Source organism: Methylobacterium sp. Leaf361 (assembly GCF_001424445.1).
Lineage (GTDB): Bacteria > Pseudomonadota > Alphaproteobacteria > Rhizobiales > Beijerinckiaceae > Methylobacterium.
The window spans coordinates 110955-166745 of sequence record NZ_LMPY01000001.1 but is presented as its reverse complement, the minus strand read 5'-3'; the positions used below and the strand labels follow the sequence as shown (position 1 = coordinate 166745).

The 55791-nt window shown below is 70.9% G+C and carries 54 protein-coding genes (2 of these 54 running past the window's edge); 24 read left to right on the top strand and 30 right to left on the bottom strand.

Annotated features, from left to right (window positions below; genetic code table 11):
• The 11 genes from catC to ASG32_RS00795 form a co-directional block, all read right to left on the bottom strand.
• Nucleotides 1–172, bottom strand: partial view of a muconolactone Delta-isomerase gene (gene catC, locus ASG32_RS00845; RefSeq protein ID WP_056521433.1) — the 5' portion only. It extends 113 nt beyond the left edge of the window; the window shows 172 of its 285 coding nt (coding positions 1–172); its start codon is at nucleotides 170–172; its stop codon lies off the left edge, out of view.
• 153 nt (nucleotides 173–325) lie between these two features.
• The gene (locus ASG32_RS00840; RefSeq protein ID WP_056521430.1) at nucleotides 326–1948 is read right to left on the bottom strand and encodes a GMC family oxidoreductase N-terminal domain-containing protein; all 1623 of its coding nucleotides are present in this window, start codon (nucleotides 1946–1948) and stop codon (nucleotides 326–328) included.
• A gap of 33 nt (nucleotides 1949–1981) precedes the next feature.
• On the bottom strand, nucleotides 1982–2791 hold the full coding sequence (locus tag ASG32_RS00835; protein ID WP_056521427.1) for a shikimate dehydrogenase: 810 nt from the start codon (nucleotides 2789–2791) through the stop codon (nucleotides 1982–1984).
• Nucleotides 2792–2832: 41 nt separating this feature from the next.
• Nucleotides 2833–3639, bottom strand: a complete 807-nt coding sequence (gene fabG, locus ASG32_RS00830) for a 3-oxoacyl-ACP reductase FabG (protein ID WP_056521424.1) — start codon at nucleotides 3637–3639, stop codon at nucleotides 2833–2835.
• Between the two features lies 1 nt (nucleotide 3640).
• Nucleotides 3641–4345, bottom strand: coding sequence for an ABC transporter ATP-binding protein (locus ASG32_RS00825; RefSeq protein WP_056521421.1), 705 nt, complete (start codon nucleotides 4343–4345; stop codon nucleotides 3641–3643).
• Entirely contained in the window at nucleotides 4332–6161 is a 1830-nt protein-coding gene (locus tag ASG32_RS00820; protein WP_056521416.1) for a branched-chain amino acid ABC transporter ATP-binding protein/permease, read from the bottom strand. Before ASG32_RS00820 ends, ASG32_RS00825 begins: the two co-directional genes overlap by 14 nt.
• Before the next feature lie 11 nt (nucleotides 6162–6172).
• Nucleotides 6173–7060 (bottom strand): branched-chain amino acid ABC transporter permease, encoded by an 888-nt coding sequence (locus ASG32_RS00815; protein ID WP_020091698.1) that lies wholly within the window; start codon nucleotides 7058–7060, stop codon nucleotides 6173–6175.
• 56 nt (nucleotides 7061–7116) lie between these two features.
• The gene (locus ASG32_RS00810) at nucleotides 7117–8337 is read right to left on the bottom strand and encodes an ABC transporter substrate-binding protein (RefSeq protein ID WP_056521413.1); all 1221 of its coding nucleotides are present in this window, start codon (nucleotides 8335–8337) and stop codon (nucleotides 7117–7119) included.
• 67 nt (nucleotides 8338–8404) lie between these two features.
• Complete coding sequence (locus ASG32_RS00805) at nucleotides 8405–10132, bottom strand: acetolactate synthase catalytic subunit (protein WP_056521410.1); 1728 nt, start codon at nucleotides 10130–10132, stop codon at nucleotides 8405–8407.
• On the bottom strand, nucleotides 10132–11148 hold the full coding sequence (locus ASG32_RS00800) for an NAD(P)H-quinone oxidoreductase (RefSeq protein WP_056521408.1): 1017 nt from the start codon (nucleotides 11146–11148) through the stop codon (nucleotides 10132–10134). Before ASG32_RS00800 ends, ASG32_RS00805 begins: the two co-directional genes overlap by 1 nt.
• Entirely contained in the window at nucleotides 11145–12203 is a 1059-nt protein-coding gene (locus tag ASG32_RS00795) for an alcohol dehydrogenase catalytic domain-containing protein (protein WP_056521404.1), read from the bottom strand. Before ASG32_RS00795 ends, ASG32_RS00800 begins: the two co-directional genes overlap by 4 nt.
• Nucleotides 12204–12315: 112 nt before the next feature.
• Here ASG32_RS00795 and ASG32_RS00790 point away from each other — a divergent pair, with 112 nt between their 5' ends.
• From ASG32_RS00790 to ASG32_RS00780, 3 genes are all read left to right on the top strand, one after another.
• Nucleotides 12316–13026 carry a GntR family transcriptional regulator gene (locus tag ASG32_RS00790; RefSeq protein WP_026604719.1) on the top strand — a complete coding sequence of 237 codons (711 nt, stop codon included), beginning with the start codon at nucleotides 12316–12318 and terminating at the stop codon, nucleotides 13024–13026.
• A 138-nt stretch (nucleotides 13027–13164) separates the two neighbouring features.
• Complete coding sequence (locus tag ASG32_RS00785) at nucleotides 13165–13467, top strand: hypothetical protein (protein ID WP_020091704.1); 303 nt, start codon at nucleotides 13165–13167, stop codon at nucleotides 13465–13467.
• A 401-nt stretch (nucleotides 13468–13868) separates the two neighbouring features.
• Nucleotides 13869–15536, top strand: coding sequence for a methyl-accepting chemotaxis protein (locus tag ASG32_RS00780; protein WP_056521400.1), 1668 nt, complete (start codon nucleotides 13869–13871; stop codon nucleotides 15534–15536).
• A gap of 10 nt (nucleotides 15537–15546) precedes the next feature.
• On the opposite strand, the gene asd is transcribed toward ASG32_RS00780, so the two are convergent.
• On the bottom strand, nucleotides 15547–16458 hold the full coding sequence (gene asd / locus ASG32_RS00775) for an archaetidylserine decarboxylase (RefSeq protein ID WP_082557701.1): 912 nt from the start codon (nucleotides 16456–16458) through the stop codon (nucleotides 15547–15549).
• Nucleotides 16459–16490: 32 nt separating this feature from the next.
• Here asd and ASG32_RS00770 point away from each other — a divergent pair, with 32 nt between their 5' ends.
• Nucleotides 16491–18182 (top strand): aminotransferase class III-fold pyridoxal phosphate-dependent enzyme, encoded by a 1692-nt coding sequence (locus tag ASG32_RS00770; RefSeq protein WP_056521397.1) that lies wholly within the window; start codon nucleotides 16491–16493, stop codon nucleotides 18180–18182.
• Nucleotides 18183–18222: 40 nt separating this feature from the next.
• On the opposite strand, the gene ASG32_RS00765 is transcribed toward ASG32_RS00770, so the two are convergent.
• On the bottom strand, nucleotides 18223–18834 hold the full coding sequence (locus ASG32_RS00765; protein ID WP_056521394.1) for a hypothetical protein: 612 nt from the start codon (nucleotides 18832–18834) through the stop codon (nucleotides 18223–18225).
• Nucleotides 18835–18884: 50 nt separating this feature from the next.
• A complete protein-coding gene (locus ASG32_RS00760) occupies nucleotides 18885–19571 on the bottom strand; it encodes a methyltransferase domain-containing protein (RefSeq protein ID WP_056521391.1) in 687 nt (228 codons plus the stop codon).
• A 677-nt stretch (nucleotides 19572–20248) separates the two neighbouring features.
• Here ASG32_RS00760 and ASG32_RS00755 point away from each other — a divergent pair.
• From ASG32_RS00755 to mqo, 4 genes are all read left to right on the top strand, one after another.
• Nucleotides 20249–21043: a lytic transglycosylase domain-containing protein gene (locus ASG32_RS00755; RefSeq protein WP_056521389.1), complete on the top strand. Its 795-nt coding sequence runs from the start codon at nucleotides 20249–20251 to the stop codon at nucleotides 21041–21043.
• Between the two features lie 229 nt (nucleotides 21044–21272).
• On the top strand, nucleotides 21273–22397 hold the full coding sequence (locus ASG32_RS00750; RefSeq protein WP_056521384.1) for a DUF2778 domain-containing protein: 1125 nt from the start codon (nucleotides 21273–21275) through the stop codon (nucleotides 22395–22397).
• 146 nt (nucleotides 22398–22543) lie between these two features.
• Nucleotides 22544–23092, top strand: a complete 549-nt coding sequence (locus ASG32_RS00745) for a lipocalin-like domain-containing protein (RefSeq protein ID WP_234081041.1) — start codon at nucleotides 22544–22546, stop codon at nucleotides 23090–23092.
• A 544-nt stretch (nucleotides 23093–23636) separates the two neighbouring features.
• The gene (gene mqo / locus ASG32_RS00740) at nucleotides 23637–25367 is read left to right on the top strand and encodes a malate dehydrogenase (quinone) (RefSeq protein ID WP_056521381.1); all 1731 of its coding nucleotides are present in this window, start codon (nucleotides 23637–23639) and stop codon (nucleotides 25365–25367) included.
• A gap of 52 nt (nucleotides 25368–25419) precedes the next feature.
• Here the strand turns inward: mqo and ASG32_RS00735 are convergent, their stop codons facing one another.
• From ASG32_RS00735 to ASG32_RS00725, 3 genes are all read right to left on the bottom strand, one after another.
• Complete coding sequence (locus tag ASG32_RS00735) at nucleotides 25420–26154, bottom strand: DUF3750 domain-containing protein (RefSeq protein ID WP_056521378.1); 735 nt, start codon at nucleotides 26152–26154, stop codon at nucleotides 25420–25422.
• Between the two features lie 95 nt (nucleotides 26155–26249).
• The gene (gene mdcB, locus ASG32_RS00730; RefSeq protein WP_082557700.1) at nucleotides 26250–27113 is read right to left on the bottom strand and encodes a triphosphoribosyl-dephospho-CoA synthase MdcB; all 864 of its coding nucleotides are present in this window, start codon (nucleotides 27111–27113) and stop codon (nucleotides 26250–26252) included.
• A gap of 141 nt (nucleotides 27114–27254) precedes the next feature.
• Nucleotides 27255–28097: a glycosyltransferase family 2 protein gene (locus tag ASG32_RS00725; RefSeq protein ID WP_056521372.1), complete on the bottom strand. Its 843-nt coding sequence runs from the start codon at nucleotides 28095–28097 to the stop codon at nucleotides 27255–27257.
• An 80-nt stretch (nucleotides 28098–28177) separates the two neighbouring features.
• Here ASG32_RS00725 and ASG32_RS00720 point away from each other — a divergent pair, with 80 nt between their 5' ends.
• Nucleotides 28178–29590 (top strand): methyltransferase domain-containing protein, encoded by a 1413-nt coding sequence (locus tag ASG32_RS00720; protein WP_056521368.1) that lies wholly within the window; start codon nucleotides 28178–28180, stop codon nucleotides 29588–29590.
• A 72-nt stretch (nucleotides 29591–29662) separates the two neighbouring features.
• Here ASG32_RS00720 and ASG32_RS00715 read toward each other — a convergent pair whose 3' ends face one another.
• The gene (locus ASG32_RS00715) at nucleotides 29663–31645 is read right to left on the bottom strand and encodes an acyl CoA:acetate/3-ketoacid CoA transferase (RefSeq protein WP_020091719.1); all 1983 of its coding nucleotides are present in this window, start codon (nucleotides 31643–31645) and stop codon (nucleotides 29663–29665) included.
• 382 nt (nucleotides 31646–32027) lie between these two features.
• Here ASG32_RS00715 and ASG32_RS34300 point away from each other — a divergent pair, with 382 nt between their 5' ends.
• Nucleotides 32028–32204, top strand: a complete 177-nt coding sequence (locus ASG32_RS34300; protein WP_020091720.1) for a hypothetical protein — start codon at nucleotides 32028–32030, stop codon at nucleotides 32202–32204.
• A 175-nt stretch (nucleotides 32205–32379) separates the two neighbouring features.
• Nucleotides 32380–32700, top strand: a complete 321-nt coding sequence (locus ASG32_RS00710) for a hypothetical protein (RefSeq protein WP_020091721.1) — start codon at nucleotides 32380–32382, stop codon at nucleotides 32698–32700.
• Nucleotides 32701–32749: 49 nt separating this feature from the next.
• On the opposite strand, the gene arsH is transcribed toward ASG32_RS00710, so the two are convergent.
• A complete protein-coding gene (gene arsH, locus ASG32_RS00705) occupies nucleotides 32750–33475 on the bottom strand; it encodes an arsenical resistance protein ArsH (protein WP_026604722.1) in 726 nt (241 codons plus the stop codon).
• Nucleotides 33476–33567: 92 nt separating this feature from the next.
• Between arsH and ASG32_RS00700 the strand changes: the two genes are divergently transcribed.
• From ASG32_RS00700 to ASG32_RS00690, 3 genes are read left to right on the top strand one after another with little or no spacing between them, the layout of a single operon-like run.
• Entirely contained in the window at nucleotides 33568–33927 is a 360-nt protein-coding gene (locus ASG32_RS00700; protein WP_056521364.1) for a metalloregulator ArsR/SmtB family transcription factor, read from the top strand.
• A complete protein-coding gene (gene arsC, locus ASG32_RS00695; RefSeq protein WP_056521361.1) occupies nucleotides 33920–34357 on the top strand; it encodes an arsenate reductase (glutaredoxin) in 438 nt (145 codons plus the stop codon). The genes ASG32_RS00700 and arsC overlap by 8 nt, the downstream gene beginning before the upstream one ends.
• 33 nt (nucleotides 34358–34390) lie before the next feature.
• Nucleotides 34391–35554, top strand: coding sequence for an MFS transporter (locus ASG32_RS00690; protein WP_056521357.1), 1164 nt, complete (start codon nucleotides 34391–34393; stop codon nucleotides 35552–35554).
• 16 nt (nucleotides 35555–35570) lie between these two features.
• Here the strand turns inward: ASG32_RS00690 and ASG32_RS00685 are convergent, their stop codons facing one another.
• From ASG32_RS00685 to ASG32_RS00670, 4 genes are read right to left on the bottom strand one after another with little or no spacing between them, the layout of a single operon-like run.
• A complete protein-coding gene (locus ASG32_RS00685) occupies nucleotides 35571–36860 on the bottom strand; it encodes an FAD-binding oxidoreductase (RefSeq protein WP_056521354.1) in 1290 nt (429 codons plus the stop codon).
• An 8-nt stretch (nucleotides 36861–36868) separates the two neighbouring features.
• Entirely contained in the window at nucleotides 36869–37600 is a 732-nt protein-coding gene (locus ASG32_RS00680) for an amino acid ABC transporter ATP-binding protein (RefSeq protein WP_020091727.1), read from the bottom strand.
• Entirely contained in the window at nucleotides 37597–38250 is a 654-nt protein-coding gene (locus tag ASG32_RS00675; protein ID WP_056522211.1) for an amino acid ABC transporter permease, read from the bottom strand. The genes ASG32_RS00680 and ASG32_RS00675 overlap by 4 nt, the downstream gene beginning before the upstream one ends.
• 5 nt (nucleotides 38251–38255) lie before the next feature.
• Complete coding sequence (locus ASG32_RS00670; RefSeq protein ID WP_056521351.1) at nucleotides 38256–39029, bottom strand: ABC transporter substrate-binding protein; 774 nt, start codon at nucleotides 39027–39029, stop codon at nucleotides 38256–38258.
• Nucleotides 39030–39168: 139 nt separating this feature from the next.
• Here ASG32_RS00670 and ASG32_RS00665 point away from each other — a divergent pair, with 139 nt between their 5' ends.
• Nucleotides 39169–39786: an XRE family transcriptional regulator gene (locus ASG32_RS00665; protein WP_026604724.1), complete on the top strand. Its 618-nt coding sequence runs from the start codon at nucleotides 39169–39171 to the stop codon at nucleotides 39784–39786.
• Between the two features lie 15 nt (nucleotides 39787–39801).
• Here ASG32_RS00665 and ASG32_RS00660 read toward each other — a convergent pair whose 3' ends face one another.
• The 3 genes from ASG32_RS00660 to ASG32_RS00650 are packed head-to-tail and all read right to left on the bottom strand — an operon-like array spanning nucleotide 39802 to nucleotide 42364.
• Nucleotides 39802–41115 (bottom strand): TadE/TadG family type IV pilus assembly protein, encoded by a 1314-nt coding sequence (locus ASG32_RS00660; RefSeq protein WP_056521349.1) that lies wholly within the window; start codon nucleotides 41113–41115, stop codon nucleotides 39802–39804.
• A 17-nt stretch (nucleotides 41116–41132) separates the two neighbouring features.
• Nucleotides 41133–41771 (bottom strand): TadE/TadG family type IV pilus assembly protein, encoded by a 639-nt coding sequence (locus tag ASG32_RS00655; protein ID WP_056522208.1) that lies wholly within the window; start codon nucleotides 41769–41771, stop codon nucleotides 41133–41135.
• Nucleotides 41771–42364: a TadE/TadG family type IV pilus assembly protein gene (locus ASG32_RS00650; RefSeq protein WP_056521346.1), complete on the bottom strand. Its 594-nt coding sequence runs from the start codon at nucleotides 42362–42364 to the stop codon at nucleotides 41771–41773. The genes ASG32_RS00655 and ASG32_RS00650 overlap by 1 nt, the downstream gene beginning before the upstream one ends.
• Nucleotides 42365–42827: 463 nt before the next feature.
• On the opposite strand from ASG32_RS00650, the gene ASG32_RS00645 reads away from it, so the two are divergent.
• On the top strand, nucleotides 42828–43379 hold the full coding sequence (locus tag ASG32_RS00645; protein WP_056521344.1) for a protein phosphatase CheZ: 552 nt from the start codon (nucleotides 42828–42830) through the stop codon (nucleotides 43377–43379).
• Nucleotides 43380–43402: 23 nt separating this feature from the next.
• Nucleotides 43403–44479: an HD domain-containing phosphohydrolase gene (locus tag ASG32_RS00640; protein ID WP_056521343.1), complete on the top strand. Its 1077-nt coding sequence runs from the start codon at nucleotides 43403–43405 to the stop codon at nucleotides 44477–44479.
• A 174-nt stretch (nucleotides 44480–44653) separates the two neighbouring features.
• Here ASG32_RS00640 and ASG32_RS00635 read toward each other — a convergent pair whose 3' ends face one another.
• The gene (locus tag ASG32_RS00635) at nucleotides 44654–45997 is read right to left on the bottom strand and encodes a dicarboxylate/amino acid:cation symporter (protein ID WP_056521340.1); all 1344 of its coding nucleotides are present in this window, start codon (nucleotides 45995–45997) and stop codon (nucleotides 44654–44656) included.
• Nucleotides 45998–46349: 352 nt separating this feature from the next.
• Between ASG32_RS00635 and ASG32_RS00630 the strand changes: the two genes are divergently transcribed.
• From ASG32_RS00630 to ASG32_RS35550, 4 genes are all read left to right on the top strand, one after another.
• Nucleotides 46350–48155 (top strand): ATP-binding protein, encoded by a 1806-nt coding sequence (locus tag ASG32_RS00630; protein ID WP_244491751.1) that lies wholly within the window; start codon nucleotides 46350–46352, stop codon nucleotides 48153–48155.
• Entirely contained in the window at nucleotides 48152–49507 is a 1356-nt protein-coding gene (locus ASG32_RS00625; RefSeq protein WP_056521335.1) for a sigma-54 dependent transcriptional regulator, read from the top strand. Before ASG32_RS00630 ends, ASG32_RS00625 begins: the two co-directional genes overlap by 4 nt.
• 143 nt (nucleotides 49508–49650) lie before the next feature.
• Nucleotides 49651–49887, top strand: a complete 237-nt coding sequence (locus ASG32_RS00620) for a hypothetical protein (protein ID WP_020091740.1) — start codon at nucleotides 49651–49653, stop codon at nucleotides 49885–49887.
• A 108-nt stretch (nucleotides 49888–49995) separates the two neighbouring features.
• The gene (locus tag ASG32_RS35550) at nucleotides 49996–50124 is read left to right on the top strand and encodes a hypothetical protein (protein ID WP_020091741.1); all 129 of its coding nucleotides are present in this window, start codon (nucleotides 49996–49998) and stop codon (nucleotides 50122–50124) included.
• A gap of 124 nt (nucleotides 50125–50248) precedes the next feature.
• Here the strand turns inward: ASG32_RS35550 and ASG32_RS00615 are convergent, their stop codons facing one another.
• Together ASG32_RS00615 and ASG32_RS00610 are read right to left on the bottom strand one after the other, a co-directional pair.
• On the bottom strand, nucleotides 50249–50935 hold the full coding sequence (locus tag ASG32_RS00615; RefSeq protein ID WP_056521332.1) for a LysE family transporter: 687 nt from the start codon (nucleotides 50933–50935) through the stop codon (nucleotides 50249–50251).
• A gap of 16 nt (nucleotides 50936–50951) precedes the next feature.
• Complete coding sequence (locus ASG32_RS00610) at nucleotides 50952–51155, bottom strand: hypothetical protein (RefSeq protein WP_056521329.1); 204 nt, start codon at nucleotides 51153–51155, stop codon at nucleotides 50952–50954.
• 260 nt (nucleotides 51156–51415) lie between these two features.
• Between ASG32_RS00610 and ASG32_RS00605 the strand changes: the two genes are divergently transcribed.
• A complete protein-coding gene (locus ASG32_RS00605) occupies nucleotides 51416–52576 on the top strand; it encodes a helix-turn-helix transcriptional regulator (RefSeq protein ID WP_157861887.1) in 1161 nt (386 codons plus the stop codon).
• Between the two features lies 1 nt (nucleotide 52577).
• Here the strand turns inward: ASG32_RS00605 and ASG32_RS00600 are convergent, their stop codons facing one another.
• Entirely contained in the window at nucleotides 52578–53507 is a 930-nt protein-coding gene (locus ASG32_RS00600) for a PfkB family carbohydrate kinase (RefSeq protein ID WP_056521325.1), read from the bottom strand.
• Nucleotides 53508–53560: 53 nt separating this feature from the next.
• Between ASG32_RS00600 and ASG32_RS00595 the strand changes: the two genes are divergently transcribed.
• Together ASG32_RS00595 and ASG32_RS00590 are read left to right on the top strand one after the other, a co-directional pair.
• Nucleotides 53561–54370 carry a GntR family transcriptional regulator gene (locus tag ASG32_RS00595; protein ID WP_199866062.1) on the top strand — a complete coding sequence of 270 codons (810 nt, stop codon included), beginning with the start codon at nucleotides 53561–53563 and terminating at the stop codon, nucleotides 54368–54370.
• Between the two features lie 332 nt (nucleotides 54371–54702).
• Nucleotides 54703–55791, top strand: the 5' portion of a protein-coding gene (locus ASG32_RS00590; RefSeq protein ID WP_056521322.1) for an MASE4 domain-containing protein. 1329 nt of this gene lie beyond the right edge of the window; only the first 1089 of its 2418 coding nucleotides appear in the window; its start codon is at nucleotides 54703–54705; its stop codon lies off the right edge, out of view.

Genomic DNA, 55791 nt, shown 5'->3' with positions numbered 1-55791 from the left:
CGTCGAAGACACTGTAATTGGCGTACTGCCCGGCGATGCGCCAGAGATGCCGCCATCGGCCATCTTGCTGGAGCTTCTTGGCGTAGGCCTTCTCCTCGGCCTTCAGGCGAGCCGCCTCCTCCTTCGGGAGGGACGCCGGAATGTTGACCTGCATGTGGACCATGTAGAGCATGACGTCGAACCTCTGCCGCCGGTCGTTCCGGGGCGTTTGACCTGCGGTCTGCTGCGTCGCGAAGCGCCGGACGACGCCGACACGACGCCGAGACGCGGCCGAGACCGGCGCGGTGCTGCCGTACGCGCCGCGGCGCCCGATGGCCAGACCGGATCAGGCATCGGCTCGGATCAGGTCGGCGGCCTTCTCGGCGATCATGAACACCGCGGCCTGCGTGTTGCCGGAGACGATGCGCGGCATGATCGAGGCATCGGCCACCCGAAGGCCGGCCACGCCGCGCACGCGCAGGCTGGGATCCGTCACCGAATCCGGATCGTCGCCCATGCGGCACGTGCCGCAGATGTGGTAGATCGTCTGGCCGTCGCGGCGGGCGAAATCGAGCCAGTCCGCGTCGGTCCGGCAGTCCGGACCGGGGTTGAGCTCGGCCCCGCGGAAGCGCTCCATCGGCGCCTGCGCGACGATGGCGCGGGCGATCTTCATGCCCTCGACCATCGCCCGGCGATCCTCCGCGGTGGCGAGGAAGTTCGGGCGGATGGCGGGCGGCGCGAGCGGGTCGGGCGACGCGGCGTGGATCGTCCCGCGCGATTCCGGTCGCAACTGCGTGACGCCGATCGTCATGCCGGGCAGGCGGTCGAGCTTGCGCTCGGCGGCGTTGGCGTAGCTCGCGTGCATGAAGAAGTACTGCACGTCGGGCCCGTCGAGCCCCGGCCGGGTGCGCACGAAGCCGTGGGCGAGACCGGTCCCCAGCGCCAGGATGCCCTGCCGCGTCGCGAGGTAGCGCGCCGCCGCGAGGCCGAGGCGCAGGCCGCGGGTCTGCTCGTTCAGCGTCACCGGCAGGCGCACGCGCCAGTTCATGCGCGTGCAGTAATGGTCCATGTAGTTGGCGCCGACGCCGGGGAGGGCGCGCCGCACGGCGACGCCGAGCCATCCGAGGATCGCCGGATCGCCGAGGCCGGACAGTTCCAGGATCTGCGGGGTCTGGGCCGCCCCCGCGGCGAGGATCACTTCCCCGCGGCAGCGGAAGAGCCGCTCGCGGCCGCCGACCAGAGCGGCGACGCCGCTCGCCCGACCCGCGTCGAAGGTCAGCCGCAGGACGTGCGCGTCGGTCACGACGGCGAGGTTCGGGCGGGCCAGGGCCGGCCGCAGATAGGCATCGGCGGCGCTGACGCGCCGGCCGCGCCGCTGGTTCACTTGGTAGTAGCCGAAGCCGTCCTGGCTCTCCGCATTGTAGTCGGGATTGCGCGGGTAGCCTGCCGCCTGCGCGGCGGCGATGAAGGCCTCCGCGATCGCAGGACGCTCGGCCACTTCCGTCAGCGGCAGCGGACCGCCGCGGGCACGCAACGGTTCGCGGCCGCCCTCGTAATCCTCGAGCCTGCGGAAATAGGGGAGCACGTCCGAGAATCCCCAGCCGCGGCACCCGGCCTGCGCCCAGGCATCGTAATCCTGCGGCTGTCCGCGCACGTAGATCATGCCGTTGATCAGCGTCGACCCGCCGAGGCCCTTGCCCCGCGGGACCGCGATCACCCGGCCGCCGGTCGCCGCCTCGGGCTCGGTCCGGAACCGCCAGTTGTAGGATGGGTGCTGGAGCAGGCGGCTGAAGCCCGCCGGGATCGCGACCCAGGGGCTGCGCGCCCGTCCCCCCGCCTCGAGGAGCAGGACCCGGTGCGTCCCGGACTCGGTCAGGCGGTTGGCTAGGACGCAGCCCGCGGTGCCGCCGCCCACGATCACGTAGTCGAACGCGCCGGCCGCGACGGCGTCGATGTCGGTCGGTCCCACGGTGCGCCCCAAGCTCAGTCCCCGGTTCCCGCCTCAGAGGGCGCCCATGTGGCGGGCCATCAGGGCGATCTGACACTCCAGCATCGGCAGGCCCTTCTGGACGCGGCAGCCCGCCATCAGCGCGGCGGCGAGCAGCGGCGTGGTCTCGGGATCCATGATCGCCTCGGCGACGAACTGGCCGGCGTGGAGGGCGCCCAGGTCGAAGGGGGCGGCGTCCTGCGGGCGCATCCCGAGCGACGTGCCGTTGACGAGGAGATCGTGCTCCGCCTGGACGCCTTCGGCCGCGACCGCCAGCCCGGGATAGGCGGCGCGCAGACGCTCCGCCAGCGCTTGGGCGCGGTCGGCAGTGCGGTTCAGGATCGTCAGGCGGGCGACACCGGCCTCGGCGAGCGCGAAGGCGATGGCGCTCGCCGCGCCGCCGGCCCCCGCCAGCGCCGCGCTCCGGCCGCGCGGCTCCAGGCCCGACGCGCGCAGCGCCTCGACGAAGCCGATCCCGTCGAGCATCGTGCCGACCATGCGCCCGTCCGCCTCCCGCCGGACGCAGTTGACCGCCCCGATCTGCTCGGCCTCCCGGGTGAGGGCGTCGCACAGGCCGGTCATCGCGGTCTTGTGCGGGACCGTGGCGATGAAGCCGCCGAAATTGCGCAGGTGCCGCAGCCCGTCCATCACGGCGGCGAGGCCGTCCGCCGCCACGTGCAGCGGGACGAGGACGCCGTCCACGCCGTGGCGGGCGAAGAGCGCCCCCATCACCTCGGGCGCCTTCACGTGGTAGATCGGGTCCGCCAGGATCCCATAGACCCGGGTCCGCCCGGTGATCCCGGTCGCGGTGACCGCGCTGCTCATGGCCGTCCTCCCGTCCATCGCCTGTCCCGACCGGTCCCGGCTCACGTCATGTAGAGGCCGCCGGCGACGTCGACGGTCTGACCGGTGACGAAGCTGGCCTCGGCGGAGGTCAGGTAGAGGGCGAGATCCGCGACCTCCTCGGGGGCGCCGAGCCGGCCCATCGGGGTCAGGCGCACCTGCTCGTCATTGACGGCACGGCCCACCGCCCGGACCATCGGGGTCTCGATCCGCCCCGGCGCGATCGCGTTGACGCGGATGCCGAACGGGCCGAGTTCGGCCGCGAGGTGCTTGGTGAGCCCGATCAGGCCGGCCTTCGAGGCCGCGTAGTGGCAGGCGACGATCGGCGAGTGGGTCTTGCCCGCCACCGACGACATGTTGACGATCCAGCCGCGCCCGGCCGCGCACATCGCGGGCGCCAGCGCGCGGACGGTGTTGAACGCCCCCGTCAGGTTGACCGCGATGACGCGGTTCCACTCCGCCGGATCCATCTCCCAGACCCGGTGGGCCGCCCCATCGTGCTTGGGCGAGATGCCGGCGTTGTTGACCACCGTGTCGAACGCGCCGCCCATCGCGGCGGCGGCCTCCGACAGGGCCGCCTCGACGGCCGCGTAGTCGGCGACGTCGAGGCGCAGCGGCAGGGCGCGACCGTCTCCGCCCTCGATCGCCGCGACGGTCGCCATGACGTCGTCCGGGTTCACGTCGGCCACGCCCACCAGGGCGCCCCGCGCGCCGAACCCTTCCGCGATCGCCCGGCCTATCCCGCGGCCGGCCCCGGTGACGAGGACGCGCCGGCCGGCGTGGCTCGGGCGCCGCGCGATCGCCTCGGCGTTCGTCTGCCGCTCGGTCATCTCAGATCCCCAGATAGGCGCGTCGGACGTGGTCGTTCTCGAGAAGGGCCGCGGACGCGTCGGCGAGGACGATCTCGCCGTTCTCCAGAACGTAGCCCCGGTCGGCCACCTGCAGCGTGTGGAACACGTTCTGCTCGACGATCAGGACGGTGGCGCCGGTCTTCACGATCCGGTCCACCACCGCGAAGACCTGCGCCACCACGATCGGGGCGAGGCCCAGCGAGGGCTCGTCGAACATCAGGAGCTTGGGACGGGCCATCATCCCGCGGGCGATGGCCACCATCTGCTGCTCGCCGCCCGAGAGGGAGCCGGCATTCTGGTCGAGGCGCTCGCGCACCCGCGGGAACAGGTCGAGCACGTCCGCGAGCGTCTCCGACTGGCGCTCGCGCGCCGCGCGGCGGTAGGCGCCCATCAGCAGGTTCTCCCGCACCGTCATCTCGGGGAAGAGCTGGCGCCCCTCCGGGATCAGGGTGACGCCGCGCGCCACCATCTCGTGGCCCGAGAGCCGGGTGACGTCCTCGTCCTCGAACAGGATCCGGCCGCGGGTGGGCTTCACCAGGCCCGCGATGGTCCGCAGCGTCGTCGTCTTGCCGGCCCCGTTCGCGCCGACGATCGTCACCACCTCGCCGGCGCGCACCTCGAGCGAGACGGCGTGCAGGATGCTGGTCGCGCCGTAACCGGCATCCATGCGCTCAAGCGTGAGCATGGGCGAACTCCTTGCCGAGATACGCCTCGATCACGGCTGCGTCGCGCACCACGTCCTGCGGGCTGCCCTGGGCGATGATCTGCCCGGAACTCAGGACGATCACCCGGTCGGAGAGCGCCATCACCGCCTGCATGACGTGCTCGATCGCGATGATGCTGACGCCGGTGTCGCGGATCGACAGCATCAGGTCGATGGCGCGGCGCACGTCGGTCTGGTTGATGCCGGCCATGACCTCGTCGAGCAGAAGCACGCGCGGGCGCATCGCCATCACGCGGGCGACCTCGAGCCGCTTGAGGCCCCCGATGGTGAGGCCGCGCGCCTCGCTCCCGAGCCAGGGCGCGAGCCCCATCCGCTCGGCGGTCTCGCGCGCGACCGCCCGGGCCTCGCGGACGTCGCTGTGGCGGTGGAACGCGCCGACCATGATGTTCTCCTCGACCGTCATGGCCGCAAAGGGCTGCACGATCTGGAAGGTGCGGCCGACGCCGAGCGTCGCGAAATCCGACGGCCGGCCCGGCCGGTGCCACGTCCCGTCCGGCGCGCGGACGCTCACCGTGCCGGCATCGGGCTTGAGGAAGCCCGAGATCATGTTGAAGACGGTGGTCTTGCCGGCCCCGTTGGGGCCGATCAGGCCGAGAATCTCGCCCTCCCGGAGCGTGAAGCCGACATCGTTGGTGACGTGCAGGCCGCCGAAGCGCTTCTGCAGGCCCTCGACCCGGATCAGGTCCGCGCCGACCGGCGGCCGCTCCGGGGCCCGCGGAACGGCCGGAACCGACGCCGCCTGCGCGCCGCGGCCGCCCGCGCGAGCCCGCGCGAAGCGGGACACGAGGCCCATCAGCCCGTTGGGCAGGAACAGGACGACGAGCACCAGAACGAGGCCGTAGACGAGGCCGTGGAGCCCTAGGGCCTTGGCGCCCAGCCAGCCGCGGGCCAGTTCGGTGATCGGCACGAGGAGCAGCGCGCCGAGGAGCGGCCCGAACACCGTGCCGAGTCCGCCGATCAGCGCGAACATCGCGATCTGGATCGACAGGGTGAGCGAGAACATCGCCGCCGGCTCGATGAAGGTCAGGTACATGGCGTGGAAGGTGCCGACCATCGCGGTGAGCCCCCCCGACACCGCCACGGCGACGAGCCGCACCTGCACCGTGCGCACGCCCGCGGCGCGCGCGGCCGATTCCCGCTCGCGGGTGGCGACGAGGTAGAAGCCGATCCGGTGGCTACGCATCCACCACGCGACCGCCAGGGTCAGCAGGAGGAGCCCGAAGGCGATGGCCAGCGGCGGCCAGCGGTCCCGGAACACCATCCACGTCCAGCCAAACTTCAGCGGGATCATCAGACCGGTGGCGCCGCCGGTCAGGTCCCGGAAATGCAGCGCCAGGACGCGGAAGACTTCGAGGAAGGCGATGGTCGCCAGCGAGAAGAACGGCCCGTGCAGCCGGAAGCACGGGTAGCTGATCGCCAGCGCCACCAGCACGGCGAGGGCGGCGCCGGCCACCATGCCGATCCACGGGCTGATCCCGGCGCCGACGAGCAGCATCCCGCAATAGGCGCCGAGACCGTAGAAGATGCCGTGGCCGAGGGAGAGCTGGCCGGCGTACCCGCCGACGATGTTCCAGGCGGTCGAGAGCGCGGCGAAGACGCAGATCGTGATGAAGACGTGGTAGATGAACGGGTTGCCGACCGCGACCGGCACCGCCACCAGGGCCGCGAGGACGAGCGCCAGCGCCGCCGCGCCCCGGCGCGGGAAGGCGGACGATGCGGCGGACGGTGCGGCTGTCGGGGCCGCGGACGGTGCTGCGGCGAGCGGGATATCGGTCATCGCGGGCTCCCTCACGGCGAGACGTGGGACAGCCGCAGCTGCCGCCCGAAGAGGCCCGAGGGCTTCAGGATCAGGATCGCCAGGAACACGCCGAAGACCGCGACCTCGCGCATGTCCGCGCCGACGTAGAAGCCCGTGACGCTGTCGATCAGGCCGATCAGGATCGCCCCGACGAAGGCGCCGCGGATGGAGCCGAGGCCGCCGAGCACGACGACCACGAAGGCGATCAGCACGAAGTAGGTGCCGCTGTTGGGCGAGGTCGGGTAGAGCGGCGCGATCAGCACCGCCGCCACCCCGACGCAGGCCGCGCCGATGCCGAACGTCAGGGCGTAGATCCGGTCGACGTCGATGCCCATCAGCTCGGCCGCCGCGCGGTTCTGGGCGACCGCGCGGATCGCCCGGCCCGTGCGGGTGCGCGCCAGGAACATCTGGAGCCCCGCCACCAGCACGATCGCGGAGCCGAGGATCACCACCTGCCCGAGCAGCACCCGGACCGGGCCGATCTCCAGCGGCTGGCGCAGGCCCGACGGCGGCGTGTTGGCGATGTCGGCCCCGAAGACGAGGAGGGCGAGGTTGATCAGCACCGTCGACAGGCCCACCGTGGCGAAGATCTGGATGTGATGGTCGCCCGCGGCGAGCAGGGGCTGGATCAGGAACCGCTGTGTGAGGGCGCCCAGCAGGAACAGGACCGGCACGACGAGGATCACCGCCGCGAAGGGGTGCAGCCCGAGCCCGGTCACCGCGAGATAGGTCAGGTACATCCCGACCATCAGGAACTCGCCGTGGGCGAAGTTCACGACCTTCACGATGCCGAAGATCAGGGTCAGCCCGACGCTGACGATCGCGAACAGGCCGCCGAGCATCACCCCGTTGGCGAGCACTTGGAGGAAGACGTCCATCCCCGATCTCCGTGGACCTGCGTGACGGCGGCGCTGTTACCTTCGGAGACCTGCGGTTACTTGCGCATCTCCATGGGCGCGACGGCGGCGCTGTCGGGATAGACCGTGACGAGCTTGCCGCCCTGCCACTGCATGCCCATCATCGCGGCGCGTTCGTTCTGGTTGTTCTTGCCGAACTTGAACCCGTAGCCGACCGCGGTGACGCCGTCCTTCACGTCGATGGCCTGGACGGCCTTGACGATGGTGTCGGGCTCGAAGCCCTTCGCCTTGCCGATGGCCTCGAGGATGAGCTTGGCGCCGACGTAGTTATTCAGGGAGTGCCCGGAGCGCGGGGCGCTCCCGTACTTCTTCTGATAGGCCGCGACGAAGTTCTCGATGCCGGGCGTGTACTTCGTGTTGACGAGGTACTGTGTGAAATCCGTGTCGAGCACGCCCTCGATGACCTTGTGGCCGACCGCGTCGGCGGTGGGCTGCATCGAGTAGCCGCCGCCGCCGCCGATGATGGCGCCCGGCTTGAAGCCCGCCTCGTTGGCCTGCTGCAGGAACAGTACGGAATCGTTCTGGTAGGACGTCTGGAGCAGGACGTCGATGCCGCGCCCCTTCAGGTCGAGGACGAGGGAGGACATGTCGACCGTCGAGGCGGGGTAGCCCTGCGCGGTCACGACGTTGAGCTTGGCCTGGGCGGCGAACTTCTTCTGAAAGCCCGCCACCGAGGTGCCGTAGCTCGAATCCTCGTAGATGATGCCGATCTTCAGGTCCTCGGGCTTCTTGCCGAGCCCGGCGGCGACCTTGTTGACGATCATCTCCACCGCCAGCTTGGCCATGTCCTCGGCCGTCGGGTTGGTGCGGTAGAGGTACTGGAGCCCGCGCCCGGTGACCTCCTCGGCCACCGCGCCGAGCTCGAAATACGGGATGCCAGACAGCTCGGCCACCTGGCTCGCGGCGATGGAGCGGGCGGACGAGTAGGAGCCGAAGATCGCCGCCACCTTCTCCAGGGAGATGAGGCGGCGTGCCTCGCCGATCGCTTGGTTGTTGTCGACGGCGTCGCCGCGGGCGAGCACCACCTTCTGCCCCTGGACGCCGCCGGCTGCGTTGATCTCGTCGACGGCGATCTCGACGCCGCGGGCGCTCTCCTCGCCGAGCAGGGCGAGCTGCCCGCTGAACGGGAAGAGCGCGCCGAACTTCACGTCGGCGGCTCGGGCCGTCGTCGGTCCCGCCGCCTGGGCCGCGGCGCCCAGCACGAGGGCGGCGGCGAGTGCACGCGCCAGAACTCTCATCGTTTCCTCCCGTGTCAGTCGTCGACCCGGCGCTTCGCGCGCCTTCCGGTCGGGTCAATCGTCGGCGTCAGTAGGCGAGGGCGTCCTTGCCCTCGAAGCTGGTGATCGGCGGGTAGGCGCGCTGGTCGGTGATCACGTCGATCACCGTCACGGCGCCGCCGGCGAGCGCGTCGCGCAGCGCCGGTGCGAGATCCTCGGGGCGCTCGACCCGCGTCCCGGCACAGCCGCAGGCCCGCGCGATGGCGGCGTGGTCGACCGCCTCGAAGTCGCAGACGTCGGTGAAGTCGCCGAACAGGCTCAGCTCCGCGTGCTTCTGGTAACCGAGGATCTGGTTGTTCAGGACGACGACGATGACCGGCAGCCGCATCCGCCGCGCCGTCTCCAGCTCCGACCAGACGTGGCCGAAGCCGCCGTCGCCGGTCACGCAGATCACGGGCGCGTCCGGGCGGGCGGCCTTGGCGCCGAGGGCGAAGGGCAGGCCCCAGCCGAGGCCCGCGATGCCGCGCGGCGTCAGGAAGCGCTGGCCGGCCTTCCGCGCCGTCAGGAAGTTGGCGATCCAGATCGAGGCGTAGCTCGCGTCGGCGACGACGACGGTCTCGGCGGTCGTGACCGCGTCGATCTCCGCCATGATCCGCTCCGGCCGGATCGGCGCGGCCTCCATGTCGACGAGGCGGGCCATGTCGCCGGCCTGGGCCTCGCGGGCGCGGGCGATCGTGTCGGCGAGCGGCGCGCGGCGGCCCTCCAATCCCGCGAGGTCGCGCTGCCGGAGCGCCTCGGCGAGGGCGGCGAGGGTCAGCTTGGCGTCGCCGACGAGGCGCAGGGCCTCGTAGTTGCGGCCGACCTCGCCCCCGTCGACGTCGAGATGGATGAAGCGGGCGTCCGCCGGGTAGAGCGACCAGCTGTCGGTGCCGTTCTGGTTGGTGCGGTTTCCGACGAGGAGGACGACGTCAGCCTCCGTGACGAGGCTGCGCAGATGGGACGAGCGCGCCCGCGGCGCCATGAAGTACCCGACGACGCCGACGGAGAGCGGGTCGGTCTCGGCGACGGCCCCCTTGCCCATCACCGTGGTGGCGACCGGCAGTCCGAGACCCTGCAGGGCGGTGAGTTCCGGGTAGGCCCCGGAGGAATGGACGCCGCCGCCCGCGATCACGAGGGGACGCCGCGCGCCGGCGATCAGGTCCGCGGCCTCGGCGATCCGGGCCGGGTCGGCGACCGTGCGGTCGAGGGGGTAGGTGCCCAGGCTCGCCGACCGGCGCGGCGCGGCGGCCTCGAAGTCCGGCCGCTCGTCGAGGAGGTCCAGGGGCACCAGCAGCACAGCCGGCCCGGGCCGCCCGGAGGCCGCGGCCGCGAAGGCCATGTCGACGTAGTCGTCGATGCGCTCGGCGACCGCGACCCGGCGGACCCACTTGGCGACGCCCGCGAACAGGGCGAGGTGGTCCAGTTCCTGGAAGGCGTTCCGGTCGGTGAAGCGGCGGTGGACGTCCTGGACGATCGCCACGACCGGGATCGAGGCCTTCAGGGCTTCCGCGAGGCCCGGCACCAGCAGGGTCGCGGCGGGCCCGTTCTGGGCCGCGACGACCGCGACCCGGCCGGAGATCCGCGCGTAGGCGTCGGCCATGGCGGCGCCCGCGTTCTCGGTGCGGTAGCCGATCTGGCGGATGCCGTGGTGCGGCGCGGCCAGGAACAGTGCCGAGGGGATGCTCTGGCCGAACACGTCGCGGACGCCGTGCCGGTGGAGCGCGGCCGCGAGGGCGTGGGCACCGGTCATGTTGGCGCGCTCGGACATCTCGGACATCAGCGGCTCCCCTGCGCGGCGTCGCCCATCGACAGGACGATCTTCCCGATATGCTGGCCCGCATCCATGCGGGCATGGGCCTCCGCGACCCGCTCGAACGGGAACACGGAATCGATCGGCGGCCGCGCGCGGCCCGCCGCGAGCAGCGGCAGGACGTGCTCGGCGAGGGCTTCGGCGAGGCGCGCCTTCAGGGCCACCGGCCGAGCGCGCAGCGTCGAGCCCGTGAGCGTCACCCGCTTCATCAGCAGCGGCTGGAAGTCGATCTCCGCCACCCGCGAGCCCTGCTGGAAGGCGATCTGCGCGATGCGCCCGTCGACCGCCACGGCATCGAGGTTGCGGGCGATGTAGGGGCCGCCGACCATGTCGAGGATCACGTCGGGCCCGCTCCCGCCGGTGGCGGCCTTGGCCACGGCGACGAAATCCTCCCGCCGATAATCGATGGCCGCGTCCGCGCCGAGCGTCAGGCAGGCCGCGCATTTCTCGGGCGAGCCCGCGGTGACGATCACCCGGGCGCCCCGGGCCTTCGCCAGCAGGATCGCCGTGGTGCCGATACCCGAGGAGCCGCCGTGGATCAGGAGGCTCTCGCCCGCCTGCAGCCGGGCGCGCTCGAACACGTTGCTCCAGACGGTGAAGTAGGTCTCGGGGATCGCCCCCGCCTCGACCGCCGGGAGGCCCGCCGGCACGGGCAGCGCGACCGCCTCATCGACGACGGCCCACTCGGCGTAGGCGCCGCTATGGACCAGCGCCAACACCCGGTCCCCGGTCCGGAAGCGGCCCGCGCCGGGCCCGAGCGCCTCGACGATCCCGGCGAGTTCGAGCCCGAGCACGTCCGAGGCGCCGGGGGGCGGCGGGTAGCGGCCCTCGCGCTGCATCACGTCCGGACGGTTGATGCCCGCGGCCTCGACGCGCACGAGCACCTGGCCCTGCCCCGGCTCCGGGCGCGGACGCTCGACGATCCGGAGGACCTCGGGACCGCCCTGTCCGTCGGCGATCACGGCTCGCATGCCCATGCTCATCGCTCCGTTTCCCGGCTCGCCGCCGCTTCCGGGAGAAGCAGCACCTTCATGGCCTGCCGGCTGCGCGCCAGCTCGAACGCCGCCCCGGCTTCCGTGAGGGGGCGGCGGTGGGTGATCAGCGCCGCCAGCGTCCCGGCATGTGCCGCGAGGAGCGCGAGCGCGGCGTCGAAGGCGCGCGCCGTCGTGTCGTGGGCCGCGCGCAGCTGCTTCTTGCTGCGCACGAAACCCGTCAGGTCGAGGTCGAGGGAGCCGGAATGGATGCCGGCCACCACCATCACGCCGCCCGAGCGCAGGACGGCCAACCCGTCACTGACCGACCGGGCGGAACCGGTCGCCTCGACCACCCGGTCGGCCTCCCCGTCGAAGGCGCGCCGGACGGCGTCGTCCAGGCCGATGCAGGCGAGATCGACCGTGTGGCGGATGCCGATCCGCCGGGCGAGGTCGAGGCGCGCGGCGTCGTCGAGCCCGGCAAGCAGCACGTCCGCGCCCCGCTGCTGTGCCACGAAGGCGATGCAGAGGCCGATCGGGCCCGGCCCGAGCACCGCCACGCGGTCGCCGGGACCGACCTCCGCGACGTCCACCGCGTTGACCGCGACCGCCAGCGGCTCGGCCAGGGCCGCGACGGTCAGCGGCAACCCGTCCGGCAGGCGGCGGCAATTATCGGCCGGGACGACGACCTGATCGGCGAAGGCCCCGTCGGCGTGCAGGCCGACGATGCGGCGGCCCTGGCAATCCTGCGGCCGCGCGGCGGCGCAGGCCGCGCAGGCGCCGCACGGCACCGTCGGCCAGCAGGTGACCCGGTCGCCGACCGCGAGCGCGGTCACGCCGTCCCCCACCGCCCGGACCGTGCCGGAGAACTCGTGACCGAGAGTGACCGGCATGAACGCGGTCATGAACCCGTAGCCCGGGGTCCACTCGAAGGCGTGGATGTCGCTGCCGCAGATGCCGGCCGCGGCGACCGCGACGGTGACGCGTCCCGTGCCCGGGGCAGCGGGCGCATCGACGTGGACGAGGTCCGCCCCGAAGGCGGCGGTCGCCTTGCGCAACGCAAGCATTTCCGTCCCCTCTCTCCCGCCGAGCCTGCCGGCCCGGCGGCCTGCCTCGCGGCACGTGCCGTCGACGCTAGGCGTAATTTGTTATAACAAACATCGGACGAAGGGGAGGAATATGTCAAGCGCTTCGGCGTCCGAACCGGAAACAGGCGATATCGTGCCGGACTGGGTCCGTCCGATCGTCAAGGAGAGCCTGAGCGAGCGGGCCTACCGCGAGCTGCGCGTCGCGCTGATGCGCGGGCAGTTGCGACCCGACACGCGCCTGCGGCTCCGGCCGATGTCGGCCCGGTTCGGCATCAGCGCGACCCCTATGCGCGAGGCCCTTCTCAGGCTCGTCGCCGAGAAGGCCCTCGCCCTCGACGCGCGCGGCAGCGTCGTCGTGCCCCGCCTGACCTTGGATCAGCTCCTGGAGATCCGGGCGATCCGCACCGATCTCGAGGGGCGTGCCGCCGCCGCTGGGGCAGCCAGCCGCGCGGCCGAGGTCGACGACCTCGAGGCGATCCACGCGCAGATCTCGCACTGTCACGCGAGCCGCGACTTCGCGCGGGCGGTGAACCTCAACACCGAGTTTCACCTGACGCTGTGCAGGCTCGGACAGATGCCGATCCTGTACGAGATCGTGGAGTTGCTGTGGGTGCGCTGCGGCCCGATCCTGTCGCACCTCTACGATGACGGCGTCCCCGACTGGGAGCCGCACCCCCATCGCCGCATCATCGACGCCCTGCGCCGCGGTGACCCGGAGGCGGCCCGGGATGCCGTGCGCGAGGACATCGAGCGCGGCGGGAGCGGCCTGTTCGCGCATGTCCGCGCGGCCGCCACAGGGTGATGACCGGCTCGCGGAGAGTCCACGAGCGATCGATCGATGGCCGAAGCAACGAGCCGACCTCGGCGGCCACAGCCCCGAAGGCGCCGGCGTCGATTGGCCCGCGGTTGCGGAACGCCGGAGCTCGATTATCGTGCGCCCATGCGCGCCGATCTCGCCGTCCTCGCTCTGGTCTTCGCCGCCACGGGCGCGCGCGCCCAGCAGCAGCTTCCGACCGTCCCGGAATTGCTGACGGCCGAGGCGAACGCCGCACGCGCCTGCGAGAGCACCGGCGATCCAGCCATCACGCGTGAGCAATGTCGGCTGCGCGATCGGCTGAGCGGACGCCTGGCGCAGGCGGGCTATTGCTGGGGCCGCAAGGGGCAGGCGGACGAGAAGAAGGAATGGCACGCCTGCCAGCCGGACTCGATCTACGAGGATGATATCGAGGCCGTGCAGCGCTGAGCGGCAGGCTTCGTCGTCGAACGCGGCTCCGCCACGCGAAGGTCTGTACGCCGGGCTACAGCAGGACACCGTTCCGCAGAACTGACGGCGCTGTGCGCGAGTCGTAGCTGTGGTGCTGCGCGGCGTTCGCGGAGCCACCGGCATCGAACTGGACGCATCACCTGAACGCCCGCGCTTCAACGTCCATCCGAGGAACAGAATTAGCATTGCTCGCACGATCGGACCAATGAACAAGTCATTATCTCAATAAAACTGTCGTTCTCCTCAAAACACCAGATCCAACGGCGTGAAATCTCCACGGTATCGCCGTCCAGAAGTACACGAAAATTCTTGAAACGCTCATGCAGAGTGTTAGACCGCCATCGTTGCTCGTGACTCCGACTACGATACGGTCGCCATCGATGATTCACACGATCAAAGGTAGGCTTTTCGCGCTTCTCGGGGTGCTGGGTACACTCCTCGTAGGATCAGCAGCGCTCAGCAATTACGCGCTCTACAGAGATTTCCGGGGCCTCGAATCGATCTACGCCGACAGGGTCATGCCGCTCAGCCAGTTCGGCGCGATGCGCGATGCCTTCGATGCCATGCTGACCGCGACGCGGGATTTCGAGTTCCACGCGATTCAGGCGTCCGAAGCCGTGACGATCCTCGATCGCCAGCTGGCACGGGCGAAGGAAGCCTGGTCCGCGTACCTGACCACGTACCTCACGCCCGAGGAGGCACAGCTCGTCGCGAGCCTGACGACGCGATTCGATCGGGACGTGGCGATCGTCACCGACCTCGTCCGCGCCTTGACGAAGGGGGACCTCAACGCTGTGACCGCGACCCGGATCGATCTGCTCCGCGCGATGGGTCCGACGACGGCGGCCATCGGCGAGTTGTCCGACCTGCAGGTCCGCGAGGCCCGCGCCGAGTTCGCACGCGCGGACGCGATGGCGCGGCGCCTGCGAATCCTGCTCTTCGCGACACTCGCCGGGGCCGCGCTCGCGGTCGGGTACGGCATTCGCGTGATCCTCGTCCAAGTCACCCGCCCGATCGCGCGGACCACGGCGACGATGACCCGTCTCGCCGCGGGCGACCTCGACGTGCGGATCGACGGTGCGGACCGCGGCGACGAGATCGGCGCGATGCTCAACGCTGTCCAGGTCTTCAAGGACGCGCTCGTCGCGAAGCGCGCGACGGATGCCGCCGCCGCCAACGAGGCGGCCGCGAAGGCGCGCCGCGCCGAGACGTTGGACAGCGCCACCGCGGCGTTCCGTGCCCGGATGGATCGCCTGACCGAGGCGCTGTCCGCCAGCGCCTCGTCCATGGAAGCCGCCGCCGCGACGATGGACCGGAGCGCCGGCGAGACCGCGACGCAGCTGCTCCAGGTGTCCTCGGCGGCCGAGCAGACAGCGGTCAACGTTCAGACCGTCGCGGCGGCCGGCGAGGAACTGGCGACGTCGATCGGGTCCATCAACGGCCAGATCACGCGCTCCTCGGACATGGCCCGGCGCGCGGCCACTGAGGCGTCGGAGACGAACACCCTCGTGATGAGCCTCGCCGACGGCGCCGAGCGGATCGGGACCGTGGTCAGCCTGATCGCCGGGATCGCCGCGCAGACGAACCTGCTCGCGCTGAATGCCACCATCGAGGCGGCCCGCGCCGGGGAGGCGGGACGCGGCTTCGCCGTCGTCGCCACCGAGGTCAAGGCGCTGGCGGCGCAGACCGTCCGGGCGACCGAGACGATCTCCGAGCAGGTCGCGACCATTCAGAAGGAGACCCACCGCGCGGTCGACGTCATCCAGGCGATCACCGCCGCTGTCCTGGACCTTCGGACCATCGCCACGGGCGTCGCGGCCGCGATGGAGGAGCAGGAGGCGGTGACGCAGGAGATCGTGCGGAACGTCAGCCAGGCCGCCGACGGCACCCAGGCGGTCACGGTCACGATCGGGCGCATCACGCAGGCCGCGGGCGAGACCGGCCGGACCGCGGCCGCGGCTCTGGACGCGGCCACCGCCCTGTCGCGACAGTCGGAGACCCTGAACGCGGCGGTCGCGGAGTACCTGGCGGCGGTGCGGGCCGCCTGAGGCGACACGCTCAGCGGCCGGGCGATCCAGGGAGCGGTGGCAGCCGCATCAGGGGCTCGCCGACCCGCAGGATCGATCCGACGGCGAGACCTGGGCAGAGCGTGAAGCCCGGAGGCGTCAGCACCACGATGGTGGAACCGTGCTCGAACCAGCCCATCTCGGCGCCCTTCGCGAGGCGCGCCGCGGTGGGCAGGGTCCGTCCGCCCGTCTCGCGCAGGGCGAGACCCTCGGGCAGGAAGCCGAGCCGCAGCCCGGCAACGAGGATGGCCGCCACCGGCACCAGCGTCACCGCGTGGCCGCCCTCCGCGAGGCGCAGGCGCAGGACGGCGCGCTCGTTCCGGCAGAACAGCGCCTCGACGCGTTTCAGGGCGATCGGATTCACGTTCCAGGTGTCGCCCCAGATATGTCGCACCGACTCGACCCGCAGGTCGTGCGGCGCGTGGAATCGATGGTACATCCCGGCCGTCAGGCGCAGGGTGGCGTAGCTGCCGCCCTCGTGGGCGCGCGCCAGCGCGACGTCTCCGCCGAGCAGGTCGGCGAGCGGGTAGGACAGGCCCTTGATCTGGAACAGGCGTCCGGCCTCGATGAGCCCATGGGCCCCGAGGATCGCGTCGCTGGGGCTCGTGAGCAGGGCCGGATCGGCCGCGATCGGCCGGGCACCGGGACGCAGGGCCCGCACGAAGGCGGCGTGGAGGCTGGGGAAGGGTGTATCCCGCGCGTCGCGGAGGTCGACGTCGCAGAACAGCCGCCAGGTCGATATCGAGAGGTCACGGATCAGCGGCTGCTCGATCCGGCTGAACCAGCCCATGAAGCGGGTGGCGAGACGGCGCGGCAGGCGGTTCGTCAGCAGGAAGTTGAGATCCTCCTGCGCCCCCACACGCGCCAGGACCGTCCGCAGCCGGGATCCGGAAACCGTCATCATGCCGTGAACCGCCTCCGGTAGGGCGCGGGGCGATGTCCGCGCTCCTCGTCACCCTGTCCGCCACCACCGTCGCCGCGGTGCTCGCCCTGCCACGGGCGGCCGAGCGCCTGCAGCTCTCCCGGGCGAAGCATCGCTCGCTCACCGGCCACGCCCGCATGGCCCGGCGCGTCGCCGGGCTGATCCCGAACTACGCCTACTCGGAGCGCGCCTTCTTCCGGTCGGACGATCCGGACGAGGCGGTGGCGCGCCGGCGCGAGGCCGGCTTCGCGCGGCTCTCCGACCTGTTCCGGGCGCGCTTCGCCCGGACACGCGCCGAGACCGAGGCGGTCCGCGACGGGCTCTCGGATCTCCAGTTCACCGGGCTCTACCGGGTGCCGTTCCAGTACGCCCGGCACGTGCGCGCCCATCTCGGCACCGGCGCCTTCGCGGCCGCCGCCGCCGGCGTCACCGTCACGGACCTCGACGGCAACGTCTTCTACGACCTCGCCGGCTCCTACGGCGTGAACCTGTTCGGCGTCGATTTCTATCGGGCCTGCCTGGAGGAGGGCGCGGCGCGGGTCTCGGCTCTCGGTCCCGTGCTCGGGCCGCTCCACCCGGTCGTCACCGGCAACGTCGCGCGGCTGAAGGCGATCTCGGGCCTCGACGAGGTCTCGTTCCACATGTCCGGGACCGAGGCGGTGATGCAGGCCGTGCGGCTCGCCCGCTACCACACCGGCCGCCGCCGGATCGTCCGCCTGTGCGGCGCCTATCACGGCTGGTGGGGCGAGGTGCAGCCGGGCATCGGCAACCCGGTCCCGACCCGCGACACGCTCACCCTGGCCGACATGTCCGAGCGGACGCTGCGGGTGCTCGCCGGCCGCCGCGACGTCGCCTGCGTCCTGGTCAACCCGCTGCAGGCCATGCACCCGAATGCCGGGGCGCCGGCGGATTCCGCGCTGGTCGACAGCGGCCGCAGGGCGTCCTTCGACCGCGCCGCCTACACCAAGTGGCTCCACGACCTCCGGGCGGTGTGCAGTGCCCGCGGCATCGTGCTGATCCTCGACGAGGTCTTCCTCGGCTTCCGGCTCGCCCGCGGCGGCGCGCAGGCGTATTTCGGCGTGCGCGCCGACATGGTCACCTACGGCAAGACCCTGGGGGGCGGCCTGCCGGTCGGCGTCCTCTGCGGGCGCGCCGACCTGATGCGCCGGTACAGGGAGGACCGGCCCGTCGACATCTGCTTCGCGCGGGGCACCTTCAACGCCCATCCCTACGTGATGGGCGCGATGGGCGCGTTCCTCGACCGGCTGGACAGCCCGGCGGTGGCCGCACTCTACGCCGACCTCGACGCGACCTGGGACGCGCGCGCGCGTCACCTGAACGCCCGGCTGGCGGAGGCCGGCCTGCCGGTGCGGGTCGCCAACATGTCGACGGTGTGGACGGTCCTGTACACCAAGCCGTCGCGCTACAACTGGATGCTGCAATTCTACCTGCGCGCCGAGGGGCTGGCCCTGTCGTGGGTCGGGACCGGCCGGATGATCTTCAGCCTCGCGTACGACGACGCGGCCTTCGAGGCCGTGGCGACGCGCTTCGAGGCGGCGGCGCGGGCCATGCGGGCGGACGGCTGGTGGGACGGCGGCGCGCCGAGCGACAGGGCGATCCGCCGGTCGATCCTGCGGGAGGTCGCGGCCATCCGCCTGGGCGGCCTCGGCGGCCGCCTGGGCCTGCGGGCACCGGATCTGGGCTGATCCGGCGCGCCGGGCGACGGGCCCGGCGCGCGACCTATGCTCAGGCGCCGCGCTCGTGCGGCTCCCGCTCCTCGACCAGCTCGCCGTGCAGCAGGGCCAGCGGCGCCTTGTGGTAGAGCTTGATGTCGTGGAACGGGTCGGTGAGGATCTTGGTCACCCAGACGAGGCCGGTCTGGACGTCGCGCTGGACGAAGAGCTGCAGCATCCGGAACAGCAGGCCGGCGAGCGCCAGCCACAGCCAGATCCAGCCGACGTTGCGGATCAGGTCCGCGGTGCTCTGGTGCGGCGCGATCAGGCCGAACAGGCTCGGGTCGAAGTAGAGCGGCAGGGGCGACAGGGCCCAGATCGCCAGGAGCACGACCTTCCGCTGCAGGTTGTAGCCGACCTTGATCTCCTCCTTGTGCTCGTGGGTCGCGTCGTTGACGTGGTCGTAGCCCTTCGGCTCGAAGAACAGGTGGCCGGCCTGCCGCGAGGTCATCGCCACCAGCCAGCCGATCAGGGCCGCCGTGGCCGGATCCCTGAACGCCAGGGCGTAGGCGACCAGGAAGCTGATCGCGCTCACCACGTGCAAGCTCTGATTGACGCGGTTGTGGTGATAGTAGCGGTGGTCGTCCCAGCGCTGGACGCGCAGTGCCTCCCGAAAACTCGCCATGATGTGGGTCCCCGATCGATGGTGGTGGGTTGGTCGAAGCTGATGCGCGGTCAGGCGGCGCGCTTGCGCAGGCGCAGCAGGGAGAAGTGGCCGAGCGGCGGGAGCGCCCGGCGCTCGACGATCTCCACCGGCGCGCAGGCGGCCCAGGCCGCGTAGCGCTCCCAGGCGAACTCGGTCCGCCATCCGAGGCGGCTCGTCACCGGAGCGAGGGTGCGCTCCACCGCCCGCCGCAGGCCGGCCTCGGCGCCGATCCGCGTGGTGATCACGATCTCGCCGCCGGGGCGCAGCACCCGGGCGAACTCGTCCAGCGCCGCCTCGGGATGGGGGACAGCCGTGACGACGTACTGCGCCACCACCACGTCGAAGGCGGCGTCCGGGAAGTCGAGCTGCTCGGCGTCCATGACGGCGAGGCGCTCCACGTTGCGCAGACGCAGCCGCGCCACGCGCTGACGCGCCTTCTCGAGCATGGGGGCCGAGATATCGATGCCGACGATGCTGCGGGCGCGCCTGTAGGCCGGCAGCGACAGGCCGGTGCCGACGCCGACTTCCAGGATGCGGCCGCCGATCCGTTCGGCGGCGGCCGCCGCCAGGGTACGGCCCTGCGCGAAGACGGGCCCGAAGACCAGATCGTAGACCGGGGCCCAGCGGCCGTAGGCCTTGGCGACGCCGTCGCGGTCGAGATCGGGCCCGAGCGTGCCCGCGCGCGAGGAACCGGTGTCGTGCATTCCGAGGGCCATGGGCGTCCTGTCTCGTTGTCGGCTAGGTCGGCCCGACGGCTCGCCTCGACCGTCGGGTGCAGGTCTGAGGCAGGCGTTCACCAGCTCAGTTCGCGTCACCGCGCGTCCGCTTGGTCAGACCAAGATCCGGCCAAGGGCTCGCGCTTGTCCGCCTCGAGAGCGCCGAGCGGCGTCGCGACAAGGCAGGGTGCGGTCACAATGGGCGAGGGAGGCGGGATCTCGATCATGCCACGCCGCCCGGATCATCAACGACCCCACGCCGCCTCTCCGCAGAAGTCTTTCCGCCGGCAAAGCTATGTCGTTCGTTTGACAAGCTTGTGACATATCCGTCAAACTCGCCAACGGCCATTCCATTTGCTGGCAAAATACTGATGTGCCACGCGCCATATCTATGCACGAGGGGTGATATGCGATCCTTCGAGCTACCTGATCTTGCCCGGTGACGAACGCCTCGGCCGCGCGTCGGCCGTGCTTCGGCTTCTCGCACACGCAGTGTTCACGATGCTCCGAACACCCTGCCGTTGCGGCCTCGTCGCAGATCCCGAGATGCGCGATGATTTGAGGGCGGGAAGCCTGCAGGTCGCGCCTTCGACATCTTCTCGCCCTGATATCGACGAGATGTGACCCGGTATCCCCAGCAGGACAGGGCGCGACGACGCGCCGAAGGAGTGTTTCGCGTGATCGAGAATTTGCGGCGTCAGACCATCGCGGTCGCGGCCATTGCCGGGATCGCTCTCAGCGCCGGGCAGGCGCAGGCCGCGCAGTGCGGCAACACCGCGGCCGGCTTCGATGCGTGGAAGCGGCAATTCGCCGAGGAGGCGCGCGGCCGGGCCAGCGCGGCCAGCCTCGCGGCGCTGCAGAACACAACCTACTCGACCGCCACCATCTCGGCGGACCGGGGGCAGCACAGCTTCAAGCTGTCGCTGGAGCAGTTTCTCGCCAAGCGCGGCGGCCCGACCATCGTCAAGCGGGGCCGCGCGCTGAAGCAGCAGAACGCGGCCCTCTTCGACTCGATCGAGCAGCGCTACGGCGTTCCGCCGGGCCCGCTCCTGGCGATCTGGGGCATGGAGACCGGCTTCGGCGCGGTGCGCGGCAACGTCAACACGCTCTCCGCGGTGGCGACGCTCGCCTACGATTGCCGGCGTTCCGAATACTTCACGGACCAGCTCTACGCTGCGCTGACCCTGGTCGATCGCGGGCTCCTGACACCGAATACCCGCGGCGCGGCGCACGGCGAGGTCGGGCACACCCAGTTCCTGCCGAAGAACGTGCTGGCCTACGGCACCGGCGACCTCAACAACGTCGGCGCCGCCCTGTCGTCCACGGCCAATTTCCTCAAGGCGCATGGCTGGCGGGCCGGCGCCGGCTACCAGCCCGGCGAGCCGAACTTCGCGGCGATCCAGGGCTGGAACGCGGCGCCGGTCTACGAGAAGGCGATCGCCATTCTCGGGCGCCAGATCGACAACAATTAGCAGTATCTCGGCCTCGAATAGACCGAGACGTATTGCGAGAACTGCGGCGGCGCGCCCGAAAATGGTCCCGATCGAGCCAAGATCGACCATCGCATCGCCCCAGAAAAGCCGGCCCGACCCCGCTGTCTCACGCTGAGCGGGGCCGGTCCGCCCGCCGCGGATCCGTATCCTGTGCGGAGGGCGGCAGCCGGCAAGCCCCGCCTCGCGACGAGGAGCATGGGCAACCGCGATGGCTGTCGAATCCGTGCCGCTGGACGGCCTCAAGACCCGGAACGCGCGCAGCACGTGGCTCGCGCCACTGACAGTGCTCACCGGCGCGGTGACGCTCGCCGCCCTCGGGGGCAGCGTCCTGCATCGCGCCCCGGTCCCGGTAACCGGCATCGAGAACGCCCGGACGGAAGCGCCGGTGCCCGCACCGTCCGCGGAGGACAGGGCCGAGACCGCCGCCGCCGAGCCGGAGGCCGCCGAATCGCCCGAGCCCAGTCGTGACGCTCTCGGCAATTCGCAGTCACGATGGGCCTGGAATCAGATCGCCCCACCCTCGCTGACGCCCGAACCCGTCCCCGAAGGCGCCGATGCCGGCGCCGACGCGCAGCCCGGAACGCAGGTCGCCGAGACACCGCTCAGCGCGATGGTGGTCCCGCTGCCGATCCCCCGTCCGCCCGAGTTCCGCGGGCCCGCGGGCACCGCACTCGCCCGGCGGTCCGACCGGCGCATGGCGCGCCGCGAGTTGCCGCCGGCGGCTCAGCCCATCCCCCAACCCGAAGAGCGCTCGTTCATCGAGAAGCTGTTCGGCATCGAGCGCGGACCGGCGCTGGCCTACACGGCGCTCGAGAGCAAGCCGGCCGACGTCGCGCCGCCGCAGCAGCGCGTCTCGCCGCCGCTGGCCCCGGCCCGGGATCCGGGCCCCTCGGCCGGCATCGCGGTCTACAACATCGCCGCCCGGACCGTGACCCTTCCGAACGGCGAGCGCCTGGAGGCGCATTCCGGCCTGGGCGAGGGGCTGGACGAGCCGCGCCTCGTCAACGTCCGGATGCGCGGCCCGACTCCGCCCGGCACCTACGATCTCACCGAGCGCGAACGGCCCTTCCACGGCGTGCGGGCGATCCGCCTCACGCCGGTCGGCGGCAACGAGGCGGTCTACGGCCGTGTCGGCCTGCTGGCACACACCTATATGCTGGGCCCGCGCGGCGACTCGAACGGCTGCGTGTCGTTCCGCGACTACGACCGGTTCCTCCAGGCCTTCCTGCGCGGCGAGGTTCAGCGGCTGGTGGTCGTCAGCGGCACGCAGGACCCGCTGCCGAGCCTCGCCGCCGGCACGGTCACGACCCGCATGGCCCGCAACGGCGGCTGACGACGGCTCGCCCGCGGCAACGGCCGCAAGCGCGCAGACGGTCTACCAGCACTGCTCGCGCGGCGCTTGGAACGCGCCGTGCTGGCCCGCAGAACGCGGTGGCGGCGCGTTCCGGCGCCGCGACACGCGAGTCCCCGGTCCAGACCATGCCCGCACAACGATCGGCCGCCGCGGCCGTCCGTATCCTCCTGGCGCTCTCCGGTGTCCTGGCGGCCGACTTGGCCTGGAGCGCCTCCGCGCCGGACCGCGTCGGCGCGGCGGTGGTCGGGGCGCGCTTGGCGGACCGGATCGTCGGCACCTGGGAACTTGTCTCCTACAAGGTCGAGGACAAGGAGACCGGCACACTCGTCGACGCCATGGGCGGCACGCCGCGCGGTCGCGTCATCTTCACCAAGGACGGCTGGGTCGCCTTCAACCTCGAGGGGAGCGCCCGCACGCCGGCGACCACCGACGCCGAGCGGGCCGCGCTGATGAAGACCCTCGTCGCCTATATCGGCCGCTACCGGATCGAGGGTGACCAGTGGGTCACCAGCGTGCAGACCGCGTGGGCGCCCGAATGGGTCGGCACCGAGCAGCGCCGCACCATCCATATCGACGGCGACTACGCCGACGTCACGACTCCCTGGCGCGTGATGCCCAACTGGGATGACGGCCGCCTGTCGCGCAGCATCATCCGATTCAAGCACATCCCGTAGCGGCGCGCCTTCGCCACGCCGTCGCGTCGAGCGACCGATCGGGCGACCGATCGCGGCCAGTCTATCGGCGGGTCGCCGCCATGCGCGCCGGTCGTCGCGACGGACTGACAGGATGGCGGCGATTGCAACCCTGGCAGTAATTGTCCTTTCAGGCCCCGTCCTCTATGAGGCCACCATCAATCTGCTGAGCCAAGCCAGCCAGCATCTTCCCGCCCACCCGGCAATCGCGCCACCGCGCGAGCGAGGTCTTGAACCGGTGATCCGTTCTCCGGCGAGATCGCGCGCCTATGCGGAGGGAAGGCCTCTGCGTCGCGCGAGCGCGCCCCGTCGTCCCACGATCCGTGCGGCTCGGGGACGACGGACGCGATGCGGGCCAGGGCAGGACCGTCGTGCCGGGTCGAGCGAGACCGCGAGCGTGCCGCGACGGGAACGGGGAAACGATCCGGAAGGCCGGACGGGCGGGATTCGCGCCCGTCGCATCGAGTGTCTTCCGTACGCGCGGCGGCCGATCGGGCCGTGCGGTACGCAAAAGCGGGATCTGCCCATGCGTGGCGACGACGAGACCCAACACCGGCGCGACCGCCGGGCCGCGGACGTGCTGCCCCTGAGCCGGCGGCGGCTCCTCGGCACGGCCGCCACCGGCCTGGCGCTGGCGGCCCTGCCGGGCGCGTTGGCCCTGGCCGAGGGCGCGGACAGCAAGGTCGACGTGCTGCTGATCGGCGGCGGGATCATGAGCGCGACGCTGGGCGTCTGGCTGAACGCGCTGGAGCCGAACTGGTCGATCCAGATGGTCGAACGGCTGGATCAGGTCGCCCTCGAGAGCTCGAACGGTTGGAACAACGCCGGCACCGGACACTCGGCCCTGGCGGAGCTGAACTACACGCCCGAGAAGAAGAACGGGCAGATCGAGATCGCCAAGGCGGTGGAGATCAACGAGGCGTTCCAGGTGACCCGGCAGTTCCTGGCGCATCAGGTCAAGACCGGCGTGATGACGGACCCACGCGCCTTCATCAACTACACGCCCCACATGAGCTTCGTCTGGGGCGACGACAACATCGCCTACCTGAAGAAGCGCTGGGAGGCTCTGAAGGCGAGCCCGCTCTTCGCCGGCATGGAGTACTCGGAGGATCCCGAGCAGCTCCGCAAGTGGGTGCCCCTGATGATGGAGGGCCGCGACCCGAAGCAGAAGGTCGCCGCGACCTGGTCGCCGCTCGGGACCGACTGCGAGTGGGGCGAGGTGACCCGCCAGTACGTCGCTCACCTGCAGAAGCAGCCGAGCTTCAACCTCCGGCTCTCCACCGAGGTCGAGAGCATCACCAAGAACGGCGACGGCTCGTGGCGGGTGACCGCCAAGAACCTGAAGGACGGGACGCGCCGGACGACCGACGCCAAGTTCGTGTTCATCGGCGCGGGCGGCGGTGCCCTGCACCTCCTGCAGAAATCCGGCATCCCCGAGGGCGACGAGTATGCCGGTTTCCCGGTGGGCGGCTCGTTCCTGATCAACGACAATCCCGACGTCGCCACGCTCCATCTCGCCAAGGCATACGGCAAGGCGTCCGTGGGCTCCCCGCCGATGTCGGTGCCGCATCTCGACACGCGCGTGATCAACGGCAAGCGCGTGATCCTGTTCGGGCCGTTCGCGACCTTCTCGACCAAGTTCCTGAAGGAGGGCTCGTACTTCGACCTCCTCAGCTCCACGACCACCAGCAACATCTGGCCGATGATGAAGGTCGGCGTCGACGAGTTCCCGCTGGTCGAGTACCTGGCGGGGCAGCTGATGCTGTCGGACGACGACCGGATCGCGGCGCTGCGCGAGTACTTCCCGAAGGCCAAGAAGGAGGAGTGGCGCCTCTGGCAGGCGGGGCAGCGTGTGCAGATCATCAAGCGCGACCCGAACAAGGGCGGCGTGCTGAAGCTCGGCACCGAGATCGTCAACGCCAGGGACGGCAGCATCGCGGCGCTCCTCGGCGCCTCGCCCGGCGCCTCCACGGCGGCGCCGATCATGCTGCAGGTGCTGGAGAAGGTCTTCGCCCAGAAGGTCGCCACGCCGGAATGGCAGGCGAAGATCCGGGAGATCGTGCCGAGCTACGGCACGAAGCTCAACGACGATCCCGACCGCGTCGCGCGCGAGTGGACCGACACGAGCGCGCAGCTCCAGCTCCCGACCCCGCCGCAGATCGACCGGGCCGTGCTGAAGCCGGTCTCGACCGGCAGCACCGTGCTGAACAGCAGCGCCACGCCGGTGAAGGAGCCGGTCCACGACCTCGCGCCGTGAGCGGTGCGTCCCGGGGCGCCGACGGTCGCGCGCCCCGGGAGCGCGTCGGCGCTCAGAGCCCGACCCGACCCAGGGCCGGCAGCTTGAGACCGGGCCGGCGCAGGTCGATCCCGGCGACGCCGCCGAGCAGGTTCAGCTCCAGGCCCTCGACCCAGCCGAGGGTTACCCCGGCATAGCCGCCGAGGTTGATGCGGATCCCGGTCCGCGACGGCGTCAAACCGATCCAGCGCCCGTCGTAGGGGAAGTCCTTGCCGATCGCGGTGGTGGGCAGGCTCTCGCGGATCTCCGGCACCGCCGCCATGACGGTGGCCACGAAGGTGTTCGAGTTCGGGCCGGGCCACACGACGTAGTCGCCGGGCCGGCTGAACCGGTACTCGGCCACGGCCTGCCGGATCCGCGGCAGCATCGCCTCCGCCTCGGCGCCGTCGGCCGCGAACACCACCGTCGGCGGGTTCCCGAACCAGCGTCCGTCCGGCACGAACCGGTCGACCCAGATCGGCTGGCCCCAGGCCGTGTAGTCGAAGCGGCTGTAGGCGCGGGCGCCGCGCTCCTTGACGACGATCCAGCTATGCGTGGCCACGATGCCGCGCCAGCTCACGGTCCGCGCCGAGAAGATGCGCAGCACGGCGCCGTGATGCGCGTCCGCGCGCGGCAGCAGGCCGGCGCTGGACCGATCCGCCAGACGCCAGTCGCCGCTCGCCCGCGTCGCGTAGAGCAGGGCGGAGATCGCCACCGGCACGAGGAAGAGCGCGGCGAGCGCGAGGAGGGCGATCCTGAACAGGGTCACGGGCAGTCCGGCGGGGAGGGCGGGATAGAATCCGCATGTAGGTAGCGCCCGCATCCGCGAAACTGCGACCGACGCACCCCGGGGCTGCGCGCGCGTCAGGGTGGGGAGGCGAGGGCGTCCAGCAGCAGCGTCGCGGCGAGGAGATCGGCGCAGCCGCCGGGGCTCAGGCGCGCGGCCACGAAGGCGCGGTGGATCGCCGCCGCGCGCGCGCGCCAGTCGGGGGCCGCGATGCCTCCGGCGTCGAGAAAGGTCGCGGCGGCCGCGCGCGCGCCGACGAGGCCGTCGGCACCGCCGCGGTGCAGGAGGTTCGTGTCGTCGACGACCGCCAGGAGGGCGAAGAAGCAGTGCACGCGCGCCGCCTCGGCATCGTGGGGGGCGCACGATCGGCCGAAGCGGAGAGCGGGCAGGGCGACGGCGCGGATGGTCGGAAAGCCCGCCGCGGCCTCGGCGCTGGCGCCACCGACGCCGAAGCGCCGCGCCGCGCGGCCGCCGTGGCTGACGGCCGAGACCGGCGCCCGGGTGATCGCTGTCCCCCAGAGATGACCGACCGCCTCCGCCAGCCCTTCGGCGCTCGCGCGCTCCGCACCGGGCCCCACGCCCCGAGCTCCCGCCGCGGCACAGATCAGCCCCAGCGAGAAGATGGCGCCCCGATGCGCGTTGACGCCGCCGGTCGCCCGCATCATCGCGGTCTCGGCGGCCAGACCGATTGCCCGGAGTTCCGCCATTACGGCATCGCGGGCGCCCGCCGCGACCAGTTCCGCGAAGAACGGCCGGAGCGCCGCCGCGCTGCGGCGGAGCGTCTCCGCATCCATGTCGTCGTGGCTGCCGGAATCGACCGGGCTCACGAGGCCGGGCTTGGGCCAGGTCTCCAGTTCGCCGATGAGCGCCGCGTGCGCGAGATCCGCGACGCGTTCGGCCCAGGGCGCGGCGGCGTTGCTCCGGTCCGCGCCCGGCGCGATGAGGCTCTGATCGTCGCGCAGGGTCGAAGCTCCCCAAGGGTTCGCCGGCGTGGCCGAAGCGGCGTCGGGCGGCCCGGGATATACCGGATGGCCGTGCCGGCACAGACGCGGCGTTCTCCGAGCCGGTTCGACTGTCCTGCCCTAGAAGGATCCGACGAAGCGCTCGGGCAGCGTCCAGAGGTCGGGCGCCTGGATCGCGCTCTTGCGCTCGATCGCGTCGGCGAACAGCCGCTTCGTGGTCTCGAAATGGGCCTCACCCGGACGCATCTGAACGGGACGGCGCGGGACGCGACCGATATCGGCCTTCACGAAGGTCAGGAACTCCGTCGGGTCGATGGCGTGGTGGGAGTTCGGGATGCCGATCGGCGCGGCCGCATTCCGCTTCTGCTGGCGCCTGAAGAGGATGTCGTGGTCCAGATACGCCAAGTGGAACAGGAACAGGTCGCGGAAATCGGGGCGGTGATCCTGGATCAGGCAGTGGAAGCCGACGTGCCAGTCGACCCGCTCCGACACGATGGTCGCCTTGCACAGGGTGGATATCGGCCGGATGTATCCCCGCTGGCCGGAGATCGGCGCCGCGACGTCGATAGGGGCCTCGTCCCCGACGTGCATGACGTCGGCCCCGAACAGATCGAGGATGGGGGGCAGCGGCCGCGCGGCGATGTAATCGGAGAGTGTAGACGATACGTCCGGATCGGGGAGGATCAGCTCGTCGCTATCCGCATAGAGAACATATTTGAAGCCGATGAACAGCGATGCGCAGAAATCCCTGACCGTGTGGGCGCGCTCCCACTCGTTCAGGGGCAACCGCGGCAACCGGACGACGTTCGCGCGCAGTCCGGTCGTCGAGCCGTCGTCGGAACCGTGGTCGAGGATATAACAGTTTTCAGCCCCGACTTGTCGCTCGTAGTGCTTCAGCCAGAGCGGAAGCATGGTCTTTTCGTTGTAGGCCATCGTGACGGCGGCGAGCGGCCTCTTGTGCAACGGTATTCCTTCCCGCCAACGCGGCCTTCACCGCGCTTCTACAGCGCATTCGCGAAGCGTTTGATCGGAGCTTAGTGGCAATGGATCGTGCGCAGCAACTCCTGAGGTCGTTGACCAAGGACGCCCGCATCGTGGAGATTGGCCCGAGCTTCAGCCCGCTCGCGCCGAAGCGCGACGGCTGGAACACGTTCGTCATCGATCACGCGCCGCGCTCGGAGCTCATCGAGAAGTATCACGACCAGACGGTCGACCGCATCGAGGAGGTCGATTTCGTCTGGACAGGCGGCTCGATCGCGGACGCGGTCCCGCTCGACCAGCACGGCACCTTCGACGCGTTCATCGCCAGCCACGTCATCGAGCACACGACCGACATCGTGACCTTCCTGCGCGCCGCCGAGACGCTGCTTCGGCCGGACGGCGTGGTGATCCTGGCCGTGCCCGACAAGCGCAAATGCTTCGATTTCTACCGTTCCCTCACCGGGACGGCGGACGCGGTCGCGGCGTTCCTGGAGAAGCGGAACCGGCACACGGTCCGGACCCACATCGACTACGCCCTGAACATGGCGCTGAAGGACAACGGCACGGTCGGCGCCTGGTCGGGCCAGGACACGCGGCCGGCCATTCCCGCGAATCCGCTCACCGACGAGCCGCAGTGGCTCGGCGCCGCGCAACTGCCCTACTACGCCGACGCCCATGCCTGGGTGTTCGTGCCGGCGAGCTTCAATCTGATGATCCTGGAGCTGGCGCAGCTCGGCTACATCGATCTGCGCGTCGAGGATTTCCTCGACCGGGACGCGACGGAATTCTTCGTGTGGCTCCGCAAGGGACGCCTGCGGCTGGCGCCGGACGAGATCCGCGAGCAGCGCACCGCGCTGATGCAGCGCGCCATCGTCGAGCTGGCGGAACAGGTGCAGCAACTGCCCGAGACGTCCTTCGTCGAGATGGCCTCGGCGGGGGCGCTGCGGGATCAGCTCCTCAAGGCGACCTACCGGACCGAGGCGCTCCGCACCGTGCTGGCGGCGCTGCGGGCCAGCATCGGCCGTTTCGGGCTGGATCGGGCCAAGTTCAAGCGCCTGATCGGCGCGGCGAGCCAGAAGGTTCCGGGGAACCTCTCGGCGGCGGTCCAGCACAAGATCCTGCTGACCGAGGCGACCAAGATCCTCGACGGCATCACGGATTCTGCGGTCGAGACCGACGACCGGGATCCCGCCGTCATCGACGGCGCCGTCTTGGTGGCGCCGCTCGGCGCGGCCCAGTTCGGGGATCCGCTGCTCACCGCCGAACTGGAGCGCGAGCGCCAGCGCGCCAGGGCGGTCCGCATGGTGCTGGACGCCGTGCTCGGAAGCCTGCGCGGCCGCGCCCTCGACAAGAAGCGGTTCCGGGACCTCGTCACGCAGGCGGCCGCGCGGACGCCGAATGACGGCCCCGAATCGGCGCGCCACGCGGTGCTGTCCGAGGAATCGCGGCGGGTCCTCGGCCTGCCGGTCGCCTGAGGCAGGCCGCGGCACCGACCGCGCCGTGGCGCGAGCGGCGCCCGGCGCGCCCGAAGCGGGCCCGGCCGGCCGTCACGCCGCCGACGCGACCGCCGGGGAGATGCGCTTGCGGGCCTTCTTGTCCTCGGTGCTGCTGACGAAGGCCTGCGCCTCCTCCTTGCGCTCGAAGACGTGCGGCGCGACCCCGCGCTTGTTCAGGGCCTCCTCCATCTTGAGGCGCAGGAAGGCGCTGGTCGCGTAGCGGGTCGTGGTCGCGTAGTAGTTCGCCTGCAGGTACTGGACCATGCCGGCGTAGTCGTCGACCAAGTTCTCGTTGAGCCGGAAGCCGTCGTGATTGATCACGGCGTTGACCCGCTGGCCCGCCTTCCGGCAGGCCTCGACGATGGTCATGCGCAGCTCGTCCATGTCGCCCTTCACCCGGCAGTACCAGCCTTCCAGGTTGACGAAGAGGATGTTGCGCTCGCCGTCGTAGCTGACGCGGGACTTCAGATCGAGGTTGAGCAGATCCGAGATCAGCTCCATCGGCTCCTCGCGGAAGATGCGCGGATCCATCGGCACCGGATTGCGCACGACGGGGGCGAAATCCATGTGGGCGAGGATGTCGCGCTCGATGTCGATCCCCGGCGCGACCTCGATCAGCTCCAAGCCCTCCGGAGTCAGCTGGAAGACGCAGCGCTCGGTCACGTAGAGGACCGGCTGCGACCGCTCGACCGCGTAGGGGCCCGAGAAGGTGTTCTGCTGGACCTGGGTGACGAACTTGCGGGCCTTGCCCTCGTTCACGATGCGCACCTGACCGTCGGACACCGCGATCTCGAGACCGCCGGCCGTGAACGTCCCGGCGAACACGACGGTGCGGGCGTTCTGCGAGATGTTGATGAAGCCGCCGCAGCCGTTCAGCTTGCCGCCGAACCGCGAGGTGTTGACGTTGCCGGCCGCGTCGCACTCGGCCATGCCCAGGCAGGTCATGTCGAGGCCGCCGCCGTCGTAGAAGTCGAACATCTGGTTCTGGTCGATGATGCAGTCGGCGTTGGTGGCCGCGCCGAAGCTCGAACCGGACGCCAGCACCCCGCCGACCGCGCCCGCCTCTGTGGTGAGGGTGATGTAGGGAGTGATCTTCTCCTCGTTGGCGACCGACGAGATGCCCTCGGGCGCGCCGACGCCGAGATTGACCACGCCGTTCGGCGGCAGCTCGAAGGCGGCGCGGCGCGCGATGATCTTGCGCTCGTTGAGCGCCATCCGTTTGATGCCGGTGACCGGGACCCGGATCTCGCCGGCGAGCGCCGCGTCGTGCATCACGCCGTAGTTCATCCGGTGCATCTCGGGCTCGGCGACCACCACGCAGTCGACGAGGATGCCGGGCACGCGCACGTCCTTCGGCAGGAGGTAGCCGTCGTCGACGATGCGCTCGACCTGGGCGATGACGATGCCGCCGTTGTTGCGGGCCGCCATGGCCTGGGCGAGGCAGTCCAGGGTCAGCGCCTCCTTCTCGTAGGAGAGGTTGCCCGACGGATCAGCCGAGGTGGCCCGGATGAAGGCCACGTCGATCTTGGTCGCCGTGTAGAACAGCCACTCCTCGCCATCGACCTCGACGAGCTTGACGATGTCCTCGGTGGTCAGTTCGTTGACCTTGGCGCCCCCGTGGCGCGGGTCGACGTAGGTCTTCAGGCCGACCTTCGAGAACAGGCCCGGCTGACCCGCCGCGCAGGCCCGGTAGAGCTGGGAGATCACGCCCTGGGGCAGGTTGTAGCCGCGGATCAGGTTGTCCTGCGCGGCCTTGGCGACCTTGGGCATGCGGCCGAAATTGGCCGCGATGACCCGCGTGAGGAGGCCGTCATGGTGCAGGCGGCCGGTGCCGAGCCCTTTGCTGTCGCCGGCGCCGGCCGTCATGATCAGGGTGAGGCCGCGGGGTGATCCGGTCTCGACGAATCGCTTCTCGAGGGCGGCGTGCAGGGCCTCCGGGATGCAGCTCTGGACGAACCCCGTGGTGGTCACGACGTCGTTCTCGCGGATCAGCGCGATCGCCTCTTCCGCCGAGATGACCTTGTTCTTCCTCATGGAGCCCGTGATCCTCCCCGGCACGTGGAGGAGCGGCCGGCCGTGATGCCCGTCGCCTCCGACTGTGCCATGCGCCGCCCCCGTGGTGCCGGGACGTCTCGGCCCCGGAGATCGGCTGAGTTTTGAATACGATCGTTATTGCACCGCATCAATATTTGCGGCATCGCACGAGGGCACATGCCGGCGCCGTGACAGTACTCCGAAAATGAGTGTGGGCGCTCCTGAAAAACTCTTCGGTCCACGATCAGAAAAATTGCGCGCGTCGCGGGGCCGTCGGCCGCCTGTGCTCCGCCGCACGCGATTTCCATGGTCCGCGTGCGCCGCCTCACCGCGGCGTCCCGGGATCCGGTGTCTCTCGGTCTGGACACGACAGGAGGCGATCATGAACCGAGATCCGAGAGCCCGGAGCAGGCAGGCCGACGGCAAGGCCCGGACGGCGGAGTCCGACCGCGAGAATGATGCCCGCGCACGCGCGGCGGTGGTGGATGCCTGGCGCCGGGCACTGCTCCGGATGCGCGAGCGGCGCGCGACCGAGGACCGCGCCGATCCGGGCCATTGAGGCCCGGGGAGAGCCGAGCGGACCGGTCCGGCGCCCGGCGGCGACGCGGGGCCGGCGGTCCGGATCGGGCCCCGACGTCGCCCGAATGGGGACGGGGACCGACCCTTTTTCTCTACTTGGCGCGACGCGGCGGGAGCGGCACAGCGTGAGCAACGAACGGGGAGTATGTGAGCCGATGGACGACGACGTCGCAGACGGCATGGACGGCGGCGACGCGAGTTCCGCGGCGGCTCAGGAGGCGAACGGGATCGCCTTCCTGCTGGCGAGCGCCGCCTACCTGACGCTCGCAGACGCGCATCTGCGGCGGGAAGGTCCGGAGGGGCTCGCCCTGATGGACGAGATCGAGGACCGGATCACGGAGGCCCTGCGGAGCTTCGTCGAGGAGACGTCCTACGAGGATGCGCGGCCGGACATCCTCCAGCACGCGACCCGCAAGGTCCGCGCCCTCCTCGAAGCGGGACGCTCGCTGGCGCCGGAGATGCGGCGATTCCAGTGAGCACCGGCCCCGGCCGGACCGCGTGGCGGCGCGCTCGGGCCGGCGGGGCTCAGGCGCCCGGCGGTGAGGGCTTCGCGAAGCCGATATCGGCCGCGACACCGGCGAGCCGGTCGGGATCGCGCTCCTTGCGCTCGCTGTAGCGGTCCACGAGGTAATCGGCGCATCCGCGGGTCAGCAGCGTGAACTTCATGAGTTCCTCGCACACGTCGACGACCCGGTCGTAGAGCGGCCCGGGCCTCATACGGCCCGCCTCGTCGAACTCCCGGTAGGCCATCGGCACCGAGGACTGGTTGGGGATTGTGATCATCCGCATCCAGCGGCCGAGGACGCGCAGGGCGTTCACGGCGTTGAAGCTCTGGGACCCGCCCGAGACCTGCATCACCGCGAGGGTCCGGCCCTGCGTCGGGCGCAGACTCCCCTCGGACAGGGGCAGCCAGTCGATCTGGCTCTTCATCACGCCGGTGAGCGCGCCATGCCGCTCGGGCGAGACCCAGACCTGCCCCTCGGACCAGGCCGAGAGGGCGCGGATCTCCCGCACCTTCGGATGGTCGGCGGTCGCGTCGTCGGGCAGCGGCAGGCCGTCGGCGTGGTAGATGCGGACCTCGCCGCCCATCGCCTCCAGGAGCCGCGCGGCCTCATAGGCCAGGAACCGGCTGAAGGAGCGCTCGCGGAGCGACCCGTACAGGATCAGGAAGCGCGGCGCGTGCGCGAGCGGGATCCCCCGACCGGCCCCGTCGGTCGGCGTTGCGAAATGCGCCGCGCTGAGATTCGGCAGGCCGTCACGGACCGAAGGGGCAGGGGCCGGGCTCTTGCTCACCGGGACGCTTTCTCATACGTTCAAACAACCGTTTGAAGATTGGCGGGAAAATGGACGACGCGCAAGCCCTGGCGGCCTTCGCGGCCCTGGCGCAGGAGCACAGGCTGCGGCTGGTGCGGGCGCTGGTGAGAGCCGGTCCGGAGGGCCTCGCCTCCGGCACGCTGGCCGAGGCGGTCGGCGTGTCGGCCGCCACGGTGTCGCATCACCTGAAGGAACTGAGCCGCGCCGGGCTGGTCGGTTCGCGGCGCGACGGTCGCTCCATCCGCTACAGTGCCGCCTACCCGGTGCTGGCCGATCTGATCGCGTTCCTGATGCGCGATTGCTGCCAGGGCCGCGCGGAGATCTGCACGCCGGCGGCGGAGACCCTGGCCGCCTGCCTCAGCCCCTCGGGAGACGCAGCACATGTCTGAGCCGTTCGACGTCGTGATCTACCACAATCCGGCCTGCGGCACGTCGCGCAATACCCTCGCGATGATCCGTAACGCCGGGATCGAGCCCCACGTGATCGAGTATCTCAAGACGCCGCCGGCCCGCGCGCTGCTGCTGCAGCTCCTCGACCGCGCCGGGCTGTCGGTGCGCGACGTGCTCCGGGAGAAGGGCACGCCCTACGCCGAGCTCGACCTCGGCAACCCGGACCTGACCGACGGGCAGTTGCTCGACGCCGTCGCGGCGCATCCGATCCTGCTCAATCGGCCGCTCGTGGTCACGCCGAAGGGCGTACGCCTGTGCCGTCCCTCGGAGGCGGTGCTGGATCTCCTGTCGCCGCAGCGGGGCGGCTTTGTGAAGGAGGACGGCGAGCCGGTGGTCGACGAGCAGGGCCGCCGTGTCGCCACGGCCTGAGCGCCCGCGGGCCGTGGCGGCGGCGGTCCGGACATGAGCGAAGCCAGCCGCTGGCCGGTGATCGCCGCACTCGGCGTCGTGGAGATCCTCGCCTGGGGCTCGTCGTTCTACCTGCCGGCGGTGATGGCGGCCCCCATCGCCGAGAGCACCGGCTGGCCCCTCGCCTGGGTGGTCGGCGGACTGGCCTTCGGCCTCCTCGTCGCGGCCCTCGCCTCGCCGCATGTCGGGGCGGCGATCCACCGGCACGGCGGGCGGCCGGTCCTCGCCCTCGCGGCGCTGCTCCTCGCCGCCGGGCTGACCGTCGTGGCCGTGGCGCCGAACCTGCCGATCTATCTCGCCGGCTGGCTGATCCTCGGCGCCGGCATGGGCTGCGGCCTGTACGACCCCGCCTTCGCGACCCTCGGGCGGCTCTACGGCGCGGCCGCGCGGCCGGCCATCACCACGCTGACCCTCTGGGGCGGGTTCGCCAGCACCGTGTGCTGGCCGCTCTCGGCCTTCCTGGTGGCCCATATCGGCTGGCGGGGCGCCTGCCTCACCTATGCCGGCCTGCACCTCGCGGTGACGCTGCCGCTCATCCTCGCGATGATCCCGCACGCGCCGGCACTCCCGGTCTCCGACGGGCCACAGGGAACGGGGTCCGCGCCGCTATCGACCCAAGAGCGCCGCGCGTTCCTGCTGTTCGCGGGGGTGCTGGTCCTCGGCGGCGCGATCATGTCCCAGGTGTCGGTCCACCTGCTCACCCTGCTGCAGGCGCGCGGCGTGTCGCTCGCCGCCGCCGTCTCGTACGGGGCGCTGATCGGGCCCGCGCAGGTGAGCGCCCGCGTCGCCGAGATCTCCCTCAAGGGCCGCCACCACCCGCTCTGGACACTGACGGCCGCCTTCGGCCTGATCGCCCTCGGGCTGTGGCTCCTCGCGGCCGGGCTGCCGGGCGTGGCACTCTGGCTGGTGCTCTACGCGGGCGGCAACGGGATCTACTCGATCGCCCGCGGCACGGTCCCGCTCGCCCTGTTCGGCCCCGTGCGCTACCCGCTGGTGGTCGGCCGCCTCGCCCGGCCGGCCCTGGCCGCCCAGGCCCTGGCGCCGCCGGCTGGGGCCGTCGTGCTCACCCATGTCGGGCCGGGCGCCCTGTGGTGGATGCTCCTCGCGCTGGCGCTCACCGCCCTGGGCCTGATCGGGGCGCTGTGGCGCGCGCGGTGATGGCGGGCCGGTAGGATCAGCGGATGCCGCCGTCGCGCAGGCGGTACCACGCGATGATCGCCGAGACGTACAGCCGGTTCAGCCCGTGGAGCGGCAGCGGCTCGATCGGCGTCAGCGGCAGGGGCAGGTTGCCGGCATCTCCGGTCGCGATGTAGGCGGCCATCGCCCGGCCCATCGCCGACTGGAGGCCGACGCCCCGGCCCTGGCAGCCGATATCGATGAGGAGCCCGGGCGCCGGCTCGTGGAGATGAGGCAGGTAGTCCCGGGTGATCGCGACGCGGCCGCACCAGCGATGGTCGAAGGCGATCCCGTCGAGCTGGGGGAAGAGCTTGCCGACGATCCGCTCGAGATGGGCCCAGTCGGCGGGGTCGCGCGGCTCCCGGAACGGACCGCGGCCGCCCATCAGCAGGCGTCCGGTATGGTCGAGGCGGAAGTAGAGCAGGAGCTTGCGCGTGTCCGAGGAGACGTGGCCTTCGGGCAGGATCGAGCGCCGCAGGTTATCGGTCAGCGGCACCGTGGCGACCTGGAACGAGTTCGCCGCGATCACCGTCCGCGCGAGGTTCGGCCACAGACCGCCCGTGTAGCCGTTGGTGCACAGCACGACCCGGCCGGTCGTCACCCGCTCGCCCTGGGCCGTGGTGACGGTCCAGCCCGATCCGGTCCGTTCGAGGCCGGTGACCGGGGATCCGCCGTGGATCGTGGCGCCGGCCTTCTGGGCGGCCCGGGCGAGGCCGCGGGCGTAGCTCAGGGGCTGGATCGCCCCGCCGCGGCCGTCGAGCCAGCCGCCGAGATAGCGGTCGGTCCCCAGCAGCTGCTCGGTCTCGGCCCTGTCGAGGACGCGGGTGGGCGCACCGAGATCCGCCCACTGGGCCGCCCGCTTGGCGACCTCGGCGAGCCCGGCCTCGGTGTGGGCGCCCTGGATCCAGCCGGCGCGGGAATGCGGCACGTCCATCCCGTGCCGGGCGATGAGGTCGAACACGACGTCGGCGGTCCCGCCGGCGAAGCGCGCGAGCCGCTCGCCGCGCTCCCGACCGAACCGCGCCACGAGGTCGGCGGGATCGTATTTCAGGCCCGGGATGACCTGGCCGCCGTTGCGACCGGACCCGCCGTAGCCGACCTCCTGCGCCTCGAGCACGACGGGTCGGATGCCGCGCTCGGCGAGATGTAGGGCGGTGGACAGGCCGCAGAACCCGCCGCCGACGATCACCACCTCGGCCAGGCCGGATCGGGCCAGCGGCGGCGTGTCCGGCGCGGGCGCCGCCGTCGTGGGCCAGAGCGAGGGTGCGAGCGGGAACGGTTCGGCCACGGCGTGTCCTAGAGCGGGTGCAGCACGCGCTGCAGGAAGTCCCGGGTACGCGGATTCTGCGGCCGGTTGAGGACCTCGGCGGCCGGCCCCTGCTCGACGAGTCGGCCGCCGTCGAGGAAGAGGACCCGGTCGGCGACCTCGCGGGCGAAGCCGATCTCGTGGGTGACCACGAGCATCGTCATACCCTCGTCGGCGAGGGCGCGCATGACCTTCAGCACGTCGCCGACGAGTTCGGGATCGAGGGCCGAGGTCGGCTCGTCGAACAGGATCGCCTCCGGCCGCATGGCGAGCGCCCGGGCGATCGCGACGCGCTGCTGCTGCCCGCCGGAGAGCTCGTTCGGCCGGGCGTGCTCCTTGCCCGAGAGCCCGACCCGGGCGAGCAGGGCGCGCGCCCGTTCCTCGGCCTCGCCCCGGGGCTCGCCCTTCACGTGGATCGGCCCCTCGACGACGTTCTCGAGCGCGGTTCGGTTGGCGAACAGGTTGAAGCGCTGGAAGACCATGGAGACCCGCGTGCGGATCGCCTTGATGCCGCGCTTGTCCCGGTCGACCCGCTGCCCGTCGACGCGGATCTCGCCGCCGTCGTAGGCCTCGAGCCCGTTGATGCAGCGCAGGAGGGTCGACTTGCCGGATCCCGAGGGCCCGATGATGCAGACGACCTCGCCCTTGGTGACCTCGGCCGAGACGCCCTTGATCACCTCCAGCGCGCCGTAATGCTTGCGGACGTCCTCCAGCACGATCATCGATGCCGCCCCTTCGCCTCGAAGTGGCGGACCAGCAGGATCAGCGGCAGGCTCAGCGCGAGGTACATCAGCGCCACCAGCGTGTAGACGCTGGTGTTCTTGAAGGTCGACGAGGCGATCAGCTTTCCCTGGAGCGCCAATTCGGCGACCGTGATGGTCGAGGCCTGCGACGAGTCCTTGAGCATCATGATCATGATGTTGCCGTAGGGCGGCAGCGCGATCCGGATCGCCTGCGGCAGGATCACCCGCCGCATGGTCATGCCCCAGCCCATGCCGATCGACAGTGCCGCCTCGACCTGCCCGCGATCCACCGCCTCGATGCCGGCGCGGAAGTTCTCGGCCTGATAGGCCGAGTAGGCGATGCCGAGCCCGATGATCGCCGCCTGGACCGCGGTGAGCGACAGGCCGAAATCGGGCATCACGAAGTAGATGTAGAACAGCTGCACGATGATCGGGATGCCGCGCAGGATGTTGATCATCACCGCGCTGAAGCCCGACAGCATCGCGATGCCGGAGACCCGCATCACCGCCCAGACCAGCCCGAGCAGCGTCGAGACCACCAGGGACGCGATCGTGATCAGGATCGTGAGCTGCACGCCCTGCAGCAGGATCGGCAGGTAGTCCTGGGCGTCGGCGAGGAACTCGCGCATGAAGGTCAGGACCGGTCGGCCGACGGCGGCAGACCCCACTTGGTCAAGATCGCCTGAAGCGTCCCGTCGGCCTTCAGCTTGGCGAGCGCCTTGTCGATCTTGGCGAGGAGCTCGGTGTCGGTCTTGCGGACGCTGAGGCCGACCGAGGCGACGACGGTCGGCTTGAAGGTCTCGACGAGGCGGACGCCGGGAAACAGGCCCTGCTTGACGTAGTAGGCGAGGATCGGCGCGTCGGCGAAGCCGGCCTTCAGCCGCCCGGAATTGACGTCCCGGATGATGTCGGGGATCGCGTCGTAGATCTTCACCTCGTTGAAGAGGCCTGACTTCTTCAGCGGCTCGACGAAGGCGGTGCCGACCTGGGCGCCCACCGTCTCGCCTTTCAGGTCGGCGAAGGACGTGTAGTCCTTCGTGTCGGTCTTCGGGACGATCAGCCCCTCGCCGTAGCTGTAGACGGGCGCCGAAAACGACACGACCTCCTTGCGCTGCGGCGTGATGAACATCGCCGCCGCGATGATATCGATCTTCGAGGCGGTGAGCGCCGGGATCAGCGTCGAGAATTGCAGCGGCTCGACCGCGACCGTGAAACCCGCCTCCTTGCTGACCGCGTTGACGAGGTCGACCATCACGCCTTGAATGCTGTTCGTCTTGGTATCGAGGAAGGTGAAGGGCAGGCCGGTGGGCGTCGATCCCACCTTCAGGGCCTGCGCGCCGACGGGGGCGCCGAGGACGCCGAGGAGCAGCGCCGACGACAGACACAGCTTGGCCAACCGTCTTCCCATGGTGCCGCTCCCGTGCAGTGCCCGGGTCACGCGGCGGAAGCCGGGCCCGATTTCATTCTCGTGAAGAATACCGCACGTTTTCGGTATCGACGCAAGCGACTTTCACGTGCATGAAGAAGCACACGAGAGGCAGGCTGGCGTGACGGTGAGCATCCCCCGAGGCGAGGCAACGGGTCCGGAACCGGTCGACCGGGCTGTGGGTCAGCGCCTGCGCGGCCTGCGTCGCGCGCGCGGGCTCTCGCTGGAGGCGGTGGCGTCAAGCACGGGCCTGTCGATCGGCTTCATCAGCCAGGTCGAGCGGGGCCTGTCATCGCCGTCCCTGCGGGTCCTGGCGCTGCTCGCCGACACGCTGCAGATCGGGATCGGCGGCCTGTTCGAAGCGGGGCCGGACGCGCCCGACCCGGATCCCATCGTCGTGTTCCGGAAGGACCGGCCGGAACTTCAGCTCTGGCGGGCCGGCATCACCAAGCAGCTCCTGACCCCGCCAGGGGGCACGCAGGGGATGAGCCTGTTCCACATGGTGCTGAAGCCCGGCGCGAGCACCGGCGACGAGCCGTTCAGCCACGACGGCGAGGAAGCCGGCCTCGTCCTCGCGGGGCGCCTCACCCTGATCGTCGAGGCGCGGACGCTCCAGCTCGCGGAGGGCGACAGCTTCCGCTTCGAGAGCCGGCGGCCGCACCGCTTCAGCAATCCCGACCCGCGCAGCCAGACCACCGTCCTGTGGGTCAACGTCCTCGGATCACCGGCGACGACGTGAGCGGGGCGCGGCGCGTCAGTTGCTCAGGCGCACGCTCGCGAGCGTGGTGCTGAAAAGCTTCAGCATGGCGGCGGTGATGTCGCCGTTCGTGGTCACCGGAAAATACATGCCGTCGGACGCGCAGGCCTGCAGGGCCGGCCCGATCTTCGACTCGTACGGCCTGACGTAGCTGTTGTAGAAATCGTTATCGTAGATCGGCAGGTACTGCGTGTAGATGATCCCGATCTTGACGTTCTTGTTCTTGAGATTCGTGCAGGTCGAGGGACTCAGCGGCCCGATGAAGCGGTTGCTCTGGATCTGGAAACCCGCGCTCTGGTTGGTGACGCTGCCGCCGGTGTCCTCGACGCCGTCGGTGACCATGAACAGGAACCGGATCGGCTTGTCCGGCGTCAGCCCGTCGCCGCTGGCCGGGATCGTCGCGTTCATCTTCGCGATGGCCCGCTCGAAATCGGTCTGATTGTCGGACTGATTGTAGTAGGCGTAGGCGATATCGATATTCGGGGTCGCGGTCTTGATATTGTTCAAGGTCGGCGTCATCGCCTGCAGCCGCGTCTGCGTCACCGAATCGTTGAAGGTCCACATCTCCATCTGGAACTGTTGCGGCAGCAACATGCTGACATTCGCCTGATCGACGAGCGCCGAGACCGCGTCTCTCAGAACCTGGATGCGGAGCTTGATGTTGTTCCGCGACGCCACATGGTAGAAGTCGTTCTGATCGTCGCCGATGATGTTGCCCTTGTTGTCGAAGGTGTGCTGGTGGCAGGCGAACGCGCACCCGTTGGTCGCGCGCTTCATGTTGCTCACGTCGGCATCGGTCGCCGCGAGGCCCATCGACGGCGAGTTGTCGAGCAGCAGGTAGTAGTTGATGTACTGCGAGGTGTTGCGGGTCGCCGAGGACGTGCCACTGATGGGCATGGCCGGGATCTGCATCATCGATGCCAGGCTGGTCTTGACCGTCGCCGTGTAGGTGGCGGTGAGGCTCAGCGTCTTCGCGCTGTTCACCGGCGCGCCGGGGGCGAACGAGGTCACCGTGACGCCCGGAACCTTGGCGGCCTCGGCGCGGAACTGCGTCTCCATGTTCTGCAAGGTCGTCGTCGGGATCGTGTTGGTCTTCTGCGACATCACCGCGAGCACGGCGCCGTCGAGGGCGGTGTCGAGCTGGGTCTTCGCGGCATTGCGGCGCCCGTAATCGATTGCCGCCGCCGTGGCGAACATGACCGGCAGCGTGACGAGCGCGAACGTCAGCGCGACCTGACCGGAGCGCGCCCGCGGAAACGCCGCGACGGCCAGCCTGAGAGCGCGGTTCAACCGGATGCGGAACACCGACACGGGCCTTCCCTCAAACACTAGTTGTAGACCGGGCAGGCGGTGCCGCCCGGCATGACGATCTCGCTGGGGGTGCGCTCGGACCACGGGATCTGCCGCGTGAAGGTCAATCCGCGGCCGCCGAAGATCCAGCGGTACAGGGCACTCCCGATGATCGGGGTGTAGGGCATCGTGACTTCCGCCAGGATGTAGCGGGCCCCGTCGAACTGATAGGCGGCCGGCGTCGCGGGGAGTCCGTTGCTCCCGTTGGCCTGGTTGGCCGGGCGCTTCGTGGCGTTCTGCGGCCAGCTGGAGCAGACGAAGCCCTTGAGCGACCCGTTGACCGTTTCCACGCCCATCGCGTTGACCACGATCTGCAGGCCGGACGCGTCCAGCGGGCGCAGGATCGCGGTCGCCGCACTGGTGATCTTCGTCATCCCGTCCTGCGTCGCCAGAGCCATCCCGTTCTGGGTCGCCAGAGCGTTGTCCACCCGTCCGGACAGATCGCCCAGCGTGCGCGCGAACAGGGTCAGTTTCCGGGTCGCGTCCACGACGCGCGTCAGCTCGGCGGTCCCGAAATACAGGACGATCAGCAGGGGCAGGACGAGCGCGAACTCGACGGCGGCGATCCCGCGCTCATCGCGGCGGAAGCGGCTCAGGCCGATCGGCAGGCCGCCCATCACGAGCACCCCGACGGTGCGGAGTAGGGCTCCACCTTGAACACCGTCGCGGCCTGCAGCACCCGCCGCTTGTTCGGCAGGTTGGGCACGGCGGCACCGAGCAGCGGGAAGAAGACCGGGATGTCGACCGCGGCCTGCACGATCACGATGGCCGAGTTCCCGGCGCAGGCGTAGCTGGCGAAGTTCGGGTTCCAGTCGCTCGTACCGCTGGCGTTGGTCGCGACCGGCGAGACCGGGGTGGCGGACCCGTAATCGGCCACCTTCATCACGCTGACCCGGACGTTGGCGCAGGTGAAGATCGTGATCCGGGGCGTGCCGTTCGGCTGCGTGCAGATCGCCGTCCGGAAGCGGCTCATCAGCGTCGCGGGGTCGGTTGTGCCGGCGTTCGTCGTCTGGAACGTGCCCGTGTAGATCTGCCGGCTGGCGTCGGACACCGCCTGCTGGAGGATCTCCTGCTCCCAGAACACGATCCCGTTCTCGAGGCAGGCCCCGACCAGCGCGAAGAACGGCAGGGCCACCAGGGCGAACTCCACGGCCGTCGCGCCCCCGCGTGCCCGCGCGAAGCGCGCGGCCCGTTCCCGGAGGTCGAGCAAGCGCGACGCCGCTCGGATTGCCCTGCTCACATCCCAACTCGAAATCGGAACCACCGAGCTCGAGAGAGCATAAAAAGCTTACTTTTCTCCGCGCATCACTGCTCAAAGTCGAGCCGATCACGCACATGTGCTACCGAGCGGGCGCCGGAATAGTTCGTTAGCATCAACCAACAGTTGAGAGCGCGGCTGTTCCAGCCCTCATCGGTAACGCGGCGAGATCGCACTCTCCGGCCAGGCGGAGATCGTCGCGTCGACGTCGCGCGAAGCGGTCGACAAGACGAGGCGCGGGTTCGGCGCACGTTCGGCGTGCTTTGACGTATGGATGACGTGGAAATAGGACATTGCACAGTCACGATCGGCCGGAGCGGCACAGAATCGCGTCGAGATAAGTGCCATTAAGCGCGGCTTAAGAGGTCGCCGATAGTTTCACCGGCCAATATAAACCGCATGGCGATCCCCGATCATGGCCCGCGCTCTGCCGGACGTTGCCTCCATCGAAGAGGGTGTTGGGCTCCTCCGGACCCAGCTCCTGTCGATCTCCGACGCGATCGCGCGCACGCGCCAGGAGATCGCCGACCTCCGGCAGGAACAGGAGACGAGCCGCGCGCGGGACGAGCTCCTCGCCGTGGTGCAGGGCACCGAGGACGCCACTAACGCGATCCTGACGGCTTCGGAGAAGGTGGATACGCTCGCGCGCGGCATCGTGAGACGGTCGGGCGAGGACGCCAACCGGGCCGACGCCCAGGCCATCCAGATCGAGATGCAGACGATCTTCGAATCCTGCAATTTCCAGGACCTTACCGGCCAGCGGATCTCGAAGGTCGTGCGCACGATCGTCCTCGTCGAGGAGCGGATCGGCGAGATGCTGCGCGTCTGGTCCGGTCCCGGCGATCCGCCGTCGCGGCCGAATTCGACGGCCGACACGCGCAGCGAGGAGGCGGCCCTGCTCAACGGCCCCGTCCTGCCCGGCGACGCCTCGGTATCGCAGGACACGGTCGACGCGATGTTCCCGTAAGGCGCGATCCGGAAGGCGTGCCGATGGGCCGGATACTCCTCATCACGGACGATCCCGCACGCAGCCAGGGCCTGGCCCAGGACCTGTCCGATGGCCTGTCCTGTGAGCTCCACGATCTGCGCGCCGCGGAATTGCCCCTCGGCGGCGCGACCGCGATCGTCACCGACGTGCACGATCTGGGCGCGAGCTCCGTCGAACGTCTCCGCCGCCGTCTCGCGGAGGTCCGGCACGGCGCTCCGCTGACCGTCCTGCTCCACACCGACAGCCCGCGAACCCGGCTGCTCGGCGTCGCCCTCGGCGCGACCCACACGCTGTGCGCGCCCTTCGACACGGATCGCCTGCGGGAGACGCTGGGGGCGCCGCGCGCGGCCGCGCGCCTCGCGACCTTCGCGGACGAGCCCCCGCCGGCCTGCGCCGTGCGGACGGCCGCGGCGGTGCGCGGATTCTATGCCTCGGTGTTCGTGCCCGACCAGCCGATCACGCCCGGCGTCATCGACAACGGAACCCAGGCCATCGACCTCGCGATCCGGGACACAGGGATCCGCGACTGGGTCCGGGCGGTCCGCCAGTTCGACGACGCCACGCACCAGCACTGCCTGCTGGTCGCCGGTCTGGCGGCGGCCTTCGCGGCGAGCCTCGGCCTCGGCGAGCAGGAGCGCCACCGCCTGACCAAGGCGGCCCTGCTGCACGACGTCGGCAAGATCCACATCCCGGCCGCCATCCTCAACAAGCCGGGCCGGCTCGACGACGCCGAGTTGGCCGTCATGCGGCTGCATCCGGAGAAGGGCTACAGCATGCTCGTCGATCAGGGCTTCGAGCAGCAGATGCTGCACGTCGTCCGGTCGCACCACGAGATGCTCGACGGGTCGGGCTATCCGGACCGGCTCAAGGGGGAGGAGATCCCCGACCTCGTCCGCCTCGTCACCGTCTGCGACATCCACGCGGCCCTGATCGAGCAGCGGCCCTACAAGCGGCCCATGGCGAGCGAGGCGGCCTACGCGATCCTGGAGGGCATGGCGGGGCGGCTCGACCCGGCGATCGTCGGCGCGTTCCGGCCGGTCGTCGCCGCCTTCGCGCCCCACACGCTCGACGCGGCCTGACAGCGTTCGGCGGCGTCGGGCCGCGGCTCCGTCGCGTTCCTTCGGCCGCGTTCCTTCGGCCGCGTTCCTTCGGCATGCGAGAGCCGCGCCGCGGAGGGATCCGCGGCGCGGCGTGCGTTTTCCACCGTCACGGCGTCGCGCGCTGCGCCGTGCGCGGCCCGCGACGCCGCGGGCTCACTCGGCCGGCTGGAGAGCCGGCGCGGGGGGAAGCGGCGTTATGGTCTGGCCGGACAGGGCCGCGGCGAGCTTGGCCTCGTCGACCTCGTTCTCCCAGCGCGCCACCACGATGCAGGCCACCGCGTTGCCGATGAAGTTGGTCAGCGCGCGGCACTCCGACATGAAGCGGTCGACGCCGAGGATCAGCGCCATGCCGACCACCGGCACGGAGGGCACCACGGCGAGCGTCGCCGCCAGGGTGATGAAGCCCGAGCCGGTGACGCCGGCGGCACCCTTGGACGACAGCATGGCGACGAGCAGCAGCAGCGCCTGCTCACCGTAGCTCAGCGGCGTGTCGGTCGCCTGCGCGATGAACAGCGCCGCCATGGTCATGTAGATGTTGGTGCCGTCGAGGTTGAACGAATAGCCCGTGGGCACCACGAGGCCGACGACCGGCTTCGAGCAGCCGGCCCGCTCCATCTTCTCCAGTAGCGAGGGCAGTGCCGACTCGGAGGACGACGTGCCGAGCACGAGGAGCAGCTCTTCCTTGATGTAACGGATGAGCTTGATGATCGAGAAGCCGTTGTAGCGGGCGACCGCCCCGAGCACGACCAGTACGAAGATCGCCGACGTCAGGTAGAAGGCGCCGACGAGGTAGGCGAGGTTGGCCAGCGAGCTGATCCCGTACTTGCCGATCGTGAACGCCATCGCGCCGAAGGCGCCGATCGGGGCGACCTTCATGATGATGTTGACGACGCCGAAGATCGCCTCGGATAGGACCTTGATGATGTCGAGCACCGGCTTGCCGCGGTCGCCCAGGAAGGCGAGGCCGAAGCCGAACAGCACCGAGAAGAACAGCACCTGCAGGATCTCACCGCCCGCGAAGGCGCCGACCGCCGTCGTGGGAATGATGTTCATCAGGAAGTCGACGATGCTCTGCTCCTTCGCCTTGCCGGCGTAGGTGGCGACCGCCTTCGGATCGAGCGACTTCGGATCGATGTGCAGGCCGTTGCCCGGCTGGAGCACGTTGGCGACTATGAGGCCGACGATCAGCGCCAGCGTCGAGAACGTCAGGAAGTAGATCAGCGCCTTGCCGCCGACCCGACCGACCTTCTCGAGGTTGGTCATCCCGGCGATGCCGGAGACGACGGTCAGGAAGATCACCGGCGCGATGATCATCTTGACGAGCTTGATGAAGGCGTCGCCCAGCGGCTTCAACTCGGCGCCGAGCTGCGGGTAGAAATGGCCGAGCAGGATGCCGATCGCGACGGCGACCAGGACCTGGAAGTACAGGGTCCGGTACAGCGGCTTCGATTTGGCGGGCGGATGCGGGGCGGTGAGTGGTGAGGGTACGGCAGCCATCGGGCGTTCTCCCTGTCTCGGGTTTCGGGCGGGGCGGCTCGCGTCGGGGTGTCCCGGCGGTGTCCGCGCTTGCTGTTGGCCTTCCGGCGCGCAGCCGTTCTCTGACGACATGGCTGCGTTTCGTGACGAGAATGGCAACCGGCATGCCAATTGACCGACGGCCGCTACATTTCTTTAACCACTTGCTGGAGATAGCTTTTTTCAAGCAGGCTCCCGGCAGGGCCGCGGGTGGTCTTGCGGATTCCCGCACGTCGCCGGTCGGAACGGTCCGGATCTCCGCACTGGCCCGCCGTCGGTGAGCGGGCACCCGCCCTCCGGGCATCGCCCGCCTTCGCGCCGGGGTGTCGCCGTCGTGGTCGGGCTCTGCGCGATCCTCGTGACGGCGTGGCTCGCCGGGCGCGCCGCGGAGCGCTGGGCCCTCTCGGACCTGCGGCGCGGCGCCCGTTCGGCGATCGGCCTTCAGGTCGGCGTCCTGCTCGCGGAGATGCAGAAGCAGGCGTCCCTGCCGCTGGCGCTCGCGGCCGACCCCGAGGTCGCCGCCGCGGTCGGTCCCGATCCCGGGCGCGACCTCCTGGACCGTGTCGACCGGCGGCTCGCCCAGGTCGCCGCCGCCACGGGTTCGGCGGTCATCTACATCATCCGCGCCGACGGACTCACGGTCGCGGCGAGCAACGCGGGCGAGGATCGCAGCTTCGTCGGCCGGGACTACGGGTTCCGCCCGTATTTCAAGCAGGCCCTGGCCGGCGGCGCCGGCTCCCAGTTCGCCCTCGGCACGGTCAGCGGACGGCCGGGCCTGTACCTCGCGCGTCGGATCGGGGCCGGGAGCGGGGTCGTCGTGGTGAAGGTCGAGTTCGACGCCGTCGAGTCGGCGTGGCGGGCCGCCCGCGAGGTCACCTTCGTCACCGACGCCCGTGGCATCGTCCTCGTCACCAGCGAGCCGGGCTGGCGCTTCGACACGCTCAACGCCGTCGACGCGGCCGAACGCGCCCGGATCGAGGCGGGACAGGAATTCGGCAACGCCCGCCTGGAGCGCCTGCCGCTCCATCCGGTCGCGGGCGAGCCGGACGTGGTGCGGGTCGGGCGCGGGTCGCTGCCGGCCTGGAGCGCGATCCTGTCGCAGGCGCCCGTACCGGGCACGGACTGGCAGCTGCGGACGCTGACGCCGCTCGGCACCGCCGTCGAGCGGGAACGCCTGCAGGCCTGGATCATCGCGGCCCTCGTCACGGCATTCGCCGGGTACGGGATCTTCGCGCTCACCGATCGCGGCCGCCGGACCCGGGCGCGGCTCGCCGAGGCCGCGGCGCGCCGGGCGGAGCTGGAATCGAGCGTCGAGGCGCGGACGCGGGCGCTGCGGGAGACCAATGCCCAGCTGCGCGCCGAGATCGCGGAGCGGCAGCGCGCCGAGGCCGAGCGCGAGCGCCTCGGCCGCGAACTGGCGCAGGCCGGCCGGCTCGCGGCGCTGGGCCAGTTCGCGGCCAGCATGGCCCACGAGATCAACCAGCCGCTGGCGGCGATCCGCTCCTACGCGGACAATGCCGCGATCCTGATCCGCCGCGGCCGGGGCGAGGACGCGGCCGAGAATGCCGCCGCCATCGGGCGGCTCACCGACCGCATCGCCGGACTCACCCGGCAACTCAAGGGCTTCGCCCGCCGCGCCTCGCCGCGGCGGGAACCGGTTTCCCTGCGTGAGGTGGTGGCGAACGCGCTGGAGCTCGTGGCGGCGCGCGCCGCCACGCTGCACGTCCCGCTGCAGGCGGACCGGCCCGCCCCGGATCTGCGCGTCCTCGGGGATGGCCCGCGGCTGGAGCAGGTCCTGGTCAACCTGCTGCAGAACGCCGTCGACGCCGTGGCGGGTCGCGAAGAGGCCCGCGTCAGCCTGCACCTCGTCGAGGGGGACGAGCGCGTCGCGATCGAGGTGGCCGATACCGGGCCCGGGATCCCCGCGGAGGTGCGCGGCCAGATCTTCGACGCCTTCTTCACGACCAAGGCGGACGGCCTCGGCCTGGGCCTCGCCATATCCCGCGGGATCGTGGAGGATTGCGGCGGGAACCTGATCCTGGCCGGCGGCGACGGCGCCGGGACGGTCTTCCGGATGGAGATGATCCGGGCGGCGGACGCGGTCCCGAACGTGGGCAAGCCCGTGGGAGCGACACCGTGAGCGGACCGGCGGACGCGCAGGCGGGGACCGAGCGCGTCGTCTTCATCGACGACGAGGCCGACGTGCGCCGGGCCAACGGCCAGAGCCTGGAGCTCGAGGGTTTCGCCGTCGAGGCCTTCGCGGCCGCCGAGCCGGCGCTCGCGGCGATCCTGGCCGCGCCGCCCGGCGTGGTGGTCACCGACGTGCGGCTGCCGGGGCTCGACGGCGTCGCCCTCCTGACGCGGCTGCGCCGGGTCGACCCCGACCTGCCGGTCATCCTGATCACCGGCCACGGGGACATCCGCATGGCGGTGGCCGCCATGCAGGACGGGGCCTACGACTTCCTGGCCAAGCCCTATCCCGCCGAGGCGCTCGTCGTGTCCGTGCGCCGGGCGCTGGAGCGGCGGCGGCTCGTGATCGAGAACCGGGCGCTGCGGGCCCGGCTGGACGCGGCGATCGAGGAGGATCCGGCTTTCCTCGGGACCTCCCCGGAGATCGTGGGCCTGCGCGCCCTGGTGCGCGAGGTGGCGCAGGCCGACGTCGACGTGCTGGTTTTCGGCGAGACCGGGTCCGGCAAGGAGGTCGTGGCCGGCGCCCTGCACCGGTGGAGCCGCCGCGCGGAGCGAAACCTCGTGGCCATGAATTGCGGGGCGCTGCCCGACAGCGTCGTCGAGAGCGAGCTGTTCGGGCACGAGGCCGGCGCCTTCACCGGGGCCCTCAAGCGCCGGGTCGGCCGCATCGAGCACGCGCAGGGCGGCACGCTCTTCCTCGACGAGATCGAGAGCATGCCGCTGCCGCTGCAGGTAAAGCTCCTCCGCGTGCTCCAGGAGCGCACCGTGGAGCCGCTCGGCACCAACGAGGTGCGCCCGGTCGACATGCGCGTGGTCGCCGCCACGAAGGTCGATCTCGGGCAGGCGGCCGCGCAGGGCACCTTCCGCGACGACCTCTATCACCGGCTCAACGTCATCACGATCGCGATCCCGCCCCTGCGCGACCGCGGGGAGGACGTGCTGCTGCTGTTCCAGCACTTCCTGCGCCGGGCCGCGGAGAAATTCGGGCGCCCGGTGCCGCCCGTCACGCCGGCGATCCGCGAGCACCTGCGCCGCCACGCCTGGCCCGGCAACGTCCGCGAGCTCGGCCATTTCGCCGAGCGCTGCGCGCTGGGCCTCGCGGCGGCGGCGCAGCCCGCGGCCGAGAGGGCCGCCGCCAGCCTCACCGATCAGGTCGATCGCTTCGAGCGGCAGCTGATCCGCGACGAGCTGATCATGGCCGGCGGCGATGTCCGCGCCGCCGCGGAAGCCCTCGGCCTGCCGCGCAAGACCCTCTACGACAAGATGGCCCGGCACGGTCTGACCCCGGGCGACTACCGCTAGGGCCGTCGCCCGGCCCGTCCCGAGCCATCGACGGTGCCGGCGCGATCACGGGAGCGCCGCGACGGCGACCTGCCGAAAAGGGGTACGCGGGCCGGTGCGGAAACTGCTTAGCGTAGCGGACGGATCCCCCCGCCGAGCCGCCCATGCCCCGCTTCTTCATCGACCTGCACGACGGAACCGAGCTCGTCCGCGACAAGGACGGCTACGACCTGCCCGGTCTCGAAGCCGCCCGGTCGCAGGCCGTGAAGATCATGACGCGGATCGCGCAGGGGCTCTCCGACCGGCCCGGGCGCCAAGATTACATCGCGGCGGTCCGCGACGACACGGGCGTGGTGCGGATGCGCTTCCGCGTGTCGCTCGATGCCGGCCCCGTCGGCTGACGTGCCGAGACGCCGAGCGGCCCCGGCGCGCGCGCGGCCGGGACAGGTCCACCTGACGTTCGCGTCGATTTGGCGTAGGCTGGCGTTCCCTAGCCGAGGAGGGACGACATGGGTCTGATCGCCTTCATCCTGATTGGTGGCCCCTGGGTGGCGGCAACGGCGTGGCTCTGGCACCAAGCCGGCGGCGCGGAGGCATGGCGCAACGCCGTCCACGGCACCGTGCCTGGCAGGCAGTGACGCGGCCCGCGCCCACCGTTCGCCTCCGACGCTCCTGACGGGCGCGGCTCTCCGGATCCGGTCCGCGGTATCACCGCCGACACGGCCGGGGGCGGCCACGCTGTCGACCGCGCTGCGCGGCGGCTCAGAGCCGGCTCGGCGCTCGGGTGCCCGCGCCCGACACCCCGCTCACGCCCGCGCTGCTCGAACGGGCCGCCGTGCCACCGTCCAGCCCCCGGACGAGCAAGCTCAGCGCCAGGAGGGCGAGAAGAAGGCCCGCGGCCGTGTTCATCCGATTCAGGACCTGGCTGGTCACGCAGCGCCGGAACAGGGACACCGCGGTGTTGAGCACCACCCACCAGCCGAACGAGCCGACGAAGACACCGGCCGCCAGGACCGGGAACGGTGCGGTCCCGCGCTCGAGGAAGGCCGGCATCGCGGCCAGGAACAGCACGGGGGTGACCGGATTCGTCAGGGCCAGCACGACCGCGCTGCCGTAGCTCACCGCCAGGGTGTCGCGGCACGCGCGGCCCTCCTGCAGCACCGAGACGCTGCGAAGCACCCGGACCGCGAGGGCGAGAAGCACAGCCCCCGAGATCAGGGAGAGAACGGCGCCGTTCGACCACACCGCGGCGAGCTCCGCGCCCCAGCGCATGACGAGACCCCCGTATGTCAGGTGCACGGTGGCGACACCGAGCCCGGTGGCGAGGCCGGTCGACAGGCCGCCTGACAGCGTTCGCTGAACGCACAGCAAGCTCGTCGGCCCGATCGGCGCGGCGATGGACAGACCGAGACTCGCGCCGGTGAGCAGTGCCGTGGCGACGACGCTCATGGCACCGGGAATCCGGTCAGTCGTCTTCCGCGCGGTCGAGGGGCGAGGCGGCCGCCCGGGACCCCGCGGCCGCCCTGTCGGTGCCCGGGCACCCGATGTGATCGCGCTCCACGGCGGACGACGCTTGGGCACACGCGATGTCCGGCATGTCGTTCAGCTCGTCGGCGCGGGCGCCGGCGCAGAACAAGACGACCACGACGGTGGCGACGACTGTTTTCATGGCTGTTCCTCCCTCGCGTCGACACACTAGGGAGGGCGGGAACCCTGGCATCCTCTGTTCGGCGGATGGCGCTGCCAGCGCCGCGCCGCGCTCGCCGCCGGCGTCCCGGTCGGGCGACAAAGCACCGTGGCGCCAGGCACTTACACCGCCGCACCAGCTGTCCGGGCGGCCGTGTCGACGCCGCGTGTCCGGGGCCGGGGGGCGGTGAGTCCGTCGAAACGGCCCTCGGCGCACCGTCCCTGCCGGACGGCATCCTCTGTTTGAAGGATGCAAATGTCGGTTTTGGACTGATATTGGTATTACCGCGGTCAGAAGAATCGTCGCGGGACGTGCCAATGCGGGAAGCGCTTATCGACCGGATCTACGAGGCTGCGGGCACGCCGGAACTCTGGCCCGACGTCCTCCAGTCCATCGGCGATATGGCGAACTCGGACGGCGCTGCGCTCACGGTGCTCCCGCCCGTCGGGACCTCCCGCTGGATCGCCTCACCGGCCCTGGAGCAGCGCCTCGGTCACCAGACCGGCGCGGGGCGCAGCAGCGGTCGGATGGCGCCGTGGCGCACCGACGCCCAGGCGGGCTTCACGCGCGACGTCGACCTCGTGCCGGCCTCCTACGAAGGCTGGCCCCGCGAAGGCGACAGGCCGTTCTGGCAGGTGGGCACAACGATTCCCCTTTCGACAGGCGACATCGCGATCGTCACCGCCGAACGGCGGGCTCAAACCGGCCCCCATGAGGCCTCCGTCCTGCCCGGACTTGACGCCTTGCGACCACACCTCGTGCGCGCCTGCGAGCTCAGCGCCCAGTTCAGCTGCGAGCGCGGCCGCGTCACGACCGCGACGCTCAGCCAGATCGGACTCCCCGCCGCCGTTCTGTCGGCCTCGGGTCGGGTGCTGACCATGAATGCCCGGCTGCAGGAGCGGGAGGAGGTCCTGCCCCCCGGCCAGCACGGCGGCCAGCTCTTCAAGAGCCTGATCAACAGCAAGCTGCTGCAGGACGCGATCGGCAACGTCGTTGGCGGCCGGCGCCCGGCGCAGACCATGCCGGTGCGCAGCTACTCTGATCACCGTCCTCAGATCGCTCATGTCATGCGCCTGAAGCAGCGCCCCGGCGACGTCTTCGGTGCCTCGGCGGTGCTCCTCGTTCTCGTGCATGTCGGCGCGCGGGCGGTTCCGGACGACGGCCTGCTGAACATGCTGTTCGACCTGACCCCGGCGGAGGCGCGGTTGCTCCAGGCGCTCGCCGGAGGCTTGCGTCTGCAGAGCTACGCCGAGAGCGTCGGCGTCCAGACAAGCACCGTCCGCACCCAGCTCAACTCGATCTTCAACAAGACCGGAACGAAGCGGCAGGCCGATTTGCTGAGCATCGTCACGTCGCTCGCGCTCTTCAGCGGGCAGACGACGAAGCGCCTGGGCGCGGCGTGAATCACATATCGGCGTCGCGGAGGAAGGCGGCCAGCACCTGCGCGGTCGGAAAGGCCTCGAAAGCCCCGAACTGGCAGGTCGTGAGCGCACCGCAGGCCGCGGCCTGCCGCAGGATCGCGTCGAGGGGCTCTCCCGCGAGCAGGCCCGCGATCAGCCCGGCCGTGAACGCGTCCCCCGCGCCGACCGTATCGACCGCCGCGACCGCGAAGGCCGGCTGGCGGAGGGGGGGCAGTCCGGGGCGGAACGCCACCGCGCCGCGCTCTCCCAGGGTCACGATCAGCAGTCCGAGGCCTCCGGAGAGCAGGGCGGCGATCCCCGGCGTCGCTTCCGTGGCGTCCGCGATGGCGTCGGGAGTCCCGAGGCCGAGGTCGGCGGCCTCGACCGCGTTGACGACGAGGATCGCGGTATCGGCCAGGATCGCCGGGTCGATGGGGCGCATCGGAGAGGGATTCAGCAGCGTGGGGATGCCCGCCTGCCGAGCGAGCGCGAACGCCGCTCGGATCGAGGCGTCCGGCGATTCGAACGTCGCCGCCACGAGGTCCGCTCGCTCGAGGCGGGCGGCGACGGCTCGGACGTCCTCCGCACCGAGGGCGAGGTTGGCCCCGAGGCAGACCGCGAGACAGTTCTCGCCGGCCGCGTCGACGAACGCGACGCCGGCGCCCGTCGAGCCGGCATGCGGCACCAGCATGTCCTCGGCGAATCCGACCCGCGCGAAGGTGGCGCGGACCATAGGGGAGAACACGTCCGTGCCGACGGCGAAGAGTCCGTCCACCCCGACGCCGAGCTGGTGCGCGGCGAGCGCGAGGTTGAAGCCCTTGCCGCCAGGCTCGGCGAGGAAGGCCAAGCCATCGAGGGACTCGCCCGCCTGCGGCAGCCGCGCGACCTTGACCGAGCAGGCGATCACGAAGCTTCCGACGACGAACAGGCGCATGGAGCGCTCCGAACCTGTACACTGCGAATAGCTGTACCGGAGGCCGATCGGACGTGCGCCCCAAAAATCGGACGATCAAGGGTGATGTCGAGGCGGACCTCGCGGAGGGCGAGCGTCCCTCCGTGCTCTCTCTCCTCCGCCTGCGCGCCGACACGGCGATGCCGCTGTACCGGCAGATCGAGGGTCAGCTTCGCGAACTGATCCTGTCGGGCTCGCTGCCGCCGGGCGTCACCTTGCCGGCCGAGCGCCAGCTCGCCGACAGCCTCGGGGTCAGCCGCGTGACGGTCCAACGCGCCTATGCCGAACTCAGCGACAACGAGCTGCTCGTCCCGCGCGGGCGCTGCGGCTTCCTCGTGCGCCGTCCCCCCGAGCCCGTGCGCCCGGGTATGGACCGGCTCAAGGGCTTCACGGAGGAGATGCGGGAGCTGGGGAAGATCCCATCCTCGCGCATCCTCGATCGGGCGGTCACCGAGGACCGCTCGATCGCATCGATCTTCGGCCTGCCCTCGACGGCCCCGTTCCTGCGTCTGACGCGCGTTCGCTCCGGCGACGGCGTGCCGATGTCGCGCGAGGTCGCCTGGTACAACATCCGCGCCGTGCCCGCCCTCGAGACCGGCGACCTCTCCGGTTCCGTCTACGCCTTCCTGAGCGCGCACCCGGGCGGCCGCCTCGTGCGCTGCGAGCAGACGGTGGAGGCGACCATGCCGACGGCTGACGAGTGCGAGATCTTCGCCTTCGAACAGCCCCTCCCGTGCCTGCTGATCAAGCGCCACAGCTACAATCAGGACTCGGTGATGATCGAGTACGTGGAAGGCCTGTTCCGAGGCGATGCCTATCGCTATCGGCTGAATCTGCGCGCGTAGTGTGCCCGGCTGACCGAACCGGACTCGCTTCCGTACGGTGCGCACGACGGGCTGGGCGATGCCCCGCTCGAACCGCTTCCAGCCCGCGCCGGGGACCCGCCTCCTTCAGGAAAGAGCTCTCCACTCTCGCCGGGCAAGGCGATTCCGCCGAGGCCGCCATCCGTCGCCCACCGCCGCCACGGCACGGGAGCGACGGCCGAGCTTCGCCCTTTTAACGGACGGGAACGCCCCGATGCCTCGCGTGGAACAGCGAGAAGCGCCGTGGTACACCTGATGTCTCGCGAGCGATCAGCCGGCGCAGCCAGCCATCCCGCTTCGGTCCGGAGCACACGATGAGCGAGTCCTCGACGGCGCCGACCCTGGCGACCCTGGCGACAGCCCGGGCCGGCCGGACGCAGCGTCGGCTCGCGGTCGCCGTCAGCCTCCTGTTCGGGGCCGTCACCCTCGCGCTGCTGCCGTTCGCCAACCGCCCGATGCCGCCGATGCCGGGCTTCGTGCCCGTCTACCAATCGGCGCTGATCGTGGTCTACGGCCTGACCACGTACCTGTTCCTCACGCAGTACCGCCGCATCGGCTCGGCGCCGCTGCTCGTGCTCGGGGCCGGCAGCCTCTACGTGACGCTCGTCGTCCTCCTGCAGATGCTGTCGTTCCCGAACGTCCTCGCGCAGGGTCGGCTCCTCGGCGACGGGCCGGACACCACGACGTGGCTCTGGACCTTCTGGCATCTCGGGCCGCCGCTCTTCGCGCTGCCCTACGCGCTCCTGGAGGGCGACGAGCGTCCGCCGCAGGCCCCGCGCGGAAAGGCCGGACGGATCGGCTGGGCCACCGTCGCCGGGACCGTCGCGGCCGCCGCGCTCACCGGCGTGGTGGCCGTCCGCTACGTCCACCTCCTGCCGAAATGCGTCGAGGGCGACGATTACTGGTTGCTCACCACCTCGGGCATCGGGCCGGGCGTGGTCGCCCTGACCGTCGTCGCGCTGGCCGTGCTGTGGTGGAAGACCCGCCTGCGGACCGTGCTGCAGCTCTGGCTGGCCGTGTCGCTTCTGCTGCTCGTCTTCGACAACATGGTCACGCTTCCGGGCGCCGCCCGCGGCACGGTCGGCTGGTTCGCGGGCCGGATGGAAGCCCTGGTGGCCGGCTTCATCCTGCTCGGCGTCTACCTGCGCGAGGTCGACTTCCTGTACGCCCAGGCCGCGGCCGCCGCCGAGGACCGGGAGGCCCGGCGGGCGGAGCTGCAGCGTGCCCGCGACAACCTCGCCCTGGCGCTGGAAGCGGCCGAGATGGGCGACTGGGAGCTCGACCTCCGTGGCAACACGGCGCGCCGGTCGCCGAGGCACGACGCGATCTTCGGCCACAGCGCTCCGGTCGCGGCATGGGACGTCGGGACCTTCGTCGAGCACGTCGTCCCCGAGGACCGAGAC

Bases quoted from the DNA above. Each gene is read 5' to 3' on its own strand.
- ASG32_RS00835 (WP_056521427.1), bottom strand. From the start codon at position 2,791: ATGAGCAGCGCGGTCACCGCGACCGGGATCACCGGGCGGACCCGGGTC.
- fabG (WP_056521424.1), bottom strand. From the start codon at position 3,639: ATGACCGAGCGGCAGACGAACGCCGAGGCGATCGCGCGGCGCCCGAGC.
- ASG32_RS00825 (WP_056521421.1), bottom strand. From the start codon at position 4,345: ATGCTCACGCTTGAGCGCATGGATGCCGGTTACGGCGCGACCAGCATC.
- ASG32_RS00820 (WP_056521416.1), bottom strand. From the start codon at position 6,161: ATGACCGATATCCCGCTCGCCGCAGCACCGTCCGCGGCCCCGACAGCC.
- ASG32_RS00815 (WP_020091698.1), bottom strand. From the start codon at position 7,060: ATGGACGTCTTCCTCCAAGTGCTCGCCAACGGGGTGATGCTCGGCGGC.
- ASG32_RS00810 (WP_056521413.1), bottom strand. From the start codon at position 8,337: ATGAGAGTTCTGGCGCGTGCACTCGCCGCCGCCCTCGTGCTGGGCGCC.
- ASG32_RS00805 (WP_056521410.1), bottom strand. From the start codon at position 10,132: ATGTCCGAGATGTCCGAGCGCGCCAACATGACCGGTGCCCACGCCCTC.
- ASG32_RS00800 (WP_056521408.1), bottom strand. From the start codon at position 11,148: ATGAGCATGGGCATGCGAGCCGTGATCGCCGACGGACAGGGCGGTCCC.
- ASG32_RS00795 (WP_056521404.1), bottom strand. From the start codon at position 12,203: ATGCTTGCGTTGCGCAAGGCGACCGCCGCCTTCGGGGCGGACCTCGTC.
- ASG32_RS00790 (WP_026604719.1), top strand. From the start codon at position 12,316: ATGTCAAGCGCTTCGGCGTCCGAACCGGAAACAGGCGATATCGTGCCG.
- ASG32_RS00785 (WP_020091704.1), top strand. From the start codon at position 13,165: ATGCGCGCCGATCTCGCCGTCCTCGCTCTGGTCTTCGCCGCCACGGGC.
- ASG32_RS00780 (WP_056521400.1), top strand. From the start codon at position 13,869: ATGATTCACACGATCAAAGGTAGGCTTTTCGCGCTTCTCGGGGTGCTG.
- asd (WP_082557701.1), bottom strand. From the start codon at position 16,458: ATGATGACGGTTTCCGGATCCCGGCTGCGGACGGTCCTGGCGCGTGTG.
- ASG32_RS00770 (WP_056521397.1), top strand. From the start codon at position 16,491: ATGTCCGCGCTCCTCGTCACCCTGTCCGCCACCACCGTCGCCGCGGTG.
- ASG32_RS00765 (WP_056521394.1), bottom strand. From the start codon at position 18,834: ATGGCGAGTTTTCGGGAGGCACTGCGCGTCCAGCGCTGGGACGACCAC.
- ASG32_RS00760 (WP_056521391.1), bottom strand. From the start codon at position 19,571: ATGGCCCTCGGAATGCACGACACCGGTTCCTCGCGCGCGGGCACGCTC.
- ASG32_RS00750 (WP_056521384.1), top strand. From the start codon at position 21,273: ATGGCTGTCGAATCCGTGCCGCTGGACGGCCTCAAGACCCGGAACGCG.
- ASG32_RS00745 (WP_234081041.1), top strand. From the start codon at position 22,544: ATGCCCGCACAACGATCGGCCGCCGCGGCCGTCCGTATCCTCCTGGCG.
- mqo (WP_056521381.1), top strand. From the start codon at position 23,637: ATGCGTGGCGACGACGAGACCCAACACCGGCGCGACCGCCGGGCCGCG.
- ASG32_RS00720 (WP_056521368.1), top strand. From the start codon at position 28,178: ATGGATCGTGCGCAGCAACTCCTGAGGTCGTTGACCAAGGACGCCCGC.
- ASG32_RS00715 (WP_020091719.1), bottom strand. From the start codon at position 31,645: ATGAGGAAGAACAAGGTCATCTCGGCGGAAGAGGCGATCGCGCTGATC.
- ASG32_RS34300 (WP_020091720.1), top strand. From the start codon at position 32,028: ATGAACCGAGATCCGAGAGCCCGGAGCAGGCAGGCCGACGGCAAGGCC.
- ASG32_RS00710 (WP_020091721.1), top strand. From the start codon at position 32,380: ATGGACGACGACGTCGCAGACGGCATGGACGGCGGCGACGCGAGTTCC.
- ASG32_RS00700 (WP_056521364.1), top strand. From the start codon at position 33,568: ATGGACGACGCGCAAGCCCTGGCGGCCTTCGCGGCCCTGGCGCAGGAG.
- arsC (WP_056521361.1), top strand. From the start codon at position 33,920: ATGTCTGAGCCGTTCGACGTCGTGATCTACCACAATCCGGCCTGCGGC.
- ASG32_RS00690 (WP_056521357.1), top strand. From the start codon at position 34,391: ATGAGCGAAGCCAGCCGCTGGCCGGTGATCGCCGCACTCGGCGTCGTG.
- ASG32_RS00680 (WP_020091727.1), bottom strand. From the start codon at position 37,600: ATGATCGTGCTGGAGGACGTCCGCAAGCATTACGGCGCGCTGGAGGTG.
- ASG32_RS00675 (WP_056522211.1), bottom strand. From the start codon at position 38,250: ATGCGCGAGTTCCTCGCCGACGCCCAGGACTACCTGCCGATCCTGCTG.
- ASG32_RS00670 (WP_056521351.1), bottom strand. From the start codon at position 39,029: ATGGGAAGACGGTTGGCCAAGCTGTGTCTGTCGTCGGCGCTGCTCCTC.
- ASG32_RS00655 (WP_056522208.1), bottom strand. From the start codon at position 41,771: ATGGGCGGCCTGCCGATCGGCCTGAGCCGCTTCCGCCGCGATGAGCGC.
- ASG32_RS00645 (WP_056521344.1), top strand. From the start codon at position 42,828: ATGGCCCGCGCTCTGCCGGACGTTGCCTCCATCGAAGAGGGTGTTGGG.
- ASG32_RS00640 (WP_056521343.1), top strand. From the start codon at position 43,403: ATGGGCCGGATACTCCTCATCACGGACGATCCCGCACGCAGCCAGGGC.
- ASG32_RS00635 (WP_056521340.1), bottom strand. From the start codon at position 45,997: ATGGCTGCCGTACCCTCACCACTCACCGCCCCGCATCCGCCCGCCAAA.
- ASG32_RS00620 (WP_020091740.1), top strand. From the start codon at position 49,651: ATGCCCCGCTTCTTCATCGACCTGCACGACGGAACCGAGCTCGTCCGC.
- ASG32_RS35550 (WP_020091741.1), top strand. From the start codon at position 49,996: ATGGGTCTGATCGCCTTCATCCTGATTGGTGGCCCCTGGGTGGCGGCA.
- ASG32_RS00615 (WP_056521332.1), bottom strand. From the start codon at position 50,935: ATGAGCGTCGTCGCCACGGCACTGCTCACCGGCGCGAGTCTCGGTCTG.
- ASG32_RS00610 (WP_056521329.1), bottom strand. From the start codon at position 51,155: ATGAAAACAGTCGTCGCCACCGTCGTGGTCGTCTTGTTCTGCGCCGGC.
- ASG32_RS00600 (WP_056521325.1), bottom strand. From the start codon at position 53,507: ATGCGCCTGTTCGTCGTCGGAAGCTTCGTGATCGCCTGCTCGGTCAAG.